This is a genomic window from Luteimonas salinisoli, from assembly GCF_013425525.1.
Classification (GTDB): domain Bacteria; phylum Pseudomonadota; class Gammaproteobacteria; order Xanthomonadales; family Xanthomonadaceae; genus Luteimonas; species Luteimonas salinisoli.
Map to the genome: position 1 here is coordinate 1 of NZ_JACCKA010000017.1, position 57671 is coordinate 57671.

The following is a 57671-nucleotide window of genomic DNA, read 5'->3' on the forward strand; positions in this document are numbered from 1 at the left end:
CCGCGCCCGCGACGACGGCGGCAGCGCCGCGACGGCCTCGGCATCGAACCCGGCCAGTCCGGCGTCGATCGCAGCGTCCACATCGTCGGCATCGAGCAGGCGCAGCAGCGCCTGCGCCTGCCGCATCGGATCGGGTGCCGGCGCCGTCATGCGCTCAGCGGCCGTGGAACTCGGGCTTGCGCTTTTCCAGGAAGGCGATGGTGCCCTCGCGCATGTCCGCGGTGGAGAAGGTCAGGCCGAACTGCGCGGTCTCGTAGGCCAGGCCCTCCTCGATGCCGCATTCCCCGCCCACGGCGACGCAGTCGAGGATCCCGCGCAGCGCCAGCGGCGCCGCGGCGGCCAGCTGCGCCGCCAGCGCCATGGTCTCGGCCTCCAGGTCGGCCGCCGGCACCACGCGGTTGACGATGCCCAGCTGCAGGGCGCGGGCGGCGTCGATGGGCGCGCCCAGCAGGCACAGCTCCAGCGCCGCGGCGCGGCCGGCCAGCCGCAGCAGCCTCTGGGTGCCGCCGAAGCCGGGAATCAAGCCGAGGTTGATTTCCGGCTGGCCGACCCGCGCGCCCTCGGCGGCGATGCGCAGGTGGCAGGCCATCGCCAACTCCAGTCCGCCGCCGAGGGCGAAGCCGTTGACCATGGCGATCACGGGCTTGGGCAGGGTCTCGATGCGGCGCATGGTGCGCTGCCCGCGGCGGGAGAAATCGCGCGCCTGAACCGGGGCGAGCTGCGCCATCTCGGCGATGTCGGCGCCGGCGACGAACGCCTTGGGCCCGGCGCCGGTGAGCACGGCGACGCGGATCGCCGGGTCGTCCGCCACCGCCTCGAAGGCTTCGTGCAGGGCATCCAGCGTGGCGCCGTTCAGCGCGTTCAGCTTGTCCGGACGGTTGACGGTGACGACGCGGACGGCGTCGTGGTCGGCGATCAGCAGGGGGGAGTCGGTCATCGGCGGGGGGCGGTTTCGGGGTCTGGGGAGGCAGCGCGACGGAACTTCCGCCGGGCGCCGGGGTCGGAAGGGCAGCCGTCATTGGCAGTTAAGCCGTGCGGCCGTTATCCTAGCGCGTTCGTTCGTGGCGGTTCGACCGCTTGCGTCTGGGCGGAACCCCACACCCCGAATCCATCTGGAGATCCACCGCATGAAGTTGCGTTTGCTTGCCGCCACCCTTGCGGCACTGACCCTGACCGCCGGCGCCGCCGCGGCCCAGGACACCTCGTCCGATAAAGGCCGGCTGAGCTACGCGCTCGGCTACGACCTCGGCCGCAATCTGGTCGAAAGCGGCGAGGACATCGACGTCGATACCGTGGTCCGCGCGGTCCAGGACGGCTATGCCCGTCGCGAGCCGTCGGTGCCGGTGGAACAATTGCGCAGCGCCGTCGAAGGCATGCAGCAGCGCCAGGTCACCAAGGCGCGGGCGGCGTTCGAGCAGGCCTCGACCGAGAACAAGACCAAGAGCGACGCGTTTCTTGCGCAGAACCGCTCCAAGTCCGGCGTGCAGGCCCTGCCCAGCGGCGTGCAGTACCGCGTGATCGAGGCCGGCAGCGGCGCCAGGCCCTCGCAGAACAGCGAGGTCGAGCTGCACTACAAGGGCAACCTGCCGAACGGGCCGACCTTCGTCGACACCTACACCGCACAGGAGGGCCAGCAGGCCGGTCCGGTCTCGGTGAAGCTGAGCGAGATCCCGCTGGTGGGCCTGCGCGAGGCGCTGACCATGATGCCGACCGGCGCGCGCTGGGAAGTGGTGCTGCCGCCCGACGTGGCCTACGGCAACACTCCGCAGTCGCCGATCGGCCCGAACCAGGCGGTCGTCTTCGACGTCAAGCTCGTCTCCATCAAGTAACCGCGCGGCCTTCGGGCCGTGCGGCGCGTCGCAGAGCGCCCGGCCGGGGAGCGTCCCCGGCCGGGCGCCGCTGTTTCCGGGATCGGTGCGGCCGCACGCGGGACCCGCCGGCATCGGCCGCATGCCGTCGGCCCGGCCCCGTAGAGCCGAGCTTGCTCGGCTGCGCGGGCTCCGGAGCCAAGAGCAGCGGAGCGAGCTCCGCTCTACGAAGGCGGACAGGCCGCATCGTCGGCCCCGGCACCCCCGTAGAGCCGAGCTTGCTCGGCTGCACAGGCAACCGAAGCCCCGCATCCCGAACGCGCCCGGCCACACAGGCTGCGCCGCTCCCGCCCCGCCTCTAGACTGTCCCCATGAGCATGTCCACCCGCGCCGTCCCCACGCCCTGCACCGGCGTCTGCACCCTCGATGAGGAAGGGCTGTGCCTGGGCTGCCACCGCACCGGCACGGAGATCGCCTGCTGGCTGCAGATGGGCGAGCGCGAGCGTGCCTGGCTGATGGACACCGTATTGCCCGAGCGCGAGGCGAAACGGACGTGATCCGGCAGGTGTCCATCGCGGACCTGGTGCCGGCGCTGCATCCGCTGGACGCGCCTCCGGCCGGCGAGGGCTGGAACCTCGACGAACTCGCGGATCTGCTCCCGCCCGCCGCCAGCCGCTTCGAGGCGGCCGTGCTGGTCGGGCTGGTGGAACGCAATGACGGCCCGCGGGTGCTGCTGACCCGCCGCACCGACGCGTTGCGGCAGCACGCCGGACAGGTCAGCTTCCCCGGCGGTCGCATCGAGCCCGGCGATCGCGACGCACTGGCCGCCGCGCTGCGCGAAGCCCGCGAGGAGATCGGCCTGGCCGCCGCGCAGGCCGAACCGCTCGGTTACCTGGATCCGATGCTGACCGTCAGCGGCTTCCGGGTCCTGCCGGCGGTGGCCGAGCTCGACCCCGCCTTCGTGCCGGTTCCCGACCCGGGCGAGGTGGCGGACGTGTTCGAGGTGGCGCTGTCGTTCCTGCTGGCGCCGCACAGCCTCGAACGCCTCGAGATCGACTACGCCGGCCGCCGCCGCCAGGTACTGCAGTTCCGCAGCGACGCGAAAGCGGTACCGCACCGGATCTGGGGCGCCACCGCGTCCATCCTGCTGAACCTGCGCGAGCGCCTGCGCGAGACCACGGAGGCAAGCACATGAGCGGCTGGACCACCCTTGTCCAGGCGGAAGAGCTGGCCGCGGCGCTGGAAGCGCCGGGCCTGGCGGTGGTGGACTGCCGGCATTCCCTGGCCGATCCCGCGGCGGGCGAGGCCGCCTGGCGCGACGCTCACATCCCCGGCGCGCTGCATGCCGACATGGATCGCGACCTCTCGGCGCCGCCGGCACCCGGCAGCGGGGCGGGCCGCCATCCGTGGCCGCAGGCCGCGGCGCTGTGCCGAACACTGGGGGCATGGGGCATCGCCCCACGATCGCAGGTGGTGGCCTACGACGCCGGCGATGGCGCATTCGCGGCGCGGCTCTGGTTCCTGCTGCGCGCGCTGGGGCATGGCCGGATAGCGGTGCTAGACGGCGGCTGGGCGCGCTGGTCGGCGCTGGGCCTGCCGTGCGAGACGAAAGCGCCGCTGCCGCCGGTTCCGGTCGAATACCCCGAGGCGGAGTTCGACCAGGCGCGCCTGCTCGGCGCCACGCGGGTGCAGGCGCACCTGCGCCAGGGCGGCCTGCTGCTCGACGCGCGTGCCGGCGAGCGGTTTCGCGGCGAAACCGAGCCCGTCGACCGCATGGCCGGGCATATCCCCGGCGCGACCAGCCGGCCCTATGCCGCCAACCTGTCCGATGGGCGCTTCAAGCCGCCGGCGCTGCTCCGCGATGAATTCGAGACGCTGCTGGCCGGCCGACTCGCGGACCAGGCGGTGGCGATGTGCGGCTCGGGCGTCACCGCCTGCCACCACCTGCTGGCCATGGAGCATGCGGGGCTGAAGGGCGGGCGGCTGTACACGGGATCGTGGAGCGGCTGGATCGACGATCCGGCGCGGCCGATCGCGACAGGGGCGGGCTGAAGCCGGGGCGCGCCCGCGCGTGAAGCGGCGGCTTCGATGTCTTGCCAGCGGCGCGGATACTCGGGAGGAACCGGTGCCCGAGATCGTTTCGGCGGCGTTTTCCGCGACTATCACCCACAGGTAACGCCGCAGTGCCCATCACAGGCCCCAACGTTCCGATGGGGATCGATGCGTGGAAACGAAACGACTGCGTCTGTCCGGCGGTGCCGAGCTGTCGTTCATCACGGCGGGCGAGGCGTCCAAGCCCACCGTGCTGCTGCTGCACGGGACTCCGAACTCGGCGCGAATGTTCCGCGACGTCGTACCCGCGCTGGCGCAGGCCGCGTGCGTCGTCGCGCCCGATCTGCCCGGCATGGCGAGTCCGACGCGCTGCCGGAGGTCTCGTTCGCCGCCATCGGTCAGGCGATCTCCGAACTGCTGGACCGGCTCGAGGTTGGGCCGCGGTTCGTCTACCTGCATGATTGGGGCGCGCCGGTGGGCCTGCAGATCGCGATGCAGGCGCCCGAGAAGGTCCTGGGCCTCATCGTCCAGAACGCCAATGCGCATCGAACGGGGTGGGGGCCGGGCTGAGACGCGACGCAGGCCTACTGGTCGCAGCCGAACGCCGAAAACGAAGCGGCGGCTACCGCGCATCAGACCCTCGCGGGCACGCGCGACATCTACGTCTCCGGCGTCCCATCGGACGTGGCAGAGAGTATCCCTGCCGAATACAGGGAAGAGGATTGGCGGATGATGAACCTGCCGGGCCACATGGACACGCAACGAGCGCTGATCGCGGACTACGGGAACTACGCCGCCCGCTTCGATGCCATCGCCAGGTACCTCGAACGCTGGCAGCTCCCGGCCGTGATGATCTGGGGAAGGCACGACATCTATTTCGAACTCGCCGAGGTGCTGTCGTGGATGCGCGCGTTGCCGAGGATGGAGGCCCACGTCCTCGACGCCGGCCACCTGCTGCTCGAAACGCATGCGGCCACGGCGGCGTCGTTGATGCTCGACTTCATCAGGCGTACCCAAGAGAAGGCGAACGGTCGGGCCTGAGGGAGTCTGGATCGACTCTCCCTGCCGGAGGTCCGGCGCGCCGCTGCAAGCTAAGGCCGGTGCCAGGGCGCCGGGTGGATCACCTCGCCGCCGCGTACGGTGTAGCGGACATTGGAAAATGCCCGCAGATCGTCGGCGGGATCGCTGCCGAGGACGACCAGGTCGGCATCCATTCCCGCCTCGATGCGCCCCTTGCGCGCGTGCTGGCCGAAGCGCCGGGCCGGCGTGGTCGTAAGGCTGGCGAGAATCGCGCGCCAGTCCATCCCCGCGCCGGCCATGAGTTCGAATTCGCGAGAGGTGTCGGCTTGGTCGATATAGCCGATGTCGGTACCGAACAGGACCTGCCCGCCCGCTTCGTGGAACAGGCGCAACTGCTGCTGGACGATGCCTGCGACCTCTTCCACGACCGTTTCCGGCGCATTCTCCTTGCGCACCTCGATCTCGAACAACTGCAGCGTCGGGGTCAACGCGACATCCCCATCCACCAGCCGCCGTGCGAGTTCGGCACTCCACGGCCCGGAAGCCGGCGTTGGGTGCGCGAGCACGTCGATGCCGCCGGCAAGCGCGAGTTCGATGCCCTCCATCGTGGTCGGATGGGCGAACGCGGGCTTGCCGGCGCGATGGGCCTCGTCGACGACCGCACGGACGATCTCCAGGTCCATCAGTCTCACCCCCGTTCCGTCGTCGACGATGGCCCCGATGAACAGCTTCACCCCGTCGGCACCCTCCGCCAGCTGTCGACGCGCGCGCTCGCGCGCCTCGCTGGCCGTCGCGACCTCGGCGCTGGGCGCTGCCATCGACTCCAGCAGATCCTTCACGTAGGACGGCGTGCCGTCCGCGGGGAAGAACGGCATGTCGACGGTCAACAGCGACGGCCCCGCAACTTCACCCGCGGCAATGCGCTTGCGCAGCGTGGCGGCGTTTCCGGGCGGAAACGAGGCGATATCGAAGACCGTGGTGAAGCCCCAGTGCGCGAACATCCGCCGCAGGGCGAACGCCAGTTCGGCCGGCGAGCGTGCCGTCGCCTCGCTCAACGGCAACGGCAGGATGTGGGCGTGGCTGTTCCAGAATCCGGCCACGACCGAGCCGCCTTCGGCATCGATCACCTCCGCGCCATCCGGCACCGCCACGTCCGTTCCCACCTGGACGAGCTTGCCGTCACGCACCAGCACCGTTCCTTTTGCGATCGGCTGCGCATCCGGCGACGGATGGATGCGTGCGTTGACGATCGCGAGTTCCCCGGCCCAAGCAGCGTCGGCCAGCAGAAGAAACGGTAGAACCATCAGCATCAGCCACGCACGCATCGAACGCCTCCCGGAGCCAGAATACGGGCAATGATATGGACTGAACGTCGGTGACGAACAGCTTTGAAGGTCCGAGGTCCGAGGTCCGTACAGGCAGCGCCGCTCTTCACCGAAGCAGGCCCTGCGCCAAGGCGCGGCTGGTAGCCGGGCCGCTGGCACCTATTCCTTGGCGGCCCGCCCTGTGCAGTACGTGCTGGGGGTCATGGCATGAATGGATTGTCAGGGTGCAGCCGGCGCGAGGGACTGCGCCGCGCCGTTGCTGGCGCCGATGGCCCCGATGGCCGCCATGTCGACGCCGATGATGCATGCGACATTGAAGCCGTACTCCGTGGGAACGCTGCGCCGCTGATGGTGGGTGTAAATGCCGCAGATGCTGCAGAAGTAGTGCTTGGCGATCTTGGTGTTCCATTGATAGAGCGAAAGCTTGTCCTCGCCCTTCACGACACGAAGCCCCTCGAGCGGCACGCCGGCCATGACCGCGCCTTTGCGGCTGCAGATGGAGCAGTTGCAGCGGCGGACGTTCTCGAAGCCGTTCTCGAGCTCGACCTCGAACTCGACGGCCCCGCAGTGGCAGCTTCCTCTCTCGGTTCTCATCGTTCTCCAACGTCTTTGACAATGGATCCTTCGAACGCGATCCGCGGATCGTTCACGTTCACGAGCTCATCCAGCTCGTACACGTTTCGATATCCATACCCATACAGGTTGATGTATGTCGGAATGTTCAGGGCCATCATGATCGGCCTTTCTTGAGCGGCGAACTGTGCCGACAACGAATCTCCTGGCCGGGGAAAGGCCACCTTGGTGGCGAAATCGATCTGGTTGCCTTCGAAATTGTTGTTGCAGTAGATCAGTACCGTCGTATCGAAGGAGGGTATGATTTCCCGCAGGCTGTCTTGCGTGAAGTCGGTGAAGCTCAGATGCTTCGCCCCTTCGACGTGAATTCGCTCATAGCGGAACGTTGATCGCGTATCGAGAACGACGCCCCCCGGCTGCCTGCTCATATTCAAGAACGTATCGAGATCGACCAGGCGGCTTGCCCGGTGCGCTTCGACCTGGGAAACCAGGCCCTTGAAATCGTCGAAACTGACCTTGGCGGGTGGGTGGCTCTTCACTTGCGCCGATGTTTGTGCAGCGACCACCAGCATGGTCATCAAAACCAATAGCTTCGACTTCATTGTCTGTCCTCTCGATGGAGGGTCGTCGACGCCGGAAATAGACTCAGCTGCCAAACGGCTTTGGCTCGACCGAGTTTTTGGGCGCCGGGAATTGTAAGCCTAAGCGTGATAGCCGTAGCCCCGAAGCGTCCCAGCAGCCGGACGAGACCCGAACACGTTGCGCGCCGTGCCGACACCGGGCCAGCTTGCGGGTCGCCATCGTGTTCGGCAACAGCAGGCTCCCGCTGTGGATCTGGCGGCTGGGGATGTATCTGCTCAAGGTGAATCTGTCGGTGCTGGAGCTAATGCGCCACAGGGCGGGTTCAGGACATGGGTGAAGTACAGCCCGCGCGCTGGAGAAGGGTTCCGAATCGAGATATGGCGGGACGAAGCGCTCGTGCTGCGCTGGTGCCGGCATCCGCGCAGCAGCGATGAAACAAGACCCTTGCACTCGCCTTCACGAAGTTATATGTTCCCCCAAGGTGCCGCGGAGAAGGGGGCTTCTTCCGGTATCGAGAAGTTTCATTGAAAAGGACTTTTAGGGGACCTCATGCACGTCGTTCAGGGGGCTGACGCCCGCGGTTTCGCGGTGCGCGTGTTTGCGTGTGTTTTCTTGCTGGGGGCTGCGAATCGGGTATCGGCGCGCTTTGCGCGCGCGCAGCCCGATGCGACCGCTGCGAATGAACCCGATGAAGCGCTTCAGCCGCAGGCTGCGGGCGGCGCACTGCTTTTCCCTGTCCATGCAGACCTAGGCGCGACAGGCGATCCTTTGGGAGATAGCGCGTGGAATCCCCATCCGCGCGGCGTGGATGCGCTCGACGGATGCGTCCGGTCAGCGCCGGCCGGTCTCCACGCGCTTCCATCGCGAGTGCCGTGTCCTCCCGCCGAGGCTGCTCTCCTATCGCCTCCAATACGAGATCGCGCTGCGCATCCTGCGCGCGGGCGAACCGCTAGCCGCAGCGACTGCAGACGGCCTCGCCTGGACGGGTGCCCGTCCGGTCACGGCCTTCGACGGTAGCGGCCTCGGGCGCGTCGGCGCTATCGATCGCTGATCGTCTCGGCACCAGACTTCGGAACGACCACATGCCACACCGCCTCGCGACAACCTCCCGCGGTCCGCTGCCGGCCGAGCGCCGGATGCCGGCGATCTTGCGCGGAGCGACGCCATGCCACGCCGCATGGATATTCACGTGGGTCGCGGTTGCGGTCATGGCGGTGCTGGTGTCGCCCGCGACCGCGCAGACCCATGTGTCGGGCCCGGTCGCCGTGGACACGCAGTGGACGGCGGACGAGAGCCCCTACCTGCTGTCCGGCGACGTGCAGGTCCAAAGCGGTGCGGTGCTGAAGATCGAGGCCGGCGTCATCGTCTACATGGGCGCCGCTGCCGGCCTGGCGGTGGAAGCGGGAAGCATCGAGGCAGCCGGGACGAACACGCACCCGATCCAGGTGTTGTCCGACAAGACGCGTACCGGCGAGGTTGCCGCTGCCGGCGACTACCGGGAATGGAGCTTCAACAGCGGCGACGCAGGCAGCCGCCTGGAGCACATGATTTTCGAGCATGGGAGCGGCTTGGTGGTACAGGGCGCTTCTCCCGTCTTCAATCATCTGGATATTCGCAACCACCAGGGGCCAGCCATCAGGATCGACCTGGACTCCTCGCCGAGCGGTGTCGGCAATCGCGCGAGCGGCAACACGCTCAACGGCATCAGCGTACCCGCTGGGGACATTCTGGGAAGTGCCCGCTGGGCGCTTCGCGGAATCCCTTACGTCATCGAGTCCGGGGCCGTGTCGGTCGGCGCGAGCCCCGAGATCCTGGGCCTGACCCCCGATGTCCTCGTGGAGGGGGAGACCACGGAAATCGTGGTCTCCGGAACCCGTCTCGGTGGTGTCACCCAGGCGAGAACGGCTGTCGATGGCGTGCAGTTGCAGATCGTGCCGGGAGGAACGGACACCCAGCTGGCGATCAGCGTCGCGGTTCCGGAAAGCGCGGATGCCGCCGTCGCGGACCTGGAACTCCTGGCATCCGCGGGCTGGGTCGGCAGGGCCGAAGCGTTCGCGATCCAGGGCGCGCGACCCGTGTTGGTCGCCGTCGATCCCCAGTCCGTCTACCTTGGGCAGCCCGACCCCAGGATCGAGATCGAGGGCAGGAACCTCCGGGCCGAGTCCATCCTGCTGCTGGACGGGGTCGAAATCCCGTCGGCACTCGCCGGCAGCACGACCATCACAGCCACGTTGCCGACCCAGACGGCGGTTGGTTCGCGGGTACTTCAACTGCGCACGCCGGATCCCGAAAGCGGCGGCGAGCCGATCCATTCGAACGAGCTGAGCCTGACCGTGCTCGCCGCAGAAATCAGGCTGCCGGATGCGCTCTCGCTGCTGCGCGGCGAGACCAGGCAGGTGCGACTGGAGATCCCCTATCCGGCACCGCCGGGCGGTTTCGAGATCTCTCTCCTGGCCGATGCGCCGGCGTATCTCGGGGTGCCTTCGACCGTCACGGTGGTCGAGGGCCAGTTGGCCGCGGAATTCGCTGCGGAGGGATTGGACTCCGGCAGCGGAAGCCTCGTTGCGAGCGCGGACGGGTTCGAAGCGGCGTCCTTGGCGTTCGAAGTGGTCCAGCCGCCGGCGCTTTCGCTGTCGGTCGACTCCGATGTGTTCCTCGTCGACCAGAGCTACCAGCTCCAGGTTGCGGCCTCGAGCGTGGCCGGTGCCGAAGGCATCGCGCTCCAGCTGACCAGCAGCGATCCTGCCGTTGCATCGGTGCCCGTGGCGGCAACCATTCCCGCCGGGGAGCAGCAGACCATGGTCACCATGACCACGGCGAGCAGTGGTAGCACATCGGTCGGGGTCGCGGCGGCAGGATTCGAGCCGGGTGTGCTCGAAGTGACCGTCAGGTCCGATCTGCTCCATCTGCCTTCCGGCGTATGGGTCGAGCAGGGAGTATCGAGATCCATCCCATTGAACATCGGATCGCCCGCTCCTGCCGGTGGGCTGGTCGTAGAACTCTCCTCCTCGCATCCAGATGCGCTGGCGGTTCCGTCCAGCGTGACGATCCAAGAGGGGCAGATGTCGGCCGATGTGGACCTGTCGGCGTTCCATGATTCGCACCATGGGACCGTTTCGATCACGGCGATCGCCGAGGGCTACGCGCCAATCACCGTTCCTGCGACAGTGCTGCGTGCAGCATGGGCTGGGCTGCTTTGGGATTCCGTGCCCTACCACGACGATCTCTATGTGGCCGTAGGGGAGAACATCGACTACACCTTCAGGGTGGGCGAATACGTTCCCCAGGAGGACGTAACGTTTACCCTGGTCTCTTCCGATACGGCGATTTTCATTTCCAATCCCAACGCGACGCTCACCCAGGCGAACGGTGGCGTGGGCACAGTCGCTTTCACGGGCGTTGCAGCGGGAGAAGCGCAACTCACCCTCAATGCCCCGGGCCTCCGGGAGCACACGATGCGGGTAATCGTGCTCCAAGACCCTGAAGTGCGCTTCCAGCAGTCTGAAATGACGGTCGGAATCGGTATGAGGACCGTCGGAAGCGTCGCGTTGTACGAAAACGGGGCGCCTTACATCAATCAGGGCCATCCGATCCTCGTGCGTTTCACCAGCGAGTCGTCGGCGATTTCAATCAGTCAGGGCGAGCTGTATCCCGGTTCGACCAGTTTCAGCTTCGATCTGCACGGTCCGGATACGGCTCTGGCGGAGCCGGCGGTCGTCCAGGTAGCCGTGAAAGGCTTCGCGCCGGCAAACAGCCTGAGTGTGACGGCCGTAAAGCCGCAGTTGCAGTTCCGCAATCTATCTCTTGAGCGCTACGTCGGCGACGCCGTCGCCACTGGCGAGCTGTACATGGCGGTGCCCGGCGACGAATCCGGAACCATCCAGCGACTAAGGCACGGTACATCGGTGGGGTTGTCGCTGACCGACGTGGATGGAGACACGGGCGTTTCGCTATTGGATCCCTCCGTCTCTTGGAGTCCAGGCCAGGAGTCCGTGCAGGTGAGGTTCGGTAGCCCAGCGAGTCCTGGCAGCTATTCGGTTACTGCGACGTCCCCGGCTGCGGATTCCGTGACTGCGGGCCCGGTGGTCGTAACGGTGTCCGAGTTCCAACTCGTACTGACGGATTGGTCGTGGTCCTCGGAAGCGCTGGGCGAACTCGTGCTGGGCGAAGGAATGACGCGCTCCGGGTACGTGGCGAGATGGCGCAACGGCTCCCCAGATCCCGGCGTGGAGCCGTTGACGATCAACCTGCGCTGCGTGCCGATCGGCGCGTGCACCGTTTCTCCCCAGACGGTCGTCATTCCGGCCAACCAGCGAAGCATCGGCTATGCGGTGTCCCATGCGCCCGGCTACTCGGGGGCCGCACCCGTCGTGGAAGCGGTGGCCGAGGGCTATCCGGCGCTCAGCGTCCCGGTAAGCCTCGTCGCGTTGCGGCCGAGGATCCTGGAGCTGAGTACCAGCCGCACGACAGCGAGCGCGGCGGATGGCTTCAAGGTGAGACTCGGGTCGGCATCCGGCGAGCAGCTCGAGCACAACACGCCTACCGCGCCGCTTGCGGTCGACTTCGAGATCGTGGACGACGCGCCCAGCGGCCTGGTCCCCGGATTCCTGGTGCGGACCGCGCAGGGCGAACCACCCCAGCCCGGCACCTCCATCCTGCTCGACGGGCTCGAGTCCTTTGGCGACTACTGGAGCGACGACTACGCGGTGTCTGTGGCGACGCCACAGTCGGCGGGCAGTTACAGGATCCGCGCGACCCTTCGGGACGGCGGTGCCAGCGTCACCTCGAACACGGTCATCGTCAGCGGAGAAGTCGCGCTGGAGTTCGGCAGGAGCCAACTCCTGCTCGGGCGTGGCATGAGGCAGCGGGTCTGGATCGAGCGCACGAGCGATGGCCAGCCCGTCGAGGATGGGCCCGAACAGGCCGTCACCTGGTCCTGCGTGCCTTCTTCCGTCTGCGGCCTCGACGGCGCCAACGACTTCCATGCCGGATCGTCGAGCGCGTCCGTGGAGGTGCAGGGTCTCGATCTGACCGGGGCCACCCCGGCCCGCCTGCTCGCCGGCGTTCCGGGATATCCGCCGGCCGAGATTCCGTTGATCGTGGTCGAGCCCTCCATCGAGTTCGAAGGCCTGAGCCCGTTCCGCGATCTGGGCGCGCCGGACTGGGACAGGTTCGATGTGCGGCTCCGTGTACCGGATCCGTCGCTCGGTTCTCAGCAGGTGATGCCGGGCTTCCAGGTGGAGCTGGAACTGGTCGACGCTTCACCGGCCGATGTCGTCGATGGAATCGCGGGTTCCGACCAGGTCCCGACCGCCTCGAAGATCGTCGGCATTTCCGCCGCCGGTTCCGCGTTCGCCTACGTCGCCCCGCCGAATGTCGCGGGCACCTACCGGATCCGCGCTTCGGTGGTCGCCGCCCCCGTGGTCAATGGTGTTCCGATCGATGTCCAGCCGGTGCTTTCCGGCCTGGTCGAAGCGCGCGACGATACCTACATGCTGGAGTGGGGCGACTCCGAGGTCGTCGTGGGTCTGGGAATGACGCGGAACGTCGTCGTTCGGCAGATGCGCAACGGCAATCCCTACTCTGCCGACGTCCCGAAGACGATCCACCTGGGCTGCGCGCCTTCGTCGGCGTGCGGGGTTCCGGCCTCGGTCTCGATACCGCCGCACCAGTCGAGCGTCTCCGTTCCGCTGCAAGGGCTCGCTCTCGCAGACGGAAGCGTCGGTGCCCTGCTGACGGCCAGACCGGATGGCTACGGCTCCGACCATGAGCGCAGTGTGGCGGTCCAGGTGGTGGCGCCGGCGCTGCGCCTGTCGGGGGTTTCGACCGAACGGTACGTGGCGACGGTGCCAAGCCCCTTCTATCTGGCTGCCGGAGGACCTGGTGGGGAACATATCGGCGCTACGCCTTCAGAGTGGACGTTCTCCTGGGAGCTCGTGAACGCCGATCCGGCTGGCATCGTAGCGGTGGTCGACTATGTCTGGGATGGTGGCGCGGGGAGCTACGAACCAGTCGAAGAGCTGTCGCTGCCGGCGTCCTACTACCTGTCGTCGCCGACAGCACCGGGCGCCTATCGCCTGAAGATTTCGGGTCACGGGATGGAAGTCGTCTCCGATTCCGTCACGGTGCTTGCCGACGGTCCGCGCGAGCTCCGGACGTGGGGCGACCTCGAGCTCGACCCGTGGCAGAACGAAGACTACCCCGCTTGGGCGTTCGTGGGACGACTGATCGGTGGCCAGGAGCACATGCCGGCCGAAGCACTGACGGTCGCGGTGTCCTGCGAGTCGGACTGGGGGTGCTCGGTCCCGGCCACCACGACCATCCCGGCCGGCCAGTCCGGCGTCGAATTCGAGGTGCGAATTGGAAACGGCGAGCCCGGAGACGAGGGTGTGATCCATCTGCAGGCCGATGGATACCCACCCGCGAGCTTCAGGGTCTTCGTTCCTCTTTCCGGCGGGTCCTAATCGCCGCCAGCCGCGAACAGACCGTCTCAATCGCCCAGATCACCAGACCAGACCACCCAATCATGTCGAAGAAAACGCTCATCGCCATCGCCTGTCTGGCCTGCATCGGCCAGGCCCTGGCTGCCGAGTTGCGAATCGAGCAGGGCGTCGTGGTCAAGTTCGGTCCTGATGCGCAGCTGGTGGTACGCGACAGGATCGTCGGCGAAGCGGGAGCGGTGCTGACCAGTCGGAACGACGATGCCGCGGGCGGCCAGAGCCATCCCGACGCACGGGTGCCGGCGGCGGGCGACTGGGCCGGCGTTCGCGTCGAAAAATCGAGCGGCTCCTTCGATGCGTCGACCTTCGACGGTCTGACGATCCGCTATGCGGGGGGCGGGGATGGCGAACGGGAGCGCGCGGGCCTGATGCTGCGCGGGGTCGGTCCCGAGCTGCGCCATCTGCAGGTCACCGGCAGCACGACCGGATTGCGGCTCGTCGAGCGCGCCTCGCCCGCGATCGTTGGGTCGAGTTTCCTGGGAAACGACGTCGGCGTTGATGTCGACGATGACGGCCAGCCCACCATCGCCAGCACGCAGTTCGTCGGTAATGCCATGCAGGCGATCCTCAACCGGACGCCCGCCACGGTCGTGCCCGCCACCGGCAACTGGTGGGGGCATTCCAGCGGCCCCCAGGATCCGGTCGGCAATCCCGGCGGCCTGGGCGATCCGGTATCGACCGGCGTGAACTACGGCGGCCATCTCACCGCGGTGCCGCTGCTCGATCCGACCATCCGCCTGGCCGCCCCGGCTCCGTACTACGAGCAGTCGCGGATCTCGCTGGAACTGTCGTGCGTCAACGCCGTCGAATACCGGATCGCCGAGGGCGGCAACTTCTCGGGCGTTGCGTTCAGGCCGTTGCCGAACGGTCGCGCGACCGTCGAGTTCGATCTCTCCGAGGGCGATGGACGCAAGGCGCTGGGCGTGGAGTTCCGGGCGGCCGGCGGCGCGCTGGCCACCGCCTCGCTTCAAGGCGGCGTGCTCGTCGACACCCAGTCGCCGACGGTGTCGGTGAACAACCCCGCCCCGGGCAGCCACGTCAACGCTCCGATCACCATCGAAGCCACCGCCGCCGACGTCTCCGGCGTGCAGCACGTGGAGTTCTACCTGGGTGCCGAGCTTCTTGGTATCGACACCGATGCTCCCTATACGCACGACTGGGATCCTTCCGTCGTGGCCGACGGCGACTACGTCGTCAGGGCGGTCGCGACCGACGGCGCAGATCGCGTCGGCGAGCGTGCTGTCCCGATCACCGTGGCCCACGGCGCTCCGCTGCCCGACACCGAGGGGCCGCAGCTGACCGACGTGGAGGTGGATGGCCTGCCGCTGGTCGATGGCGCCACCTTCACCCGCAGCGCCAGCCTGACGTTCACCGCCACCGATCGCAGCGCGATCTCGCGCATCGAGTTGCTGCTGGATGGCGCCGTGGTCGCGACGGCGACAGAAAACACCCACTATTCCGTGGTTTTCGACCTGACCGGCGTCGCCAACGGCGACCACAGCCTGGCCCTGCGCGCCATGGACTCGCTGGCCAACGAAAGCACGCTCGCGTACGCGATCACGGTGGCGCACGCGGCCCCCCCCGCTCCCGTGCTGACGCAGCCCACCGAGGGCTTGGTGACCCGCAACCCCAACCTGCCGGTGTCCGGGACGGCCCAGCCCGGCAGCAGCGTCCAGATCATCCTCAATGACGAGCCGGTTGCCGATCCGATGACCGTCGCCGCCGATGGGCGCTTCTCCACGGTGATCATCCTGAGCCCCGGGAGCAATGCGCTGCAGGCCGTCAGCACAGATCTCCACGGCTCCAGCCCGCTTTCCGACGCGGTATCGGTCACTCTGGATTCCACCGTGCCGTCGGCGCCTGGCAACTTGGCGGCGGCCGTCGCCGCCGGGGGCAGGATCCGGTTGAACTGGTCGGCGTCCAGCGACCCGAACGTCGTCGCCCACGACATCTATCGCGCCACCCGCGAGTTCGCGGCCATCGGCGAGGCGCAACTGCTGCTGCGGCTGTCCGCCTCGGCCGCCACGCACGAGGACGCGCCGGCCGGCGACGGCACGTACCACTACCGCGTGGTGGCGGTGAATGCGGTCGATACTCCGAGCGCTCCCACCAACCTGGCGAGCGCGACGATCGACCGCTCGGGGCCGTTCGCGGAGCGCATCGAGTACACCGCCCGCGGCGCATACGATGCCGGTACGGGGACGTTCGGCCGGGGTCCGATGGACATCAAGGTCACGGTCAGCGAACCGCTCTCGGGGACGCCCTATTTCAGCCTGGTACCCGAGGGCGGGCTGCCGATTCCGGTCGATCTGATCAAGCGAAGCGACACGCTCTACGAGGGCGTTCTGACGCTAGGCGTCAGTGCCGGCACCGGCATGGCCAATGTGCTGTTCTCCGCGCGCGATCTGGTAGGCAATCGCGGCGTCGAGGTGCGTGAAGGGGCATCGCTACGCATCGACACCCTCGGACCCGAGGTCGTGCAGATCGCCCTGAGTCCGCAGGCCCCCATCAACGTGGACGCGTCCCGGCAGGTGACCGCCACGTTCGGCTTCAGCGAAGCGCTTCCCGCCGGAAATTCGCCGCAACTGCACTACCAGCTGTCCGGGACAGGCCGGCAGCCCATAGTCATCGGCGATCCTCAGCGAATCGATGGCACAACCTGGCAGGTGCAGTTCGAACTGCCGGCCGATGCCGGCCAGGCGGCGGCGGAACTGCTCAGCTTCGGCTCCACGGCCGAGGATGCGCTGGGCAACGTCTCGAACCGGATCGCCGCTCCGAACGAGTTCCAGGTCTACCAGGGCGAACTGCCGGCCCTGAACGTGCCGCTGGGCCTCGCCGCAACCGCGCTGCCGGACGGCCAGGTCCGGCTGGAATGGCAGGCGGTGGACGGCGCCAGCGGCTACCAGATCTATCGCCAGGCCCCGGCGGATGCCGAACTGGGCGAACTCGTTCGAAGCAGCCAGGCGCAGGCCGTCGACAGCACACCGGTGGACGGGAGCTATCGCTACGCAGTGGCGGCCGTCCGGACGTCGAACGGCCAGGAGTCCGTAAGCGGGCAGTCGACCGTCGTCGAAGTCTCCACCAGCCGCACGGCTCCAGGCGCACCGCAGAACCTCGAGTTGAGCCTCACGCCACAGGGCGTGCTGGCCACCTGGCAGCCGCCCCTCGGGCCGGCGCCCGCCAGCTACAGGCTCTACCGGGCCGCCACGTCCGCCATCACGTCGGTGGATGGCCTGACACCGATCAAGCAGGGCATCCGGACCACCCAGGCCGTGGACGCCGTGCCGTCGCAGGACGAGCATGCCTATGCGGTCACCGCGCTGGATGCGGCAGGCAACGAATCGGCCATCTCCAACTCGGTCTATCTCAACTTCAGCCTGCTGCCCGTCAAGCACCTCCAGGTGGAGCAGATCGACACCGGCCTGCCGGTGCTGAGCTGGGAGCCGAACGGCGCAGGTGCGGTGGGCTACGACGTGTATGTCGGCGAAGGCGAGGAGCGATTCAAGCTGACGCCAGAACCCGCTTCCGCGACCACGCTGACCGATACCGGTTTCACCGGCGGAGAACGGCGCTATACGGTCGAGACGGTCGATGCCAACGATGTCCGCATGCCGCGCGGCATCGTGCTTCCCAACGCCACGATGCAAATCGTCGGCGGGCTGCCGCTCAAGCGCAACGTGATGAACCGCGTCAACGTCCAGGTGAGCAACCTGTCGAGCGATACGCTCACGGCGGCGCGGCTGGTCGCAACGCTCGCCAGCCGCGAGTTCAGCACCGAGGCGTTCGTGCTGGACGGCAACGCCACCCGCCTAGTGCCGCTGGTCATCGGCGGGCATCCCGACCTGCCGAGTCCGGCCACGCTCGACCTGGTCCTGGAGAACATTGCCAGCGAGGGCGAGCTGATGCGCATGGGGCGCCGCCAGCAGGTCGACGTGGTCGACAGCGCGCTGGTGGTCGGCCTCGATGCCGAGAACTTCACCCGCGGTGCTACCGGCAGGGTGCGGTTGACGGTGGAGAACACATCCGAGGTGGAGGTGGAGCTGCTGACCGCGCGCAACTTCGGTCGCGACGCGTCTAACGAACTCCGCCTCAAGCTGCTCGATGGCGACGGCAACCTGCTCAGCACCACACCGTATCTCCAGGCGACGGGGTCCGGGGTCATCACCGTGGCTTCCGGCCAGACCGTGGCGCGCATCGCCCCCGGCCAGCGTTACGTGTCCGGAACTTTCTTGATGCCGGTGCCCGCCAGCGCCCCGGATCGGGTCAGGCTGAAGCTGGAGGTCGACAAGCTGCGCCACAACACCGGGGAGCCCGAGGAAGTGGCGATCCCGGGCATGGGCAGCGAGCGCGTGGTGGACCTGGTGGAAACGCCGTACTACGGCGAGGTCACCTCGGTCGATCCGGTGGTCTCCCACGGCACCGGTGACATCGTGATCCAGGGACGGGCCCTCGATCGGGCCAGCGAGGCAGCCGTCCCCAACGCGCCGTTGAAGATCGCCTTCAGCCAGGAAGGGTTCGAGCGCCTGGCCGACGTGGTCACCGACCCTGACGGCGCCTTCCGATACATCTTGAAGCCCACCATCACCGACTCCGGCCTGTACCGCGTGGGGGCCATCCATCCGGACATGACCGATCGCCCGGAACAGGCGAGCTTCACCATCAACCGGGTCAACATCTCGCCCTCCAGCTTCAGGATGACGGCGCCGCGCAACTACGCCTATCGCATCGATTTCAGGGCAAAGACCGGTACGGGCGCCCGAGCCAGCAACCTGCGCGTCGTGTACGCCCCCGAGTTCCAGCCGAGCGGCGTGCTGCCGCAGGGCATCAGCGTGACGCTGCCTGCGCCGCTCGACATCGCTCCCAGGCAGGACCTGTCCCTGCCGGTCGGCATCGCGGGCGACAACACCGCGGCCCCGAGCGGCCGGCTGGTGCTGGCCGTGATCAGCGACGGCTCCGGCGCCACTCCGCTGGCGCTGCTGCCCGTCGACTACACCCTGACCGAGGCCGTGCCTGCGCTGTATGCCACGCCCAACTACGTCGAGGCGGGACTCGCCCAGGGGCAGTCGGTCATCGAAAAGGTCGAGTTCGAAAACAGGGGCTTCGTCGCGATGACCGACGTGGTCCTGGAACTGCTGAACAACGACGGAGGCGCCGCGCCCGGCTGGATCAGCCTGGCTTCGAGTTCGACGCTTGGGAACATCGGCGTTGGGGAAACGCGCACCGCCGATCTGAGCATCGCTCCACCGGAATCGGTGGCCGAGGGCATCCACGAGTTCAAGCTCCGGGTCTCCGGCGCCAATCTGCCGGCCGAGGACGTCAATATCTTCGTCTCGATCACGCAGTCGGGGCAGGGCAACGTGTTGTTCAAGGCCTCGGACATCTACACCGCGACACGCGACGCCGAAGGCAACCTGATCCCGGGCTTGGCCGGCGCACGCGTGTACGTGCAGAACGAGGCGGTGATCAGCCAGTTCTACGAGCTGACCACCGACGCGTACGGCGAGGCCTACTTCCAGGATCTGCCCGCGGGCAGCTACCGCTACCGGGCCAGCGCCCCAAACCACCAGGAGGCCGGTGGGCGCTTCTCGATCAAACCAGGACTGACCGTCAACCAGTCGGTGTTCCTCGAGTACACGCTGGTCACGGTGGAGTGGTCGGTGCGGGAGATCACCATCGAGGACCGCTACGAGATCATCCTCAACGCCACTTTCGAGACCGACGTGCCGGCGCCGGTGGTGATGCTGCAGCCGACCAGCATCAACCTGCCGAAGATGGCCGCCGGCGAAGTGTTCCAGGGCGAGCTGGTACTGACCAACTACGGCCTGGTGAGGGCGGACGACGTCACCGCCACGCTGCCGGGCGACGACAGCTACTTCAAGTACGAGTTCCTCGCCCAGCCACCCAACAGCCTCGAGGCGAAGCAGCGCGTGCGCCTGCCGTACAGGATCGTCGCGCTGCAGAACTTCGGCAGCGACCAGGGGGCAAGCGCGAGCGCGGAGCCGGTCACGGAGATGTCGCTCAGCGCCATGGCAAGCCAGGCCGCGGCCAGTTCCGGCTCTAACGTATTGATGACACCGACCGCCGAGACGGCAAGCGCAAGCGGCACTCCCGGTTGCTATACCTACAACGCGAGGTATCGGATCCGCTGTCGTCACATCTGCGCCAATGGCGTCTGGAGCAGCAACTGCGGCTCCGGAGCCAACTGGTTCTATACCGAGAGCTGGGGCTGTCCGTCGGGCGGCAGTCCGATCGGTGGCGGAAGCGGCGGGGTCGGCGGCGGAAACGGAGGTCCCGGTGGTTCCGGTGGACCCGACTACTCGCCGATGCCGGGCATACCGTTGTGCGTCCAGGGTAGCGGCGACTGTTTCGAGCCGGACAACAAACAATCCGGCGGTGGCAACGAGGGTGGCCAGTAATGCATGAACTAATCGATGTACGCGCAGCAGTTGTTGGCCACAGGACCCGCGAACCGAGCGGTAGTACCAGCCGCCGGGTTGCGCTCGCCATGCTGGGTGCGCTGTTGGTGCTCCTGGGCATGCCCGTCGGAGCGCAGGTCACATTTCCGCTCAACGGGAATGGATCGATGGGGCTCGGGGGGCCAAACGGCGAATTCACCGTGGCCCAGGACGATCTGGTGGTGAAGGTGCCGGGCGGCCAGGCGCGCGTCAATCGCGACTTCGACGGCACCCGGTGGACGTTCAACAGGCAATGGTCCGGGCTCGGCGATCCGTCGTACTACAAGAACAATTATGGCTCGCTCGGCGCCTTCTTCGTGTGCACTACGATCGATGGAGTCGGCAATTGCGACAGCACCGCCCAGCCTGGAACTGGGGTCATCGACGTTCCCAATGTGGATCTCTACACGAGGGTTCCGACCGATCCGACATTCGGTTTGGATCATGAGTTAAATCCACTGCCTGACCAGTCCGCCATCCAGTTCGTGGCCCGCAAAGGAATCGGCTTCAGCCGTACGACGGACGGATCGACCTTCGTCAGCAGCAAGTACCCGCGTTTCATCGTACGGCCCCAACTGGTGCCGGTACTCCCGCCGAGCACCAGTCCGGATGCCCACCCCCCGGCCGGCAAGCCGGGCCAGGGCGGCATCGCGATCACCGAGGTCAATGGATACCGCTGGACAGATCGCACCGGTCAGTGGATCGAGTACGACAACTTCGGCCGGATCAGCAGCTACGGCGACCGCAACAACGTACGGGTGTGGATGCAGAACAGCGTCCACGGCCCCCTCGAGCGCGTGCTCGACGACAACGGTCGCACGGTGTTCACGTTCCTCTATTCGGACAATCGCAGGTCCATCATCGAGGCCCGGGACCACACGCCGGGCGACGGAAATACCCGGCGCGTTCAGTATCAGTACGACGGCACTGGCAGACTGCACAGGGTCATCGACGCGCGCGGGCACGAGACGCGTTTCGACTATGGCGAGGTGAGCAGCGTCGCCATCGATTTCGGCGGCAACCCCACGCCCGGCTACGGCACGGGGACAGGGGGTGGCGGTGGCAGCGGCACCGTTTCCAGCCTGATCGTCGATACGACGTACAACATGGTCAAGGTGACCGACGCCGAGGGTCGCGAAACCCGAGTCGGCTACGGCGTTACGAAGCGCGTCTCGCGCATAACTGCGCCGGATGGCGGTGTGTATGCCTTCGACTACGGCTACGACAAGCTCAAGAAGGAGTTCAGCGTCACCATCAAGCATCCGGAAACCGAACCTGGTCGCAAGCTGGAGACGCGGATATACGACCAGGAGGGCCGCATCGTCCGCCGCGAAGTCAACGGCAAGCTGCTGATGAGCGCGCAGGGCGGCCGTCAGTCGATGAGCTATACCGACGAGCGCAACAGTACGGTGCGGATCGACCGCAACAACTTCGACGAAGTGACTCGCCGGACGAATCCGGACGGAAGCACGATCAGCGTGACCTATGAAGCCGCTTCGCTCGATCCACGAGAGGTCGTCGATGAGGCCGGCGTAGCCACCCGGCTGGAGTACGACAACAAGGGCAATCTCCTCAGGCTGACGGCTGCGGCTGGAAAGCCGGTCGAGCAGGTCACCGAATACCAGCCGAACGCACGCGGAGAGCCCGAGCTCGTCCGGCGCAAGGGGGGCGCGAACCCGGACGGATCGGTCGACCCTGACGTCGAACTGCAGCTTCGATACGATGCGCATGGCAACGTTCGCGAACTGGTCGACGGCGAAGGCAAGACCTGGACCTACGAGCACGATGCTGCGGGCAACATGGTAACGGCCATTGATCCTTTGGGTCATGCGTGGACGTACACGTACGATGCGCACGGCAACCGCCTGACTGCGACGGATCCCAACCAGCTGACGACTGGATTTAGCTACGACAAGACCGACCGTCTGCTGACGATCACCGACCCGCGTCAGCAAGTGTACCGGCTCGACTACGATGTAGCGGGTCGGCCGCAGCGTATGACGGATCCGACCGGCAGCAGTGTCACTCTCGAATACGACGCGGCCGGACGGTTGATCGCCAGCAGCGATTCCATGAACCAGCGCGTGGCGTTGGCTTACGACAACCACGACCGCCTGGTCACTGTCATCGACGGCGAAGGCAATGCCACCGGGCTGGATTATAGCGATGTCGACGGCGCGGATCGGGGCGGAGACCTGGTGTCCCGCATCAACTACCCGACCCTGCAGCGCTTGCTGCGTTACAACAACCGGCAGGATCTGACACAGCTGTCGGACGTCGTGGATGGTGATACCCGTACCACGACGATGGACTACGAGCTGCGTGGGCTGCCCCGGACTCGGGTCAACCCGTACGAGAAGACCCAGGGCGTGGAGTACGACGCATTAGGGCGCCCGACCGTAGGTACCGACGAGCTTGGCAATACGGTGCAGCTGGGGTATGACCACCGCAACAACCTGATCAGCGTCACCGACGAGCTGGGGCACGTCACCCGGCTGGAATACGACAAGCGCGACAAGCTGGTCCGGGAGATCACCGCCGAGAACGAGGCCACGGTCTACCGCTACGACGACGCCGGTCGCCTGCAGGAGCTGATCCGGCCGAACGGATTTCGCCTGACTTTCGAATTCGACAATGGCGGGCGCCTGCAGCGGCGGCTCTCGCACCGCCCCGACGACAGCGTGGAGTTGACCGACACCTTCTCTTGGGACGATGGCAACCGCCTGATCGGGTGGGCGACCGCTGGCGCCAGCAGCACCATGAACTACGATGATGCCAACCGCCTGCTCAGCCAGACCGTGACCATCGAAGGCGTTGGCATGACCCGGCAGTACACCTATCACGCCAACGGTCAGGTCAAGACCTACACCGGACCCGATGGCGCCACCCTCACCTATACTTACGACGGCAACAGCGCGCTGTCGCGCGTCGACATCCCGGGTGAGGGTTCGATGAGCGTGGCCGAGCGCCAATGGACCGAGGCCAGGAAGATCGTGCTGCCGGGCGGCACCGTTCAGGAAATCGAGCGCAACGGGCTGCTCAGTCCGACTCGGTTGCGCGTAAGGGGTCCGAGCCAAGCGGTGGTGTTCGAGCAATCCAGCGTCTACGGCAAGTTGGATGAAGTCATCCGCCGCACCACGCAGGGGCAAGCCACGAACTACACCTACGACGATGCTCTGCGTCTGCTCGAAGCCGACCCTGCGACGAGTGCCACCGAGACGTTCGAGCTCGACGCTGCCGGCAATCGTCTAAGCGACAATTGGGTGCCGGCCACCTGGGAGTATGACGACGCCAACCGGCTGCTGAAGCGGGGCAACGTCACGTATCAGTACGACCCAGCCGGAAACCTGGTCGTCAAGACCGATGCATCCCTGGCCGAACCCCGTCGCACCACACATTACGCGTATGACGGCTACAACCGCTTGGCCGAGGTGCGCGATGGCGCCAACGCGGTGGTCGCCCGTTACGCCTACGATCCGTTTGGCTATCGCCTGAGCAAGGAGGTCACCGCTACGGGCGCGGCCAATACCGGCGCGACAGCCGGCAAGCGCTTCTTCCTGCAGGCCGAGGAGGGATTGCTGGCCGAGATCGCGACGGATGGCGTCGTTCTGCAAGGCTACGGCTGGCAGCCGGAGCGTCCGTACAGCACCTCACCGCTGTTCCTGCGCCAGAGCGGCGACTACTTCTACTATCAGAACGATCCGCTGGGGGTGCCGTGGCGGCTGACGAATAAGGCCGGTGGTGTGGTGTGGGCGGCCAACCGGATCGCGGCGTTTGGTGCGGTCACTGTAGCGTCAGGTACAAGCGTTGAGCAGCCTTGGCGATTCCCGGGGCAGTACTACGACGAGGAGACCGGGCTGCACTACAACCTCCATCGGTATTACAACGCCGAGACAGGACGCTATACCACTAGTGATCCCATAGGCCTACTGGGTGGTCCAAACTATTACGTGTACGCAGCGAGCAGCCCTACATCAAGGATTGATCCTTATGGGCTTGATGCAATGGATTGGTTATGGGGAGGGGTTAACAAGGCTACAGGTGGTTGGGATGGGAATGTTGACCCTGTCTGGGATTTAGTACACAAGGCAACTGGAGGATGGAGTCCCAATCAGTCAACAGTCAATTTCTGGGCAGGGGCAGGAGATGCGGCGAGTTTTGGTTTGACAAACTGGATTAGAGATAGAAATGGAACAAATGATCTTGTTAAAAAATGCTCATCTGCATACTTTGGAGGGGCGGCAATTTCCGCTCTCATGACGCCTCTTGGGCGGGTGGGCTATATGGTACAAGCAGCAAGAATTCCAAAACTGGCTCAGAGTGGTCGCCAAGCTGTAGCCATGCGAAACTATCTCAGATATCAGTATAGAGGTCCTCTTACAAGAATTCCATTCTTCGCAAACTGGCACATGCGAACCTACTTGTCGTTTGTTGCAAGGGGTCGAACGGAATCGCAAATTATTGCAAACGCTGGAAACACAAGTGGATGGTGGAATTCTGTTTTGTTATTCGGGTCACCCGCGATTTCAGCTGCGTCCACGGCAAGCCGTGTCGATGATTGCGAATGCGAATAACATAATCATGATGGCCGATTGATATGATTATTTATCACTATAAGCCGAACGGGGCGCCTCCTGATGAGTGCTTCACATACTCTGGAGACCTGGATTCAGTTAATAAGGTTCCTTTTAGTGTGGGGGATAAGATTAATGGATGGCTGATTGTCTGTAAAAGTATCTGGCTCAAAGAAATTAGGTTCATTATTTATGGAAATAGTGGGGATATATTTATCCATTTGCAGGAAGGGGTTTTTAATTACACTGCTGGAGAGTTGGCTGTATCGTACCGAAGATTATTGAATATCCTATGCGTTAGATTTATGGCAAAGAATATCGATGCGAAATACTTTATCTATATTCCATTGCATCGATTCTTGTGGAATGACGGGATGTTTCCAAGTGAGGTTGAGCCCCTCCATGATGTATTGATGAGAATTTCTGATCCAATAGAATGCCGCCGCATCACAGAATATCTGAATAACGGAATAATATTGAGTCCGTAAAAACTATAATGAAGTATCCAGGGATGCTGATACTTGATATTCATCTGATTAGTGCGCATTGATGGAAATGCGCAACGTGCTATCGAGGCGTGGAGCTGAAGAATTCGAATCCATGAATAGCGTACCGCTAAATCAGATTGGTGAATATTACGTTGATGGATCTGATGGGGACCCATCCTACGGGCTCTATGTTTCACTCATGGCCAAACGGTATTTGTCGATATAAAAGAAGACGATTTGCTGGAGCAAAGTAAAATTTACGTAGAAATGATTAAGAATAACCTGGGTGTCCTTGAGAAGAGATTAATTAGGTTTAAAGAAGAAGATCCGGAATTCGAGGGATCTGTAGTCTCTTATATAGAGCTACATTCAAGAAATGTCCGGCAGGGGGGTTCTTTGGGAATCTGATGGATATACTGCATTGAGGGGCTTGGATTTCTCTTAGGGTATGGCGCTCAAAAGTCAAGCTTCCTGCAGCTCGGATCGCATGGAAAACTTGGTTGCCAGGGCAAGAACTCAGCGGTAGTTTGCGTGGCGGGCTTGATGTTCGGGATTGGACACACGTTCAGGGGAAGAAAATCGTGCAGATAACACGCAAGGGCGCCTGCAGCGCACTAGCGCTATGGATGGGAATGCTCGTCTGCGCGCCGTCGATGGCGCAGGAGACCGTCTGCGCGCGCGTCAAGATCGAGATCAAGCAGGAGTTGACGCTCGAGCGCCAGGCGTTCGACGCCGAGATGCGCATCACCAACTCGCTGCCGGTCACCCCGCTGACCGAGGTCCATGTCGAGGTGAAAGTGACCGACGAGATGGGCGTTCCCGTCGCGATCACCGAGGACCCGAACGATCTCACGGCCAAGTTCTTCCTGCGCCAGACCAGCAGGCAGAACATCGACAACACCACGGGCAGCGGGCAGGTGGAGGGCGGTTCGACCGCCACCATCAACTGGATGCTGATCCCGGCGCCCGGAGCGGCCGGCGCCACGCCGTTCGGCAAGCGCTACCTGGTCGGCGCCACCCTACGCTATCGCTTCGGCACCGAAGTCCACATGTTGGACCTCAACCCGGACGCCATTACCGTCAAGCCGCTCCCGCTGCTGACGCTGGACTACTTTCTGACGCGCGACGTGATCGCGGACGACCCGTTCACTCCGGAGATCGAGGCGCCCGAGCCCTACACGCTGGGCGTGCGGGTGAAGAACACCGGCATGGCGGCCGCGCAGGAGGTCAAGATCGACTCCGCGCAGCCCAGGATCGTCGAGAACCTGCAGGGCCTGCCGATCACTTTCCAGATCATCGGCAGCTATCTGCAGGATCTGCCGACCACGAACTCGCTGCTGATCGACTTCGGCGACATCGAGCCCGGTAGCAGCAAGATGGGGCGCTGGCTGATGGAGAGCAACCTGGCCGGGACCTTCGTCGATTTCACCGCAACGTTCACCCATTCCGACGAGCTCGGCGGCGCGCTGACGTCCCTGCTGCAGGCGACCAACGCCCACCTCTTGGTGCGCGACGTGCGGGTGGACCTGCCCGGCCGCGACTTCGTGCGCGATTTCCTTGCCGAGGACGGCGGCGTGCTGCGGGTGTACGAGTCGGCGGGCCCGGACAGCGTTGTCACCGACCGCTCGGAGGAGGCCACTCTGGTGGCGTCCGGGGGCGGCTATCGGCTGACGCTGCCGCCGTCCCAGGGGTTCCTGTACGTGCGCAAGGCCGATCCGTACAACGGCCAGAAAGTGCTGGGCCCGGTGATGCGTTCCGACGCCAAGGCGATGGCCGTCGAAAACGTCTGGCTATCGAAGACCAAGAATCCGGATACCCAGCAATGGCAGCACTGGTTCAACGTGTTCGACGTCAACTCTCCCGGCAGCTACGACGTCGCCTTCAAGGATCCGGAGCTCGCGCCGAGACCGCCGGTGCTGCAGTTCATCCCAGACCGGGTGGTGAACGAGGAGCAGCAGGTCGGTTTCCTGGTGGAGGCGTCCAGCCCGATGGGGCGGCTGGTGGCACTGTCGGCAGGTCCGCTGCCCACGGGTGCGACCTTCGTGGACCAGGGTGAGGGCATCGGCGTGTTCGACTGGACCCCGCAGGTCGGCCAGGCCGGCGACTACCTCATCAACTACCTCGCCAGCGACGGCACCCTGTCGGCGACGCGTTCGGCGAGGATCCGCGTCGAGTCGCTCGAGCCGCCGCCGGGACCTGCCATTCCGCAGATCGTCGCGCCTCTGGCCGGCGCCGAGGTGGCCAGCCTGCGCCCGCAGCTGCAGGTGATGACCGGCGAGGCCGGCAACGATCCGACGGTCAGCGTGCATTTCGAGCTGTATGCAGATGCCGCCCTCACCGAACTGCTGGACCAGGCCACGGTGGCGGAGAACCCGGTCTCCGGGCAGGCCACCACCTGGCAGCCGGCGGAGGATCTGAACGACAACCGGCATTATTACTGGCGCGCGCGCGCGCTGGCGGCCGGGGGCATCAATAGCGGCTGGGCGAACGCTTCGTTCTTCGTCAACCTGTTCAACGACCCGCCGGACAGCTTCAACCTGACCTCGCCGGCGGCGGGGGCGAACGTGGACACCCTTACTCCGGTGCTGTCGCTGACCAACGCCCAGGACCGCGACGGCGATGCGATCACCTATACCTTCGAGGTCTTTACCGACACCACCCTGATCCAGGTGCACGATTCCGTCAGCGGTGTGGAGCCCGACCCGAGCGGAACCACGTCGTGGACGGTCGCTGTGCCCTTGAGCGACCGGGCCACGTACTACTGGCGCGCGATCGCGATCGACGAGCATGGCGCGCAGACCATGACGCCGCTGCGGCCGTTTACGGTGGTCCTGGACAACGCCGCGCCAACGGCTCCGGTACCCGTGAGCCCGGTCGGCGGCGCCGACGTCACCACGCCGGGGACCGCCACGCTGACCGCGCAGAACGGTGCCGATGCCGACGGTGACCCGGTGACCCATCTGTTCGAGATCGATACCGTCGACTCGTTCGACTCCTCGAACCGCCGTGCCTCCGGCCAAATCCCGGCCGGCAGCGGCGGCACCGTTAGCTGGCAGGTCGGCGACCTCGTCGAGAACACGCGCTACTTCTGGCGGGTGAAGGCCAGCGACGGCCACGCCGAGAGCGCATGGGCGGGGGCCGAGTTCCGGATGAATGCCCAGAACGATCCGCCCACCACTCCGGTGGTGGCCAACCCGGGCGACCGGGCCTGGTCCTCGACGCTGTACCCCAGCTTCGAGGTTCATGCCGCTACCGATCCCGAGGGCGACGCGCTGCGCTACCGGTTCGAGGTCTACAGCGACAGCGCCCTGGCGTCGCTGGTGGCCAGCGCTACGGTCGACGGCCTGATCTGGCAGACGACTACCGCCCTGCCCGACAAGACCACCCACTACTGGCGGGTGCGCGCCGAGGACGACGCTGGCGGCGTCAGCGGCTGGTCGCCGACGATGACGCTGTTCGTCAGCACCGGTACCTACGTGGCGCCGACCATCTCGCTGACTCGGCCAACCAGGATCCTGGATGCCCGCGATGGCAGTCCGACGATTGTCTGGGAAGGGACCGGACCAGCGATCGAGCCAACCGTCGCCCTCTACTACGATGCGGTGGGTTCCGGCTACGCGGGAACGAAGATCGTTGACGGCCTGCGCCATGATGCGGGTACGCATACTGGCAATTACGTGTGGAGTACCACTGCACTCGCCCCCGGGGCCTACTCGGTGTATGGCGAGATCTACGACGACAGGGGTGTCGGGCGTGCCTATGCCCCCGGCGCCGTGGTAGTCCCCACGTCGCCTCAGCGAGGTGGGGTGATCGCGACGACGCCTCCGAGCATGGATCTGAATGAGGGCGATGGCGTTGCGCAGATTTCCGTGCGCCTGGAGACGGCCCCGACCCAAGATGTGGTACTTCCGGTGAGTGTGAGTGATCTGACGGAAGTGAATGTCGCGCCAAGCGAGATCGTGTTCACGCCTGCGAACTGGAGTGTCCAGCAGTCCATACAGGTGAATGCGATTGCCGATGGGGTGATGGATGGCGACCAACCGTTCACATTGACCATCGGAAAGGCGGTCAGCCGTGACCCGGAATACATCGGAGTTCTGGCGGCGCCGATTGAAGGTACGGTTATCGATCAGGATGTAAATCCAGTCCCGCGCCTCTCCATTACGAGCTATCAGCTGGTGTCCAAGCTGCAACGAGGCGACCGATTTGAATATAGGTACAAGCCCGTACTCACCAATTCGGGAGCTCGCTTACGAGGAGTTGCGGGGATGGTTCTGAGTGCCCCTGGGTACGAAATATTGAGGGGGAGTGCGCGTTTCGGTGCTGTCGATCAAAATGAATCCGTGGTCAGTATCAACGAGATCGTTCTCGAGTGCGCTTGCAACAACAACTCGGGTTATCAGCCACAACTGGAGTGGCTGCTTGAGGGTGTCGAATGAACAGCAGGTTATGCCCAAGGCAGGCAGGTTTTACCTTGCTCGAGCTGCTCGTCGTTGTGGTGATCATCGGCGTACTGGTGGCCTACGTGGCGCCCCGCTACTTCCAGCAGATCGGCAAGTCCGAGCGCACCGCTGCGCTCGGCCAGATCGACGCATTGCGCAAGGCGATCGATGCTTATTGGCTGGACACCGGCCATTTCCCGCCTTCGCGCCAGGGGCTCGATGCCTTGGTCGACAGGCCCGATGGCGTCCCCAAATGGAACGGGCCCTACCTGCAAGGCAAGGTGCCGCCAGACCCGTGGGGCAACGCTTATGTGTACCGGGTTCCGGGCAGCGCAGGCGACTACGATCTGTACTCGCTCGGCAAGGATGGCAGGCCGGGTGGCGAGGCGGACGATGCGGACTTGGGAATAGGTGCCGCCCAGTGAAGCACCGGGTCCTGGTTGCCGCCGGCGGACAGTCCCGGTGGTTGGACATCGAAGCGGAATCGGTGGCGGAAGCGAGCGCGAAGGCGCTCAGGTCCGGTGGGCGCGTGTTGCGGGTCGACCCCGAGGTCGCCGCCCCGCGGCGGGCGCGCGTAACGTATTCCTCCACGGTGTTCCTGCAGGAAATGCTCACCCTGCTCAAGGCCGGGCTGAACGTGGTGGAAGTGATGGAGGCACTCGAGCGCAAGGAAGCCAACGCGGGGTTCAAGCTGGTCCTGGGGCGGATGCTCACGGCGCTGCGCGAAGGCGCTTCGTTCTCGGAGGCGATGGCGCGCGAGGCGCCACTGTTCCCTCCGGTGCTCGTCGCGGGCGTGGCGGCGAGCGAAACCACCGGTGGCCTGGCCGGTACGCTGGAGCGCTATCTGGCCTACGACGCCAAGATCCACCAGATCAAGCGCAAGGTCAGCGCCGCCGCGATCTATCCCCTGCTGCTGATGGCGGTGGGCGGTGCGGTCATCCTGTTCCTCATCGCCTACGTGCTGCCGAAGTTCAGCGTGATCCTGGACGGCAGCGGCCGCGAGGCGGCGGGCGCGACAAGAGTGCTGTTGAGCTCCGGCGAGTTCATCCAGCAGCACCCGCTGCTGTTCGGGGCGTGCCTGTCCGTGGCGGCAGGCGGGGTCGCCTGGCTCGTCATGAGCCGGGCCGGCCGCTACCTGGCGATCGTCCACGTCGCCAGGCTGCCCGTACTCTCGGAGATCTTCGTGACGATGGGGCTGTCACGGCTCTACCGCACCCTGGCCCTGCTGCTGGACAGCGGGATTCCGCTGCTGCGGGCGATGGAGATGAGCCGGGGAGTGGTCAACCCGGTGCAGGCGCAGGAGATGGCGCTGGCGATGGACCGCCTGCGATCGGGGCGGATGTTCACCGAGGCGATGTCGGGCACCAGCCTGATCCCGCCGATCGCCGAAAGCCTGCTGCGGGTGGGCGAGCGCAGCGGCGCCCTGGCGGAGATGAGCGGCAAGCTCGCAGACTTCCTGGACATCGCCCTGGATCGCAAGGTCGATACCTTCTCGCGGCTGTTCGAGCCACTGCTGATGTCGGCCATCGGCATCGTAATCGGGGTGATCGTGCTGATGATGTACTCGCCGATCTTCGACCTGGTCGGGAGCGTGGGGCAGTGAACCTGGACCTCGCCTCGGCCGCGCCGCCCGTCCTGGCGGCCAGCCAGATCCGCAGCGCCCGCGCTCGCGCATCGGCCAGCGGCGGATCCTGGCTGCAGTCGTTGCAGGAAGAGCTGGGTGTCGGTGCGGAGACGTTCCTGCAATCTCTGGCGACGGCTTCCGGCGTCGAGCCGATCTCATCGGTCACGCTCCATGAGGCGGTGCCCGACTTCGGTGCCGTTCCCTACGTCGAGTGCGTGCGGCGCGAATGTGCCGTGTTGCGCGATCCGGTCGATGGGCTGGCTTTGGTCGTCTCCGATCCGTTTTCGGACGAGACGGTGCAATGGGTACGCAGTTGGGTGCGCGAGCCCTGCGCGATCCGCCTGGCGGACGCCGAGGCGCTGCGTAGCTATCTGGCCATGGCCGAGCAGACGGTGCGGGCCACGCAGGACAGCGTTGGCGGCCTGGCGCCGGTGGACGACCCGCGGGGCGAGGACGAATCGCTGTCGCTGGAGCAGATCGAGGCGGACGCCAGCCCGGTGGTGCGGGTGGTCAGCTCCGTTCTGTACGACGCGCTCAAGCAGGAGGCGTCCGACATCCACCTGAAATCGACTCCGGCCGGAATGGACGTCAAGTTCAGGATCGACGGCGTGCTGGTGCCAATCTCCCAGGTTGCCGGGCCCGATACGGCACAGCGGATCATTTCGCGGATCAAGGTGATGTCGGAGCTGGACATCGCCGAGCGACGGGTGCCGCAGGACGGGAGGTTCCGGGTCAAGGTGCGCGGCGGCCACGTCGACTTCCGCGTTTCGATCATGCCCAGCGTCCATGGGGAGGATGCCGTGCTGCGCCTGCTCGACCGCAGTACGCTGACCGGCAGCCGCGACCAGATGCTTCAGCTGTCGGACCTCGATCTCGCGCCCGCCGCGCTGGCGACCCTGCGCAAGCTGGTGGCGCAGCCCTATGGCATGGTGCTGGTGACCGGCCCCACGGGTTCGGGCAAGACCACCACCTTGTACGCGGCGATCGACGAGATCAACGGCGGACAGGAAAACATCATCACCATCGAGGACCCGGTCGAGTACCAGCTGCCCGGGGTACTACAGATCCCCGTCAACGAGAAGAAGGGGCTGACGTTCGCCCGCGGCCTGCGCTCGATCCTGCGCCACGATCCGGACAAGATCATGGTCGGCGAGATCCGGGACGAGGATACCGCCCAGATCGCCGTACAGGCGGCATTGACCGGCCACCTGGTGCTGACCACGGTGCACGCCAACAACGTTTTCGACGTGGTGGGCCGCCTGCTGCACATGGGCGTGGACCCTTACAGCCTGGCTTCGGCCCTGGTGGGCGTCTGGGCGCAGCGGCTGTTGCGCGTGAACTGCACCGACTGCTCGCGTGCCTACGTGCCCGACGCCGAAGCGCTCGATCTGTCGGGGCTTCGTCCGCAGGAGCTCGCCGGCAAGACGCTTCGCTGTGGGCAGGGATGCGGGCGTTGCCGGGGCACGGGCTACAAGGGGCGTCGCGTGGTCGCGGAGTTCCTGGTGATGAACGATGCATTGCGCGAGTTGATCTCGACCAAGGCGCCGGTCACGGCGCTGCGCGCCTGCGCCGCTGAACAGGGCGGGGGCAGCTTGCGGGCCGCGGCTCTGGATCTGTTCTTCCGGGGAGAAACCACCCTGGCCGAAGTCAACCGGGTCACTTTTGCAGAGTAGTCGGCCGTGCGCAGCAAATCCGCCCATCTTTATCTTTCAGGATCCACCTGGGTCGCGGTCCGGCGGGGGCTTGCGTCGGCGGTGTGGGGCGTACATGGCGATCCGTCGTCCGGCGACTGGGCGCAGGTTGGGCGATCGCTGGTGGAAGCTTTCGGCCGCCCCGCGCGGATACGCCTGGTGCTTTCGACGCGGCTGTGCCCGTGCCTGGTCGTGCCCTGGGTGTCGAGCCGTTTCACGGCCTCGGCCGTTCGCGATCATGTCGTCGACGCCTTCTTGCATGGTCCGGGGGTCACCGCTGCCAGTCATCGCATCGAAGCGGTCTGGCCGAGGTTCGGGCGCCCGATCCTCGCGGTCGCGTATCCGCGCGGGCTCGTCGACGAGGTCGCGGCCGGTCTCGCGGAAAGCGGCTGCTTGGTGGACGCCGTCGTCGCCAGCCTCCATCCGGTCCTGCGCAGGTATGGCACAGCGTCGGGGTGCGATTCGTCGCTGCTTGCGTTCGCCGAGGACGACGGCATCACCGGCATCACGATGGACGGCGGGCAGGTGACTCAGGTCGAAACCCTGTCCGGCTGGGGCGGAGGGCTCGAAGATGCTGCGCTGTGGCTGGCACGCAAGCGCTTCGGCTTCGAGGACGATAGTGCATTGAGGTGGCTGGCGACAGGCGATGCGCCGGAAGGGTTCGTCGGGAAGACGATTTCCGTTGGAGCGTCCGGTTCCCCGGTGTCCCCGGGGCACGGCGTACTGGCTGCATGCGCATGATCCGGGCAGTCGACCTTGCCTGGACACCGGGCCGACGATCGTCCGGAGGCTGGATGTGGGGGCTGTTGCTGCTGCTCACGCTGGGCCTGGCCGCGCTCCTGTATGCGAAGTCGGCCATCGATGCGCGTCTCCATTCCCGGCAAGGCGAGATGGAGCGCCTCGTCCTGCGCTCGCTCGCCGACGGCCGCCGCGTTTCGCCGGAACGTGCGCGCAGCGCCGGCGAACTGCGCCTGCTGCACGACCAGGTCTTGCTGCTGAACCGGGACTGGGCGGGTCTGTTGCACGAACTGGTGCCCGGCGACCATGGCAGCCGGCTGCTGGTGCTCGACATCGATGCGGTGACGGGGGTGCTGCGGGTATCCGGCCGCGCGCGTGATGCCAAGGCCGCCAATCTCTATGCGGAGACCATCCACCTCGAGAGTGGAGCGGTCCGCGACGTCCGTCTTCTGCTGCTCGAGAGAAAGCCGGATGGCATCGACTTCGAGGTGAGTGCGAGATGGGCAGAATAGACTCCCGTCCTCTCGTATGGGCGCTGCATCGCGGCTATCTCCGGCGTGGCGCTGCTTTCGTCCTCTGCCTGCTGGTCGCGTCGGCGGCCGTGTTGACGGCGCTCCTGGCCGGAGCCGCCTGGTGGCAACTGAAACAGGCCGACAGGGAAGTGGCCGCCAGGACTCGGGCGCTCTCGGCCGCGCCCTCGGGGCAGGGCCTGGAGGAGAAGAGCGAACCGCTGCAACTTCCTGCGTCCGCCCGACGTTTCGACATCAATGCGCGGATCCTGGCAGGCCTTGAAGAGGCCGGCTTCGCGCCGCAGCAGATCCGGTTCCGCTTCGAGGACGTCGATGAGGCGGAGCTGATCAGGCAAACGGCGATATTCGAGCTGACGGCAGGATGGAGCGAGATCGCGAATGCGCTGGCGGGCCTGCAGGCGACGGATCGCGCCGTCTACATCTCGAAGCTGCGGCTGGAACGCGAGACGCCAGGGGCGGCGCTGGTCACCGCGGAAATCGAAGTGGCGGCGGCGATGGTCGGCAAGCTCGATCCCGAGGAAGCCGCGCCATGAGCAGATGGTTCCGGCCGCTGGCCTACTCGACCATCCTCGTGTTGGGCGGACTGGCGCTGTTCGGGGAGCAGGCACCGACCGGTACCGGGGAATCGGGTGTAGTGCCGCAGCTCCGCGCCGCGACGCCGGCCGAAAGGGAGCAAACGCTTCCGGAAATCGGCCAGCGGGATGCGGGATCCTTTCCGGTGGGGCTCTTTCCGCTCGATCTTGCACCGCCGCCGCCGCCGTCCAGACCGCCGGAACCTCCACCGCCGCCCGCGCCCGCGGAAATCAAGGTGCTGGGCTGGATGATGTCCGGGTCGGTGCCTCACGTGTTCGTCGAATGGAACGACGTCAACTACACGTTGATGCGGGAGGAGGCGGTGGAGGACGTCTATCGCTTCGATGGCATTGGCGGCGGGTTCGCCGAATTCACCTATCTGCCGACCGGCGAGGGGCGGCGCTACAGCGTAAGGGATCCTGCGCTGCTCGAATGATTCCTGGGGAAGTCAATGTTGAGTCGTAATGCCGGCCGAGGCCGGGTCTTGAAGGGAGTCGCGCTCCCGATCGCACTGGTGCTGGTGGCCAGCTGCGGTGCCGCGGGAGAGTTCAGAAGGGCCGACAGGCTGTTCGAGCAGGGCGACTATGTCGAGGCGATCGAGCAGTTCGAAGCCGTGTCGGATGCGAGTCCGGGCAACGTGCGCTATCGGCAGCAGTTTCTGCTCAGGAAGCGGCAGGCGCTCGACGCCTTGTTCCAGCAGGCGGACAGGGCACGTGCCGGCGGAAACCTTTCCGAGGCGGAAGGGCTGTACCAGCGGGCGCTGCAGCTCGAGCCCGGCAACGCCGCGGCGCTCGAGGCGCTGCGCCGCGTCGCCACGGCGCGCCGCCACGGCGCGATCCTGATCGAGGTCGATGCGCTAATCGCCGCCGGGGATCTGGAGGCGGCGGAGGAGATGGTCCGCGACGTGCTGGCGGAGGATCCGAACAACCTCAGGGCACAGAACAGCAGCGAGCGCATCCGCGCGGCCAACGCCGCCAAGGACCGGACCGCGGACAGCCTCGAGGATCGCTTCAGGAAGCCGGTGACCCTGGAGTTCAGCGACGTTCCGGTGAGGGTGGCTTTCGAGGTGCTGTCGAAGGCATCGGGCATCAACTTCGTGTACGACCAGGACATCCGGCCGGACCTCAAGGTGTCCGTCTTCCTTCGGGAGACCCCGTTGGACGAGGCCATCCGGTTGATCGGCCTGTCGACGCAGCTCGAGACCCGGGTGCTCAACGCCAACTCGATGATGGTTTTCCCGAACACCCCGCAGAAGATCGCCGACTACAGACAGCTGAACATCCGCAGTTTCTACCTGGCCAACGCCGAGGCCAAGACGGTCGCGGAGACGCTCAGGACCATTCTCAAGTCCGAGAATATCGTCGTCGACGAAAAGCTCAACATGCTGATGATGCGCGACAGCCCGGATGCGATCCGGCTCGCCGAAAGGCTGGTCGCGCTCCAGGACATCGGCGAGCCGGAGGTGATGCTGGATGTCGAGGTGCTGGAGATCAAGCGCTCCAAGCTGCTCGACATGGGCATCAGCCTGCCGAGCGAGATCGGCTTTTCCGTCGTCGCTCCCGGCCAGGCCAACACGGCCCTGCCCATCAGCGAGCTGAGACGCCTCAATTCGGACACGATCTACGCGAGCGTCCCCAGTGCGACCGTGAGGCTGCACGACGAGCGATCGGACGCCAGGATCCTCGCCAATCCGAAGATCCGGGTGAAGAGCGGGGAAGAAGCCAGCGTGTTGATCGGCGATCGCGTGCCGGTGATCACCTCCACCTCGACATCGACAGGTTTCGTCTCGGAAACCGTGAACTACGTGGACGTGGGTCTGAAGCTCGAGGTCGAGCCGCATGTCTATGCGGGCGATGAGGTCTCGATCAGGATCAACCTCGAAGTCAGCAATCTGGTGCGCGAGATCGTCACCCGGTCGGGGACTTTGTCCTACCAGATCGGCACACGCAACGCGCAGACGGTGCTGCGCCTCAAGGACGGCGAAACCCAGATCCTGGCGGGCCTGATCAACAAGGAGGATCGCCAGGTGGCCAATGGTTGGCCCGGCATATCGCGCTTCCCCATTCTCAACCGCATCTTCGGTTCCCAGAAGAACGACCGGCAGGATACGGAGATCGTGCTGTCGATCCGGCCGCGCCTGATCCGCGGAATCAGGCACGCCGACCTCGGCGAACTGGAATTCGAGAGCGGCACCGCGACCCATCTCAGGGGCAGAACATCGGTGGCGGCTTTCGCCGGCGCGCCTTCTTCCGAAAGCGACGATCAGGAGGCCACGTCCGAGGCTGCGCCGGATGCAACGGGGGCAGCCGTTCCTTCCGCGCTGCCCGATGTCCCGCCCAGCCCGGCGATCCCCCTGCCGGAGGCGCCGAACGTGCTCCTGGACTGGACCGCTCCTCCGGAGGTGCGCGTGGGCGAACAGTTCACTGCGGTGCTCAACGTCAGCGCCCTCCAGGCGATCGAGCAGATTCCCCTGTTGATCGGCTTCGACCCGAAGGTGCTGCAGGTGGTCGGTATCGAGGAGGGAATGTTCATGTCGCAGGGAGGCGGCCAGAGTTCCCTGGCTCAGCAGGTCAATCTCTCCGACGGCAAGATCATGGCTACCGCCACCCGCCAGGGAAGCGCCGTTTCGGGCCAGGGGAGCCTGTTGCAGATCACGTTCAAGGCAATGGCCGCCTCCGACAAGGCGGAGGTCAAGCTGTTGTCCGCGACTCCCGGTCCCGGTCAGATCGGCCCGGCCCGGACCTCCAATGTTGCGATCAGGATCCGATGAGACGTCAGCGGCATCGCGGCTTCAGTTTTATCGAGCTGATGGCCGCGCTCGCCATCATGGCGATTCTGTTGCTGATTGCGGTGCCATCCGCCAGGGTCGCCGTGCAACGGCACAAGGAGGTCGAACTGCGGTCGGCTCTGGCGGAGATACGCAGGGCGATCGATCGCTACAAACTGGCGGCCGAGCAGGGCAGAATTCTGGTGGAGAGCGGCGGCACGGGCTATCCGCCGGATCTGCGCACGCTCGTCGACGGAGTCGAGGATGCCGGTAGCCCGTCGCGGACGATGATCTACTTTCTCAGGCGTGTTCCGCCCGATCCGTTCAACCAGCGCTCCTATGCGGCCCCGGAAGAGAGTTGGGGGCTGCGCAGTTACGACACCCCCCCCGATCGTCCTGCCGCCGGTGAGGACGTTTTCGACGTCTACAGTACGTCCACCGGAATTGGCCTCAATGGCGTCGCATACAGGGATTGGTAGCCGATGAAAAGCGGGATCAGGCGCGGGTTCAGTCTCATCGAGCTGATGGTGGTCATGGCGATCATCGGAGCCCTAGTCGCCATCGCGCTGCCCCGCTATCAGGCTTCCGTCGAGAATGCCAGGGTCACCGCCCTGAAAGCGAACCTGCACGTCCTGCGCGAGAGCCTTGACCGGCACTACGACGACAAAGGGCGGTACCCCGAATCGCTTCAGGAACTGGTGGAAGCCCGATATCTCAAGGCGATCCCGGTCGACCCGATCACCGAAAGCGCGCAAACCTGGGTGGCGGTCGGCGATTCCGATGGCACCCTCGAAGGCGTGGTCGACGTGTACAGCGGTGCTGAGGGTACGACGCCGGATGGCGTCGACTACTCGGGATTGTGACCCGTGATCAGGCCGTCGGGTTTCGCATATCTGTTCATGCTGTTCGCACTTGCGCTCTTGGCGGTGTCGGCTTTGGCTGCAGCGAGCCTGCAACACTACGCGAGGATACGATCCAGCGAGGCGGAACTGCTCAGGATCGGCGGGGAGTTCCGGCGCGCCTTGGCCAGCTACCGTGAGGCCGCCGCCCCTCAAGTCTATCCCGAGGCGCTCGAGGACCTGCTGCTCGATCGGCGCACCGGCTCGGACCGGCGGCATCTGCGCAAGGTGTACTTCGACCCGGTTACCGGCCGGCGCGAGTGGGGCATGGTGACGGAACAGGGGCGGATCGTCGGGATCCACTCCCTGTCCCAGCGAAGCCCCATGAAGGTCTCCGGATTCGATCCTGAGAATGCGGGCTTCGAAGATGCGGTGCGTTACTCCGACTGGATATTCCGCGCCGAGCCCGTGCCCGCCGACCTGCCGCCGGCAACGGACGGCGCTCTACAAGGAGGGACAGGTGGCTGATTGTCCCGGGCCGAGGGCGCGCCTTTGGTCCTGGGCTAGGTGCGCGTGGATCAGCGCCACCAATCGGTCGGGGCTACCCACCCAGTAGAACGCCGTCGAACTGCTCCTGTCCATCGATGCGGCGATCGTCTCGGTCGGCGTGCTGGGGTCGGCGACGAAGATCCTGCGTCCGGATCCGGCGGCTGCCGTCCGCCGGATACGGTGTTCGGAGAGTACGGGTCCCAGCGCTTCGCCCAGTGCCTGCGCCGAATTACCGGAACTGCTCAACGCGGCGGACACCTCGGCGTCCGAAAGGCGGCTCACCGCCAGCCGCTCTGGACGACTCAAGGCCTGGGTCCAGGCGGCGATCCCTCCATCGACGACCTTGAAGTTGTGGAGGCCTCCGTTGCGCAGTCGTGCGCAAAGCAGGAATGCGTCGGATCGAAACTTGCCGCTGTCGTAGACGACGGCGGTTCCACCGGTTCCGCGTAGAATCCTTGAAAGCTCTGCGGGATTCGAATGCCGGGCTCCCGGAATGTGGAACTCCAGATACTCCGATCGGCTGCGAAGGTCGTAGATCTCGGCATCGCTTGCGACGGCCCTTGCGCTGATCAGGCAACTGCGGTCCTCTGCAGCAGCATGAGTTGGCGTCCCTTGCGCCGCGACCGGCGCGACCGCCAGGGGGCAGGTCGAGGGCGTGGACAGCGCCAGTTGCGGGAACGAGGCGAGTGTCAGGGTACCGGCTGCTCCGGCGAGCATCCAGGCGAATTCGTGCAGCGAGCGTCTCGTCCTCGCGATCATGGCCTCCTCCCTGTTCCCCTGCCGCGATAATACCGCCACTTCCCGGCCGGGAGCGGGATGCCTGCCGGCTCAGCCCTTGCCGATCCGCGCCAGCATGTCGCGCAGGGCCTGCTGGGTGGCCGGGTCGTGCCATTCGCGCAGGAAGTGGTCCAGCTGCAGGCTCTCTTCGGTCAGGGCGTCGACCAGGTCGGCACGGGCGAGGCGGCGGGTGGTCAGCATCGGTTTGCGCGGCAGCTGCAGCAGGGGGCGCAGCCAGGCGGCCGCGCGCGTGGTCACCTCGTCGACGCCGGTGAGCTCGTCCACCAGGCCGATCGCATGTGCGCGTCCGGCAGGAACCATCTCGCCGGCCACCAGCAGGCGTTCGGCGTTGCGCCGGCCGACGGTGCGCTGCATCAGCCGAAGGATGCCCGGCGGGATGGCGATGCCGACCTGGGTCTCGTTGAGCCCGATGGCGAACGGGCCGTCGGCCATCACCCGGTAGTCGCAGCACAGGGCGAGCACGCAGCCGCCGGCCGGGGCGTGCCCGGCGATCGCCGCCACGACCGGCACCGGGCAGGCGGCGAGTGCGCGTGCGGCGTCGAAGAAGGTGGTCCAGGCCTGGCGCAGCGCGGCAGCGTCGTCCTGGATGGTCAGCAGGAACGGGACGTCCAGGCCGGCGGAGAACACTTTCGGCCCGCCGGAGAGCACCAGGCCCTCGGCGCCTGCGTCCACTGCCGCGTCGATGGCGGTGCGCAGTTCGGCGCAGAGATCCGGGTTGAGGGCGTTGACCGGCGGGCGCTCGAGGCGCAGCTCGATGATGGCGTGCTCGTGCTCGTGCTGGGTGATGTGGGGCATGGGCTGTGGCTGGGAGTGGGGAATCGTGAGAGCTTACCGCCGTCGGGAGTACGGGTGGGATTGGAGGTGCGGTGCCCGGAGGTGGCCGCGGCGCGAGGAGGTGGCTGCCCGTACATCGGGCGGGCAACGTCGCTCAGCCGGCCGAGTCGGTGCCGTGCGCGGCGGCGCGACGCACGCCTTCGGGCAACGGCGTGGGGCGGCCGCTGCTGCGGTCGACCCAGACCATCACCACGTGGCCATCGGCGTACAGGGTGGTTCCGTCGGTGCAGACGATGCGGTGGGCGATGGTGATGCTGCTGTTGCCCAGGCGCTCGCAGGACAGTTCGACCGTGATGGCCGCGGGGTAGGGAATTGGCGTGCGGTAGTTGATCTGAACCGCCGCGAGCAGCGGCGCCGAGGTCTCGGTCACCCACTCCGTCCCCAGCGAGTCGAACCAGCGGATGCGCGCCTCCTCCAGGTAGGTGAGGAAGTTGGAGTTGTTGACATGGTCGAAGGCGTCGAGATCGCGCCAGCGTACTTCCAGCGGCAAGCGGAACAGCGGGGCAGGGGTGGGGTCGCTCATCTCGGTGGATTCTCTCGGATGTCGGGTGGGTCGAACTGCGATACGGGCCCGTAGGAGGATGCCATGCGCGCGAAGGCCGGCGCGGGTGACGGCACCGGGAATCGCCGCCGACCCTGGGCGGAGCCTCCCGCGGTTTTCGCGGCCATGGGCCGCTCCTACGAGGAGCGGGGGCTGCCCGTGCCCGTAGGCGCGTGCCGTGTACGCGAAAGCTGGCGCGGGCGGCGGCACCGGGAATCGTCGCCGAGCCGGGCGGAGCCTGCCGCGGCTTTCGCGGCCATGGGCCGCCTCCGAAGAGCGGGCGCTGCCTGTGACCGTGGCGGCGAGCGGCCCGGGCACCTCCCGGGCATCAGCCGCGCGCGCGCTTGCCGGTGGTCTTCGTGGCCGTCTTCTTGCGCGCGGCGCGGGGCCTGGGTTCCTTCTTCGCCGGCGCGGGGGGCGCCTCGGCGGCGGCCGCCGGCGTGCCGAGCATCTTCGCCAGGAACTGCCCCGTGTAGGACTGCGCCATGCCGGCCACGTCCTCCGGCGTGCCCTCGGCGATGATGCGGCCGCCGCGATGGCCGCCCTCGGGGCCGAGGTCGACCACCCAGTCCGCTGTCTTGATGACGTCGAGGTTGTGCTCGATCACCACCACGGTGTTGCCGTCGTCGCGCAGCTTGTGCAGCACCGCCAGCAGGTGCTCGATGTCGTGGAAGTGCAGGCCCGTGGTGGGCTCGTCGAGGATGTACAGGGTGCGGCCGGTGTCGCGCCGCGACAGCTCCTTCGACAGCTTCACGCGCTGCGCCTCGCCGCCGGACAGCGTGGTCGCCGGCTGGCCGAGGCGGATATAGCCCAGGCCGACGTCGAGCAGCGTCTCCAGCTTGCGCGCGATCGGCGGCACCGGCTGGAACAGCTCCAGGGCGTCCTCGACCGTCATCTCCAGCACGTCGTGGACGCTCTTGCCCTTGTAGAGGATCTCCAGGGTCTCGCGGTTGTAGCGCTTGCCGTGGCAGACGTCACAGGGCACGTACACGTCCGGCAGGAAGTGCATCTCCACCTTGATCAGCCCGTCGCCCTGGCAGGCCTCGCAGCGGCCGCCGCGCACGTTGAAGCTGAAGCGCCCCGGCGAATAGCCGCGCGCGCGCGATTCCGGCACCTGCGCGAACAGTTCGCGCAGCGGGGTGAACAGGCCGGTATAGGTGGCCGGATTGGAGCGCGGGGTACGGCCGATCGGCGACTGGTCGATGTCGACGATCTTGTCGAACAGGTCCAGCCCCTGCACGTCGCGGTAGGCCGAAGGCTTGTGCGAGGCGCCGTTGATCTCGTTGGCGGTGAGCTTGTACAAGGTGTCGTTGATCAGGGTCGACTTGCCCGAGCCGGACACGCCGGTGATCGCGGTGAACAGCCCCGCCGGAATGGTCAGGTCGACGTCCTGCAGATTGTTGCCGGAAGCGCCGCGCAGCTTCAGCAGCATCTTGGCGTTGGCGCGGTTGCGCTTGCCCGGCACCTCGATGCGGCGCTTGCCGGACAGGTACTGCCCGGTCAGCGAGCGCGGCGCCTTCAGGATGTCGGCGTAGTCGCCCTGGGCGACGACCTCGCCGCCGTGCACGCCGGCGCCGGGCCCGATGTCGACGATGTGATCGGCCAAACGAATCGCGTCCTCGTCGTGCTCCACCACGATCACGGTGTTGCCGAGGTCGCGCAATCGCGTCAGCGTCTCCAGCAGGCGCTCGTTGTCGCGCTGGTGCAGGCCGATGGAGGGCTCGTCGAGCACGTACATCACCCCGACCAGGCCGGCGCCGATCTGCGAGGCCAGGCGGATGCGCTGCGCCTCGCCGCCCGACAGGGTGTCGGCCTTGCGCTCCAGGGTGAGGTAGTCTAGTCCCACGTCGACCAGGAACTTCAGCCGTTCGCGGATCTCCTTGACGATCTTGGCGGCGATCTCGCCGCGCCAGCCGGGCAGCCGCATCTGGCCGAAGAACGCCAGCGCGTCGCCGATCGGCAGCACCACGAGCTCCGGCAGCGGCCGCTCGGCGACGAACACGTTGCGCGCCGAGCGGTTGAGGCGGGCGCCGCCGCAGTCGGGGCAGGGGCGCTCGCTGATGTACTTGGCCAGCTCCTCGCGCACCGCCGAGGACTCGGTCTCGCGGTAGCGCCGCTCCAGGTTCGGCAGGATGCCCTCGAAGCGGTGCTTGCGCTGGCTGCGGCTGCCGCCCTCGGTGATGTAGGTGAAGCTGATGGCCTGGTTGCCGCTGCCGTACAGCACCGCCTGGCGGGCAGCGTCGGACAGGTCCTGCCAAGGAGTGTCGACGGCGAACCGGTAGTGCTTGGCCAGCGACGCGATCAGCTGGAAATAGTAGTGGTTGCGCCGATCCCAGCCGCGCACCGCGCCGGCGGCCAGGCTGAGCTCGGGGTGCACCACCACCCGGTCGGGATCGAAGAACTGACTCACGCCCAGGCCGTCGCAGCTCGGGCAGGCGCCTACCGGCGAGTTGAACGAGAACAGCCGCGGCTCGAGTTCCGGCAGGGCGTAGTCGCAGACCGGGCAGCTGTACTTGGAGGAGAACAGGTGCGCTTCGGCGTCCGGCGCGTCCAGCGAGCGCACCGAGGCCATGCCGTCGCCGAGCTTGAGCGCGGTCTCGAAGGATTCGGCCAGGCGCTGCTTGATGCCGGCCCCGGACTCCGATCCGGGGTCGCGCACCTTGAAGCGGTCGATCACCGCTTCGATGGTGTGCTTCTGGCGCAGCGCCAGGGTCGGCACGGCGTCGATCTCGTGGATCTCGCCGTCGACGCGCACCCGCACGTAGCCCTGCGCGCGCAGCTGCTCGAACACCTGGGCGTGCTCGCCCTTGCGCTCGCGTACCACCGGCGCCAGCAGCATCCAGCGCTGCTCGGGATCGAAGGTCAGCACCTGGTCGACCATCTGGCTGACGGTCTGGGCTTCCAGCGGATAGTGGTGGTCCGGGCAGCGCGGCATGCCCACCCGCGCATACAGCAGGCGCAGGTAGTCGTAGATCTCGGTGATGGTGCCGACGGTCGAGCGGGGGTTGTGGGAGGTCGACTTCTGCTCGATCGAGATCGCCGGCGACAGCCCCTCGATATGGTCGATGTCGGGCTTCTCCATCACGCTGAGGAACTGCCGGGCGTAGGCCGACAGCGACTCGACGTAGCGACGCTGTCCCTCGGCGTAGATGGTGTCGAAGGCCAGCGAGGACTTGCCCGAGCCGGACAGGCCGGTGATCACGATCAGCTTGTCGCGCGGCAGGTCGAGATCGATGTTCTTGAGGTTGTGGGTACGGGCACCGCGGATGCGGATGAAGTCCATCGCCATCGGGGGGAGATCCGGGTTGTCCGGGCGCCGTGGGCGGCCGGGCGGGGGAGGGGAGCGGGCGGCCAATCCAACAGCCTACCGAGCGGCCGATATGGGGGCAAACCCCGGTGTGGGCAAGCCGCCGGCCAGCCTGCCGCGGGGCCGTCTCAGCCCTTGCGACGGGGTTTCGGCCCGACCGGAACGGTGCCCGGGGCCGGCGCGAGGGGCCCCGACGTCGCCTCAGGTCGCAGCGCCGGGCGTTGTTGACCCTAAGCTGCTGAAAGCCTTACAATTCCGCTTCTGTCCCGGCTCGATCCGGGCAGCGACCACAATAACTACAGAGGAAGTCTGGTCATGTACGCAGTCATCGTCACCGGCGGTAAGCAGTACCGCGTGATGGAGGGCGAAACGATTCGCGTCGAGAAGCTCGAGACCGAAGCCGGCAAGGAGATCAAGTTCGATCAGATCCTGATGCTGGGCGACGGCGAGGGCGTGAAGCTCGGCGACGCGCTCAAGGGCGCCACCGTTTCGGCCACCGTCAAGTCCCACGGCCGCGCCGACAAGGTGCGGATCATCAAGTTCCGCCGCCGCAAGCACCACATGAAGCGCATGGGGCACCGGCAGCACTACACCGAAATCGAGATCACCGGGATTTCCGGTGGCGACAAGCACTGAGGAGACGCAGCCATGGCACATAAAAAGGGCGTAGGTTCCAGCCGCAACGGCCGCGATTCGAATCCGAAGTACCTGGGCGTGAAGATCTACGGTGGCCAGGTGATCGAGGCCGGTAACATCATCGTGCGCCAGCGCGGCACCCAGTTCCACCCGGGTCCGGGCGTCGGCCTGGGTCGCGACCACACGCTGTTCGCGCTGGTCGACGGCACCGTCCAGTTCGCCGTCAAGGGCGCCAAGAAGCGCCGCACGGTGAGCGTCGTCGCCGCGGGCTGACCGAAGCGCAGAAGCGCACAGCGCAGCATCGAAGGGCCCCGCTTCGGCGGGGCTTTTCGTTGCTGTCGCGTGAATCGGGCGTCGGGATTGGAGAACCGGCAAAGCATGCCCGGGTGTTCTTCCGGCTGCGCGCGGTCTCGCTCCAGGGCCGCAATGCCCGCCGCGTTGCCGTTGCCCGCTAAACTGCGGACGCGGCGATCCTGTTCCCGATTCCCGATTCCCGATTCCCGATTCCCGGCCCTGTACCCATGAAACTCGTAGACGAAGCCGAAATCACCGTGACCGCCGGCAACGGCGGCAACGGCTGCGTCGGTTTCCGGCGCGAGAAGTATATCCCGCTGGGCGGACCCGACGGCGGAGACGGCGGCGAGGGCGGCAGCGTCTGGTTGGAGGCGAACGAGAATCTCAACACCCTGGTCGACTTCCGTCACCAGAAGCGCTTCCAGGCGCAGCGTGGCGAGGACGGCATGGGCCAGCAGAGGTACGGCAAGGCCGGCGAGCCGCTGACCATCGTGGTGCCGGTCGGTACCGTGGTGATCAACGTCTCCACCGACGAGACGATCGGCGACCTGACCGCGCACGGCCAGCGCCTGCTTGTGGCGCGCGGCGGCCGGGGCGGGCTCGGCAACATGCATTTCAAGAGTTCGGTCACCCGCGCCCCGCGCAAGGCCACCCCGGGCGAGGACGGCGAAGAACGGCTGCTGCGTCTGGAGCTGAAACTGCTGGCCGATGTCGGACTGCTGGGTTTCCCCAACGCCGGCAAGAGCACCCTGGTGCGTGCGGTGTCGGCAGCGACCCCGAAGGTCGCGGACTACCCGTTCACCACCCTCTACCCGAACCTTGGCGTGGTCAGCACCGAGCCGCACCGCAGCTTCGTGATCGCCGACATCCCCGGGCTGATCGAGGGCGCGGCCGATGGCGCCGGGCTCGGCGCGCTGTTCCTGCGCCACATCCAGCGCACCCGGCTGTTGCTGCACCTGGTGGAGATCCAGCCGCTCGACGGCAGCGACGCGGTGGATCAGGTGCGCGCGATCGAGCGCGAACTGGGGAAGTTCGACGCCGGGCTGCTCGACAAACCGCGCTGGCTGATGATCAACAAGGCCGATCTGCTGCCGCAGGCGGACGCACGCGCCGAGGCGGAGCGGATCGTCGCCGCCCTGGGCTGGGAGCAGCCGTGGTTCCTGGTCTCCGGCCTGGCCCATGCCGGCACCCGCGAGGTGATGCTGAAGGTGCAGAGCTTCCTCGACCGCCTGGCGGAGGAAGCGGCGGACGCGGCGGACGCGGCGGACGCCGAAGGATCCTGAGGCGGGATGCCGGCCCTGCGGTCGCCCTGCGCGCTGTTCTTCCCCGCTGTGAAGGGGAACGCGACGATGTCCTCGGGTCGCCTGGTCTCCGGCGGGTTGGTTCCGGCCGGCCGCCGCCGTGCCCGGGCCTCGGTTGCCGGGCTGGCCGTTGTCTCGTCCCGGCCTCCCGGCCACGGAAAAGGGGCGGCCGCGTCGTGCGGCGGCGTTTCCGGCAGCCGGCGCGTTGCGTCGCTGTGGCCTCCCCGGGTGGTTCCGCAACCGGGGGCAACAAAAAACCCGGCCGGAGCCGGGTTCTTCGCGAGAGCCGGGAATCCCGGCTCAGGCGGCCTGCAGCGCCTTGATGCGCGCGGTGAGGCGGCTCTTGTGGCGGGCGGCCTTGTTGCGGTGAATCAGGCCGCGGGCGCTGAAGCGGTCGAGCAGCGGCTGGGCGGCCTTGAAGGCCTCCTGGGCGCCGGCGGCGTCGTTGGCGTCGAGCGCCTTGAGCACCTTCTTGACGGCGGTGCGGAGCATCGAGCGCTGGCTACCGTTGCGCTGGTTGCGCACGACGGTCTGCTTGGCGCGCTTCTTGGCGGACTTGATGTTGGCCACGGCGGGAATCCTGGAAACTGGGGTGACGAATCTGGGGTGCCAGCGCCGTTCGGACGGGCGGCTGGACAAACGAGCCGGAAATTATGGGGGATTCAGTGACTTGGGTCAACAGCATCGGCAGCGACGGGGTGGGGGGGTGAGCGCCCCCGATCCCGGCGCGGCCGTCCCGGAGAAACCCGCCCGCGGCGGACTGCTGCGCTCCACCGCGGTGTTCAGCGCGATGACCTTCCTCTCGCGCATCTCCGGGCTGGTCCGCGACCAGGTCTACGCCGCCGCTTTCGGCGCCGGTCCGGCGATGGACGCCTTCGTGGTGGCGTTCAGGATCCCGAACTTCATGCGCCGGCTCTCGGCCGAGGGCTCGTTCTCGATGGCCTTCGTGCCGGTGCTGGCCGAATACCGCGAGAAGCGCGACCACGCCGCGGTCAAGGAGCTGGTGGACCGGGTGGCCGGCACCCTGCTGGCGGCGCTGCTGGTGCTCACCGCGCTGGCGGTGCTGGCGGCGCCCTGGGTGATCCGGCTGTTCGCGCCCGGCTTCGACACGGCCGGGGGGCAGGGAGAACTGGCCGCGGACATGCTGCGGATCACCTTCCCCTACCTGTTGTTCATCTCCCTGGCCTCGCTGGCTGGCGGCATCCTCAACAGCTACCGACGCTTCGCGGTGCCGGCGCTGTCGCCGGTGCTGCTCAACCTGGCGATGATCGCCGCCGCGCTGGCGCTTGCCCCGCGCATGCAGGTGCCGGTGATGGCGCTGGCTTGGGGCGTATTCGCCGCCGGCATCCTCCAGCTCGCCTTCCACCTGCCGTCGCTGGCGCGCCTGGGCCTGCTGCCGCGGCCGCGCTGGGGCGCGGCGCACGAGGGGGTGCGGCGGATCATGCGGTTGATGGTGCCGACCCTGTTCGGGTCCTCGGTGGCGCAGCTGAACCTGTTGCTCAACACCGTGCTGGCCTCGTTCCTGATCGGCGGCAGCGTCACCTGGCTGTACTTCTCCGACCGGCTGATCGAGTTCCCGCTGGGCATGTTCGGCGTCGCCATCGGCACGGTGATCCTGCCGCACCTGTCGGGCCGCCACGCGGCCACCGATCCGGACGGGTTCTCGCGAGCGCTCGACTGGGGCCTGCGGCTGTGCCTGCTGATCGCGGTGCCGGCCTGCCTGGGGCTGATGCTCTGCGCCGAGGCGCTGGTGGCCACGCTGTTCCAGCACGGCCGCTTCACCGCCGAGGACACCCGGATGAGCAGCTGGAGCGTGATCGCTCTGGCCACGGCGCTGCCCGCGTTCCTGCTGGTCAAGGTGCTGGCGCCGGCGTTCTACGCGCGCCAGGACACCAGGACCCCGGTGAAGGCGGCGGTGGCGGCGGTCGCGATCAACGTCGTGCTGTCGCTGGGGCTGCTGGGCGCGCTGCTCTATCTGAGCGATGCCGGGGCGGCGGCACGGGCGCAGACCGGCGAGACCGGGCCGCGCGCGGCGCTGGCCGAACTGCCCGGGGCGCACGTCTGCCTGGCGCTGGCGATCGCCGCGGCCGGCTGGGCCAATGCGCTGCAGCTGTGGTGGTACCTGCGCCGCGCCGGCGTCTACGTACGCCAGCCCGGGTGGGGTCGCTACGCGTGCCAGCTGCTGGTGGCGTGCGCGGGGATGGTGGCGGTGGTCGCCGCGTTGCTGTGGATGTGGCGCGACTGGACCGCCTGGCACTGGAGCGAGCGGCTGTGGAAGCTGCTGGCGACGGTCGGCAGCGGCGGGGCGGCCTACCTGGCGCTGCTGTACGTGCAGGGGCTGCGGCCCCGCCACCTGCGCCACTGAACCCGGGAATCGCGACCCGGGTGGACGTGTGCCCGGATCGCGCGAGGCTAGGTGGATGCCCGGAATCGCCGTCCGGCTGGACGGTACCTTCCGCGGCTTTCGCGGCCATGGGCCGCTCCTACAGGCGTGCCGACAGTGCGCTCGCGTAGGAGCGTGCCATGCACGCGAAAGCCGGCGTGGCAGCCGGTGCCGGGAATCGCTGCTCGCCTGGACGGAGGCTTCCGCGGCCTTCGCGGCCATGGGCCGCTCCTACAGTGGGCTGTCGGGCCTGGCCGGCTTCGGGATGGGGCGGCGGTCGGTTGGTGGCGTCTGGTCTTATACTGCCCGGCTTCATGTCCAGACTCTTTCGCGACGTCGATGGCGGGCCGGTGTGCCCTGGCGGCAGCGTGGTCTGCATCGGCGCGTTCGACGGCCTGCATCTGGGCCACCAGGCGCTGGTGCGGCACGCGGTGGCGCGGGCGCACGCGCTCGGCGTGGCGGCGGTGGCGCTGTCCTTCGAGCCGCTGCCGCGCGAATTCTTCGCCCCGGACGCACCGCCGCCGCGGCTGATGCTGCCGCGGGCCAAGGTGCTGGGCCTGTGTGCACTGGGCGTCGAGGCGACCGGGCTGCTGCGCTTCAATCGCGCGACCGCGTCGATGTCGCCGGAGGCGTTCGTCGCCACGGTGCTGGCGGGCCGGCTTCGTGCGCGCGAGGTCTGGGTTGGGCCCGGATTCCGCTTCGGCCATCGCCGCGCCGGCGATCTCGATGCCCTGCGCCGGGAAGGCGCCGCGCACGGCTTCTTCGCAGGCGAGATCGAGCCCCTGCAGCTGGACGGCGAGCGGGTCTCGAGCACCCGGATCCGCGCGGCGCTGGCCAGCGGCGATTTCGCCACCGCGGCGCGGCTGCTCGGCCGCCCGTACGCGATCGCCGGTCACGTGGTACCCGGACGCAGGCTGGGCCGCACCCTGGGCTATCCCACCGCGAACCTGCGCTTCGGCGGCAAGGTGCCGGCGCTGCGCGGGATCTACGCCACCCGCGTGCATGGCATCGCCGCGGCGCCCTGGCCCGCGGTCTCCAGCTTCGGCACCCGGCCCACCGTCGGCGGCGTCGAGCCGCTGCTCGAGGCGCACCTGTTCGACTTCGACGGCGACCTGTACGGTCGCCGCATCGAGATCGAGTTCGTCGCGCGTCTGCGCGACGAGGAAAAGTTCGACGACCTGCCGGCCCTGGTCGCGCAGATGGACCGCGACGCCGCGCAGGCGCGCCGGCTGCTGGCCGAGGGCCGCGCAGCCGGCCCGACGGACGCGGATCTTTCCCACACCGCCGCACAACGACAGGCTTCCGCGTGAGCGCAGATTCCAGCAACAACCCCTACAAGGCGACGATCCTGCTGCCGGCAACGGACTTCCCGATGCGCGGCGACCTCCCGCGGCGCGAGCCCGAAACGCTGGCGCGCTGGTACGAGGAAGACCTCTACGCGCGCATCCGCGAGCAGGTACGGGGCCGGCCGACCTGGGTACTGCACGACGGGCCGCCCTACGCCAACGGCGTGATCCATATCGGCCATGCGGTCAACAAGGTGCTCAAGGACGTCATCGTCAAGTCGAAGCTGCTGGCCGGCTACGATGCGCCCTACGTGCCGGGCTGGGACTGCCACGGCCTGCCGATCGAGCACGCGGTGGAGAAGAAGCATGGCAAGGTCGGCGAGAAGCTCGATGCCGCCGCGTTCCGCGCCAAGTGCCGCGAGTACGCCGCCGAGCAGATCGAGCTGCAGCGCAGCGACTTCAAGCGACTGGGCGTGCTCGGCGACTGGGACAACCCCTACCGCACGATGACCTACCGCTACGAGGCGGACATGTTGCGGGCCCTGGCCCGCATCGTCGAGCGCGGCCACGTCAACCGCGGGTTCAAGCCCGTTCACTGGTGCTTCGACTGCCAGTCGGCGCTGGCGGAGGCGGAGATCGAATACGCCGACCGGCAGTCGCCGGCGATCGACGTGGCCTACGCCGCGCTCGACCCGTCCGCCCTGGCGCGCGCGTTCGGCGCCACGATCGAAGAGGGCACCGCGGTGGCGGTGCCGATCTGGACCACCACCCCATGGACCCTGCCGGCCTCGCTGGCGGTGTCGCTGGGCGCGGAACTCGAATACGTGCTGGTCGAGGGCCCGCGCCGCGACGGCGGCCGCCAGCTGCTCGTTCTGGCCGAAGCGCTGGCCGCGTCGGCGCTGCAGCGCTACGGCGTCGAGGCGATGCAGGTGCTCGGTCGCGCCCGTGGCGCCGCCCTCGAGGGGCTGGAGCTCGGTCACCCGATCTACGCGCAGCGCATCATCCCGCTGATCCTCGGCGAGCACGTCTCCGACGAGGACGGCACCGGCGCGGTGCATACCGCGCCCGGCCATGGCCAGGAGGATTTCGCGGCCGGCCGGCGCTACGGCATCAACGAACGCTACGGCGCCGCCGAGCTCAACCCGGTCGACGCCCGCGGCGCCTACCTGCCGTCGACGCCGCCGGCGGGCGAGACCGTACTCGCCGGCGTGCACATCTGGAAGGCGAACCCGCTGCTGGTCGAGGTGCTGCGCGGCAACGGCAGCCTGCTGGCGTACGCACCGCTGCAGCACAGCTACCCGCATTGCTGGCGCCACAAGACCCCGGTGGCGTTCCGCGCCACCCCGCAGTGGTTCATCTCCATGGAGCAGGCGGGCCTGCGCCGCGACGCGCTGGCGGCGATCGGCCAGGTGCAGTGGTTCCCCGAGTGGGGACAGGCGCGCATCGCCGGCATGGTCGAGGGGCGCCCGGACTGGACGATCTCGCGCCAGCGCTATTGGGGCGTGCCGATCGCGCTGTTCGTCGACCGGGAAACCAACGAGCCGCACCCCGACTCGCCGGCGCTGATGCGGCGCGTGGCCGAGCGCGTCGAGCGCGAGGGCGTGGATGCCTGGTACGCGCTGGAGCCGGCCGACCTGCTCGGCGCGGAGGAAGCCGCCCGCTACGACAAGGTCACCGACATCCTCGACGTCTGGTTCGATTCCGGCGTCACCCACGCCTGCGTGCTGGAGCAGCGGCCGGAGGATGGGCTGCACAAGCCGGCCGAGCTGTACCTGGAAGGCTCCGACCAGCACCGCGGCTGGTTCCAGTCCTCGCTGCTGACCGGCGTGGCGATGGACGGCGCGGCGCCCTACCGGCAGGTGCTGACCCACGGCTTCGCGGTCGACGCCGACGGCCGCAAGATGTCCAAGTCGCTGGGCAACGTGATCGCGCCGCAGAAGGTCATGGACGCGATGGGTGCCGACGTGCTGCGGCTGTGGATCGCCGCCGCCGACTACCGCAACGAGATGTCGGTCTCCGACGAGATCCTCAAGCGCAGCGCCGACGCCTATCGCCGCATCCGCAACACCGCGCGCTTCCTGCTCGGCAACCTCAACGGGTTCGACCCCGCGGCGCACCTGCGTCCGCTCGACGACATGGTGGCGCTGGACCGCTGGATCGTGCATCGCGCGCATGCGCTGCAGGAGCGGATCGTCGCAGCCTGCGAGCGCTACGACTTTCCGGAGATCGTCCAGGCGCTGTCGAACTTCTGCAGCGTCGACCTGGGTTCGCTGTACCTGGACGTCACCAAGGACCGGCTGTACACCATGCCCGAGGACTCGCGCGGGCGGCGCAGCGCGCAGAGCGCGATGTACCGGGTGGCCGAGGCCTTCGTGCGCTGGATCGCGCCGATCCTGTCCTTCACCGCCGACGAGATGTGGCGGCACCTGCCGGCCGCCACCGCCGAGGGTCCGCGGCCGGGCAACGTGCTGTTCGTCACCTGGTACCCGGGGCTGGCGCCGCTGCCGGCGGACGCGCCGCTGTCGGCGGAGGATTTCGACGGCCTGCTGGCGCTGCGCGAACGGGTGGCCAAGGTGCTCGAGCCGATGCGCGCCGGCGGCGCGATCGGCGCCGCGCTGGATGCCGAGATCACCCTGCGCTGCAGCCCCGCCGAGCAGGCGCGGCTGGCGCCGCTGGCCGAGGAGCTGCGGTTCCTGCTGATCAGCGGCGACGTCGCCATCGAGGTCGATCCGGACGCGGGCGAGGCCGGCATCGTCGCCACCCCGACCACCAAGACCAAGTGCGTACGCTGCTGGCAGCGCCGGGCGGACGTCGGCGCGCACGCCGCACACCCGCAGCTGTGCGGCCGCTGCGTGTCCAACATCGAAGGCCCGGGCGAGGATCGGCAATGGTTCTGATCGCACGCAGGACGCGCTCCGGCGAGGAAATCCGATGACGGCGTCGCCCAAACCCAACGCGCTGCCCTGGCTGCTGGTCTCGGTGCTGGTGGTCGCGCTGGACCAGCTGACCAAGTGGTGGGTGCTCACGAGCCTGCCCGAATACACCGCGATCCCGGTGATCGAGGGTTTCTGGAACTGGTACCGCACCTACAACACCGGGGCCGCCTTCAGCTTCCTGGCCGACGCAGGCGGCTGGCAGAAGTGGTTCTTCACCGTGCTGGCCTTCGGCATCAGCAGCCTGCTGGCCTGGTGGCTGGCGCGCACCCCGCGCGGGGACTGGAAGACCGCGCTGCCGTTCGCGCTGGTGATCGGCGGGGCGATCGGCAACGTCATCGACCGCCAGCTGCACGGCCACGTGGTCGATTTCATCCAGTGGCACTGGCGCGACTACTACTGGCCGGCGTTCAACCTGGCCGATTCGGCGATCGTCGGCGGCGCCATCGGCATCGCCCTGTTCGGTCTGTTCGGCGGCGGTGGGTCCCGGCGCGGGGGCGCCGCGCAGCCGGAGCGATAGCCGCGTTCGGGAGCGGGAACGGCAATGCCTTCTTTCGCAGGCGAATGAGATTCGTTTGCGTATGAGATCAACTCTCATTTAAGATGCCGGCCCAGCGCCGGGTCGGTCTCCGGCGCGGTTTGTTCCCCAGAGCGCCCACCATGCCCCAGCCCTGCCCGGCACCGTCCCGTGCCCTGCGTTGCCACCGTCTGCCCGTCGCCTTGGCCTTCGCGCTGGTCGCGTGCGTGCCGCTGTCCGTGTCCGCCGCCGACGATGCGGCGAGCGCCAGCGACCTGGCACTCGCCGACCCGGTCGACCTGAATCGGGTCGAGGTGCGCGCCACCCGCCAGACCGGCTATGCGACCCCGCCCTCGAGCGCCGGCACCGGCCTGGCGCTGACCCCGCGCGAGACGCCGCAATCCGTGAGCGTGCTGACCCGCGACCAGCTGGACGACTTCGGCCTGGACAACCTCAACGACGCGCTGGAATCGACCCCCGGGATCGTCGTCGAGCGGATCGAGACCAGCCGGACCTACTACACCGCGCGCGGCTTCGATATCACCAACTTCCAGTTCGACGGGCTCGGCGTGCCGCTGCCCTATGGCATCCAGAACGGCGACATCGACACCGCCATGTTCGACCGGATCGAGGTGCTGCGCGGCGCCAACGGCCTGATGTCCGGCACCGGTAACCCGTCGGCCACCATCAACTTCGTACGCAAGCGCCCGACCGACGAGGTGGAGGGCGCGGTGCACGCCACCTTCGGCAGCTGGGACCGCAGGCGCGTCGACGCCGACCTGTCCGGCCCGCTCGGCAGTGGCGCCGTGCGCGGGCGCGTGGTGGGCGCCTACGAGGACGGCGACAGCTACCTGGATCGCTACTCGCTGCAGAAGTCCGTGGTCTACGGCGTGGTCGAGGCCGACCTGGGAGAAAACACCCTGCTCACCGCCGGCGTCTCGCGCCAGGACAACGATGCCGACAGCCCGCTGTGGGGCGCGCTGCCGCTGTTCTACGGCGACGGCACTCCGACCGGCTACGCCACCGGTACCAGCACCGCCGCCGACTGGTCGTACTGGGACACGCGCGACACGCGCAGCTTCGTCGAGCTGGGCCACGCCTTCGGCAACGGCTGGAGCCTGCGCGCGGCGGTCAACCACCACGAGAAGGTCGAGGACGCGGAGATCTTCTACGTCTACGGCGCACCGGACCGCGATACCGGGCTGGGCCTGTTCTCCTACCCGTCGGCCTACGACGTCGCCGTGCGCGCGCTGCATGCGGACGTGCGCGCCAGCGGGCCGATCGAGCTCGGCGGGCGCAGCCACGAGCTGGTGCTCGGCGCCAGCTGGGCCGACAGCGACGTGCGCGAGGTGTCCTGGTACGGCGACGACATCGGCACGCCGCTGCCGCCGCTCGAGCAGTTCGACGGCCGCTATCCGAGGCCCGCGTTCGACCTGTTCTCCGACGGCTCGGATTTCGTTTTCCGCCGCGACAGCGTCTACGCCAACGCGCGCTGGAACCTGGCCGATTCCTTCCGGCTCACCACCGGCGCCAACCATTCGAAGGTGCGGATGGACGGAACGGGTTACGGCACGCCCAAGGCGACCGAGGCCTCGAAGACCACCCCGTTCCTCGGCGCGGTCTGGGACTTCGCGCCGGCCTACTCGCTGTACGCCGCGTACGGCGCCATCTTCGCGCAGCAGACCGAACTCGACGCCAGCGGCGCGCCGCTGGATCCGATCGAGGGCCGCAACGTCGAGGCAGGGGTCAAGGGCGAGTGGTTCGGCGGGCGGCTGAACGCATCGGCGTCCGCGTTCCGCGTGCGCCAGGACAATCTTGCGCTGGCGATCGGATTCGATCCGGAGGCCGGCCGCTCGATCCACGAGGGCCAGGACGCGCGCTCGGACGGTTTCGAGTTCGAGGTCGCCGGCGAACTCGGCGACGCCTGGTCGCTGTCGGCCGGCTGGACACGGCTCGACATCGAGGACGCCGACGGCAACGACGCGCGCAGCTACGTGCCCCGCTCGATGCTGCGCGCCTCGGCGGTGGCGCGGATCGCGGCGGTGCCGGGGCTGCGGATCGGCGGCTCGCTGCGCTGGCAGGGCGGCATCCACCGCGAGGCGGTGCTGTCCGACGGCAGCGAAGCGATGATCCGGCAGGACGCCTACGCGGTGCTCGGCCTGATGGCCGGTTACCGCGCCGGCAACGGCTGGGAGGCGACGCTGAACCTCGACAACCTGACCGACGAGAAATACATCCCGAGCCTGTACTGGGAGCAGGGCTACTACGCGGCACCGCGGAACGTGTCGCTGACGCTCGGCTACCGGTTCTGAGCGACCCAGCGCCGGCGCCGCGAGCACGGCCGGACTCGGGAAGGAACACGACGACGATGACGACCCAGGTGGCGACCCAGACATCGAAGAAACGTCCAGCCGGCGGCTGGCGGCACGCCGGCCAGGTGCTGGTGCGCACGCTGGCCGCCGTGTTCTGCGGCTATCTGCTTGCCCATGCGTTCTCGGCGCTGGCGGCGTCGGTGCTGCCGTTCGCGCGGCCGGACCGCGTGGTCGCCGGCGCGCTGCTGGCGTTCCCGGTGTGGTGCGCGGCCGCGGTGTATGCGTTCGGCGCGCGCGACTGGAAGCGCGCCGTCGGCGTGCCGCTGCTGCTGGCGCTGGCGCTGCTGGGCCTGGCGGGGCTGCTGGCCGAACAGGCGCTGCGGCCATGAGCGCACCGGACTGCCGGCCCCGGGCCGAGTGGAGGCGAAGCCGATGAAGAACTCGCTGCGCCAGGCGATGGCCTGGCTGCACACCTGGTCCGGCCTGATCGCCGGCTGGCTGCTGTTCGTGATCTTCGTCGGCGGCACCATCGCCTGCTTCGACCGCGAGCTCGACGACTGGTCGCGGCCGCCGCTGCACGACCTGTCCGGCCCGCAGCCGACGCAGTTCGACGCCGCTTTCGCGCGGGTACGCGAACACGCGCCCGATGCGCACGTGTGGTGGGCGCACGTGTCCGGCGAGCGCAAGCGCGGGATGGAGGCGTTCTGGTTCAACGACGACGGCAGCGAGGGGCACGTGCTGCTCGACCCGCGCGACGGCAGCCGGATCCCGGCCTCCGGCCCGGGCCAGTTCTTCTTCGAGCTGCACTACGACCTGCACGCGGGCCTGTGGGGCATGTATCTCGTCGGCTTCACCGGGATGCTGATGATGGTCGCGCTGGTCGCCGGCGTGATCACCCACAAGAAGATCTTCAAGGACTTCTTCATGCTGCGCTGGCGCGGTGGCGGCCAGCGCGCCTGGCTCGACGGCCACAACCTCGCCGGCGTACTCGGGCTGCCGTTCCATCTGATGATCGCCTACACCGGTGTGGCGATCTTCGCCGCCAGCTACATCTTCGGCGGCACCCAGGCGGCGTACGGCGGCGACGTCGAGAAGTTCTACGAGGAGGCCGGCGGCTTCTACGAGCGCCCCGAGGTCGGCCGCCCGCTCGAATCGCTGCACTCGGTCGACGCGCTGGTCGCCGACGCGCAGCGGCGCATGGGCGTGCGGGTGGAGTGGGCCTCGGTCCATCATCCGGCCGACGCCAGCGCGCTGATCTCGTTCGGCACCGACCACGCGCGCCGGGTCGCCTGGGACATGCAGCAGGTGCACTATGACGCCGCCACCGGCGCGTTCGTGCACCAGTCCGCTCCGGCCACCGCCGGCTACGATACCTACGCCTTCCTCGGCGGCCTGCACA

The 57671-nt window shown here is 67.2% G+C and carries 39 protein-coding genes and 1 pseudogene (1 of these 40 running past the window's edge); 30 read left to right on the forward strand and 10 right to left on the reverse strand.

What is annotated here, in order from left to right; genetic code table 11:
* Positions 1-154 precede the first annotated feature (154 nt).
* Entirely contained in the window at positions 155-937 is a 783-nt protein-coding gene (locus tag H0E84_RS01995; RefSeq protein WP_180676953.1) for an enoyl-CoA hydratase/isomerase family protein, read from the reverse strand.
* Between the two features lie 190 nt (positions 938-1127).
* Between H0E84_RS01995 and H0E84_RS02000 the strand changes: the two genes are divergently transcribed.
* The 5 genes and pseudogenes from H0E84_RS02000 (at position 1128) to H0E84_RS20140 (ending at position 4901) form a co-directional block, all read left to right on the forward strand.
* A complete protein-coding gene (locus H0E84_RS02000; protein WP_180676954.1) occupies positions 1128-1829 on the forward strand; it encodes an FKBP-type peptidyl-prolyl cis-trans isomerase N-terminal domain-containing protein in 702 nt (233 codons plus the stop codon).
* A 350-nt stretch (positions 1830-2179) separates the two neighbouring features.
* A pseudogene (locus tag H0E84_RS02005) lies at positions 2180-3003 on the forward strand (NUDIX hydrolase).
* Positions 3000-3860 (forward strand): sulfurtransferase, encoded by an 861-nt coding sequence (locus H0E84_RS02010; protein ID WP_180676955.1) that lies wholly within the window; start codon positions 3000-3002, stop codon positions 3858-3860. Before H0E84_RS02005 ends, H0E84_RS02010 begins: the two are co-directional and overlap by 4 nt.
* A 324-nt stretch (positions 3861-4184) precedes the next feature.
* Positions 4185-4430, forward strand: a complete 246-nt coding sequence (locus H0E84_RS20135; protein ID WP_219339550.1) for an alpha/beta fold hydrolase — start codon at positions 4185-4187, stop codon at positions 4428-4430.
* Positions 4431-4589: 159 nt separating this feature from the next.
* On the forward strand, positions 4590-4901 hold the full coding sequence (locus tag H0E84_RS20140) for an alpha/beta fold hydrolase (protein WP_219339551.1): 312 nt from the start codon (positions 4590-4592) through the stop codon (positions 4899-4901).
* A 50-nt stretch (positions 4902-4951) separates the two neighbouring features.
* Here H0E84_RS20140 and H0E84_RS02020 read toward each other — a convergent pair whose 3' ends face one another.
* From H0E84_RS02020 to H0E84_RS02035, 4 genes are all read right to left on the reverse strand, one after another.
* Positions 4952-6205, reverse strand: a complete 1254-nt coding sequence (locus H0E84_RS02020) for an amidohydrolase family protein (RefSeq protein WP_257644018.1) — start codon at positions 6203-6205, stop codon at positions 4952-4954.
* A 219-nt stretch (positions 6206-6424) separates the two neighbouring features.
* Positions 6425-6799, reverse strand: coding sequence for a GFA family protein (locus tag H0E84_RS02025; protein WP_180676956.1), 375 nt, complete (start codon positions 6797-6799; stop codon positions 6425-6427).
* A complete protein-coding gene (locus tag H0E84_RS02030) occupies positions 6796-7356 on the reverse strand; it encodes a rhodanese-like domain-containing protein (protein ID WP_219339552.1) in 561 nt (186 codons plus the stop codon). Before H0E84_RS02030 ends, H0E84_RS02025 begins: the two co-directional genes overlap by 4 nt.
* A gap of 541 nt (positions 7357-7897) precedes the next feature.
* The gene (locus tag H0E84_RS02035; RefSeq protein ID WP_180676958.1) at positions 7898-8101 is read right to left on the reverse strand and encodes a hypothetical protein; all 204 of its coding nucleotides are present in this window, start codon (positions 8099-8101) and stop codon (positions 7898-7900) included.
* 341 nt (positions 8102-8442) lie between these two features.
* On the opposite strand from H0E84_RS02035, the gene H0E84_RS02040 reads away from it, so the two are divergent.
* From H0E84_RS02040 to H0E84_RS02110, 15 genes are all read left to right on the forward strand, one after another.
* On the forward strand, positions 8443-13824 hold the full coding sequence (locus H0E84_RS02040) for a hypothetical protein (protein ID WP_180676959.1): 5382 nt from the start codon (positions 8443-8445) through the stop codon (positions 13822-13824).
* A gap of 590 nt (positions 13825-14414) precedes the next feature.
* Positions 14415-20276: an Ig-like domain-containing protein gene (locus H0E84_RS20145; RefSeq protein WP_257644019.1), complete on the forward strand. Its 5862-nt coding sequence runs from the start codon at positions 14415-14417 to the stop codon at positions 20274-20276.
* Positions 20277-20365: 89 nt separating this feature from the next.
* Positions 20366-24889 (forward strand): RHS repeat protein, encoded by a 4524-nt coding sequence (locus tag H0E84_RS02050; protein ID WP_180676960.1) that lies wholly within the window; start codon positions 20366-20368, stop codon positions 24887-24889.
* Positions 24890-26003: 1114 nt separating this feature from the next.
* A complete protein-coding gene (locus tag H0E84_RS02055) occupies positions 26004-29816 on the forward strand; it encodes a fibronectin type III domain-containing protein (protein ID WP_180676961.1) in 3813 nt (1270 codons plus the stop codon).
* The gene (gene gspG / locus H0E84_RS02060; protein WP_180676962.1) at positions 29813-30244 is read left to right on the forward strand and encodes a type II secretion system major pseudopilin GspG; all 432 of its coding nucleotides are present in this window, start codon (positions 29813-29815) and stop codon (positions 30242-30244) included. The genes H0E84_RS02055 and gspG overlap by 4 nt, the downstream gene beginning before the upstream one ends.
* Complete coding sequence (locus H0E84_RS02065) at positions 30241-31422, forward strand: type II secretion system F family protein (RefSeq protein ID WP_180676963.1); 1182 nt, start codon at positions 30241-30243, stop codon at positions 31420-31422. The genes gspG and H0E84_RS02065 overlap by 4 nt, the downstream gene beginning before the upstream one ends.
* Positions 31419-33116 carry a GspE/PulE family protein gene (locus tag H0E84_RS02070; RefSeq protein WP_345776254.1) on the forward strand — a complete coding sequence of 566 codons (1698 nt, stop codon included), beginning with the start codon at positions 31419-31421 and terminating at the stop codon, positions 33114-33116. The genes H0E84_RS02065 and H0E84_RS02070 overlap by 4 nt, the downstream gene beginning before the upstream one ends.
* Positions 33117-33122: 6 nt before the next feature.
* Positions 33123-33875 carry a hypothetical protein gene (locus tag H0E84_RS02075; RefSeq protein ID WP_180676964.1) on the forward strand — a complete coding sequence of 251 codons (753 nt, stop codon included), beginning with the start codon at positions 33123-33125 and terminating at the stop codon, positions 33873-33875.
* A complete protein-coding gene (locus H0E84_RS02080) occupies positions 33866-34384 on the forward strand; it encodes a hypothetical protein (protein ID WP_180676965.1) in 519 nt (172 codons plus the stop codon). Before H0E84_RS02075 ends, H0E84_RS02080 begins: the two co-directional genes overlap by 10 nt.
* Positions 34372-34935: a hypothetical protein gene (locus tag H0E84_RS02085; RefSeq protein ID WP_180676966.1), complete on the forward strand. Its 564-nt coding sequence runs from the start codon at positions 34372-34374 to the stop codon at positions 34933-34935. The genes H0E84_RS02080 and H0E84_RS02085 overlap by 13 nt, the downstream gene beginning before the upstream one ends.
* Entirely contained in the window at positions 34932-35411 is a 480-nt protein-coding gene (locus H0E84_RS02090; RefSeq protein WP_219339553.1) for a hypothetical protein, read from the forward strand. The genes H0E84_RS02085 and H0E84_RS02090 overlap by 4 nt, the downstream gene beginning before the upstream one ends.
* Before the next feature lie 78 nt (positions 35412-35489).
* Positions 35490-37745, forward strand: coding sequence for a secretin N-terminal domain-containing protein (locus tag H0E84_RS02095; RefSeq protein WP_180676968.1), 2256 nt, complete (start codon positions 35490-35492; stop codon positions 37743-37745).
* Positions 37742-38221, forward strand: a complete 480-nt coding sequence (locus H0E84_RS02100; RefSeq protein ID WP_180676969.1) for a type II secretion system protein — start codon at positions 37742-37744, stop codon at positions 38219-38221. Before H0E84_RS02095 ends, H0E84_RS02100 begins: the two co-directional genes overlap by 4 nt.
* 3 nt (positions 38222-38224) lie before the next feature.
* Positions 38225-38605, forward strand: a complete 381-nt coding sequence (locus H0E84_RS20625) for a type IV pilin protein (RefSeq protein ID WP_180676970.1) — start codon at positions 38225-38227, stop codon at positions 38603-38605.
* Positions 38606-38641: 36 nt separating this feature from the next.
* Positions 38642-39109, forward strand: a complete 468-nt coding sequence (locus H0E84_RS02110) for a type II secretion system protein (protein ID WP_180676971.1) — start codon at positions 38642-38644, stop codon at positions 39107-39109.
* On the opposite strand, the gene H0E84_RS02115 is transcribed toward H0E84_RS02110, so the two are convergent.
* From H0E84_RS02115 to uvrA, 4 genes are all read right to left on the reverse strand, one after another.
* A complete protein-coding gene (locus tag H0E84_RS02115; protein ID WP_180676972.1) occupies positions 39086-39889 on the reverse strand; it encodes a rhodanese-like domain-containing protein in 804 nt (267 codons plus the stop codon). The two genes, H0E84_RS02110 and H0E84_RS02115, sit on opposite strands and share 24 nt — an antisense overlap.
* Before the next feature lie 69 nt (positions 39890-39958).
* Positions 39959-40723 carry an enoyl-CoA hydratase/isomerase family protein gene (locus tag H0E84_RS02120; protein ID WP_180676973.1) on the reverse strand — a complete coding sequence of 255 codons (765 nt, stop codon included), beginning with the start codon at positions 40721-40723 and terminating at the stop codon, positions 39959-39961.
* 133 nt (positions 40724-40856) lie between these two features.
* Positions 40857-41285: an acyl-CoA thioesterase gene (locus tag H0E84_RS02125; RefSeq protein WP_180676974.1), complete on the reverse strand. Its 429-nt coding sequence runs from the start codon at positions 41283-41285 to the stop codon at positions 40857-40859.
* Between the two features lie 346 nt (positions 41286-41631).
* Positions 41632-44592: an excinuclease ABC subunit UvrA gene (uvrA, locus tag H0E84_RS02130; protein WP_180676975.1), complete on the reverse strand. Its 2961-nt coding sequence runs from the start codon at positions 44590-44592 to the stop codon at positions 41632-41634.
* Positions 44593-44925: 333 nt separating this feature from the next.
* Here uvrA and rplU point away from each other — a divergent pair, with 333 nt between their 5' ends.
* The 3 genes from rplU to cgtA all read left to right on the forward strand — a co-directional run bounded on the left by rplU (position 44926) and on the right by cgtA (position 46823).
* Entirely contained in the window at positions 44926-45246 is a 321-nt protein-coding gene (gene rplU, locus H0E84_RS02135; RefSeq protein ID WP_180676976.1) for a 50S ribosomal protein L21, read from the forward strand.
* 12 nt (positions 45247-45258) lie between these two features.
* Positions 45259-45519, forward strand: a complete 261-nt coding sequence (rpmA, locus tag H0E84_RS02140) for a 50S ribosomal protein L27 (protein ID WP_180676977.1) — start codon at positions 45259-45261, stop codon at positions 45517-45519.
* Positions 45520-45767: 248 nt separating this feature from the next.
* Positions 45768-46823, forward strand: coding sequence for an Obg family GTPase CgtA (gene cgtA, locus H0E84_RS02145; RefSeq protein WP_180676978.1), 1056 nt, complete (start codon positions 45768-45770; stop codon positions 46821-46823).
* A 318-nt stretch (positions 46824-47141) separates the two neighbouring features.
* On the opposite strand, the gene rpsT is transcribed toward cgtA, so the two are convergent.
* Positions 47142-47411, reverse strand: coding sequence for a 30S ribosomal protein S20 (gene rpsT / locus H0E84_RS02150; RefSeq protein WP_180676979.1), 270 nt, complete (start codon positions 47409-47411; stop codon positions 47142-47144).
* Positions 47412-47547: 136 nt separating this feature from the next.
* Between rpsT and murJ the strand changes: the two genes are divergently transcribed.
* From murJ to H0E84_RS02185, 7 genes are all read left to right on the forward strand, one after another.
* A complete protein-coding gene (gene murJ / locus H0E84_RS02155; RefSeq protein ID WP_425600449.1) occupies positions 47548-49206 on the forward strand; it encodes a murein biosynthesis integral membrane protein MurJ in 1659 nt (552 codons plus the stop codon).
* A gap of 332 nt (positions 49207-49538) precedes the next feature.
* Positions 49539-50534 (forward strand): bifunctional riboflavin kinase/FAD synthetase, encoded by a 996-nt coding sequence (locus H0E84_RS02160; RefSeq protein ID WP_180676981.1) that lies wholly within the window; start codon positions 49539-49541, stop codon positions 50532-50534.
* Positions 50535-50596: 62 nt separating this feature from the next.
* The gene (gene ileS / locus H0E84_RS02165) at positions 50597-53407 is read left to right on the forward strand and encodes an isoleucine--tRNA ligase (RefSeq protein ID WP_219339558.1); all 2811 of its coding nucleotides are present in this window, start codon (positions 50597-50599) and stop codon (positions 53405-53407) included.
* Between the two features lie 34 nt (positions 53408-53441).
* Positions 53442-53963 carry a signal peptidase II gene (gene lspA, locus H0E84_RS02170; RefSeq protein ID WP_180676983.1) on the forward strand — a complete coding sequence of 174 codons (522 nt, stop codon included), beginning with the start codon at positions 53442-53444 and terminating at the stop codon, positions 53961-53963.
* Positions 53964-54103: 140 nt separating this feature from the next.
* A complete protein-coding gene (locus H0E84_RS02175) occupies positions 54104-56272 on the forward strand; it encodes a TonB-dependent siderophore receptor (RefSeq protein WP_180676984.1) in 2169 nt (722 codons plus the stop codon).
* Positions 56273-56328: 56 nt separating this feature from the next.
* Positions 56329-56661, forward strand: a complete 333-nt coding sequence (locus H0E84_RS02180) for a hypothetical protein (protein WP_219339555.1) — start codon at positions 56329-56331, stop codon at positions 56659-56661.
* A 43-nt stretch (positions 56662-56704) separates the two neighbouring features.
* Positions 56705-57671, forward strand: the 5' portion of a protein-coding gene (locus H0E84_RS02185; RefSeq protein ID WP_180676985.1) for a PepSY-associated TM helix domain-containing protein. 587 nt of this gene lie beyond the right edge of the window; the window shows 967 of its 1554 coding nt (coding positions 1-967); its start codon is at positions 56705-56707; its stop codon lies beyond the right edge, outside the window.

Excerpts from the sequence above, each read along its gene's own strand:
- H0E84_RS01995 (WP_180676953.1), bottom strand. The coding sequence starts at position 937 with ATGACCGACTCCCCCCTGCTGATCGCCGACCACGACGCCGTCCGCGTC.
- H0E84_RS02000 (WP_180676954.1), top strand. The coding sequence starts at position 1,128 with ATGAAGTTGCGTTTGCTTGCCGCCACCCTTGCGGCACTGACCCTGACC.
- H0E84_RS02010 (WP_180676955.1), top strand. The coding sequence starts at position 3,000 with ATGAGCGGCTGGACCACCCTTGTCCAGGCGGAAGAGCTGGCCGCGGCG.
- H0E84_RS20140 (WP_219339551.1), top strand. The coding sequence starts at position 4,590 with ATGATGAACCTGCCGGGCCACATGGACACGCAACGAGCGCTGATCGCG.
- H0E84_RS02020 (WP_257644018.1), bottom strand. The coding sequence starts at position 6,205 with ATGCGTGCGTGGCTGATGCTGATGGTTCTACCGTTTCTTCTGCTGGCC.
- H0E84_RS02025 (WP_180676956.1), bottom strand. The coding sequence starts at position 6,799 with ATGAGAACCGAGAGAGGAAGCTGCCACTGCGGGGCCGTCGAGTTCGAG.
- H0E84_RS02030 (WP_219339552.1), bottom strand. The coding sequence starts at position 7,356 with ATGACCATGCTGGTGGTCGCTGCACAAACATCGGCGCAAGTGAAGAGC.
- H0E84_RS02035 (WP_180676958.1), bottom strand. The coding sequence starts at position 8,101 with ATGGACAGGGAAAAGCAGTGCGCCGCCCGCAGCCTGCGGCTGAAGCGC.
- H0E84_RS02040 (WP_180676959.1), top strand. The coding sequence starts at position 8,443 with ATGCCACACCGCCTCGCGACAACCTCCCGCGGTCCGCTGCCGGCCGAG.
- H0E84_RS20145 (WP_257644019.1), top strand. The coding sequence starts at position 14,415 with ATGCAGGCGATCCTCAACCGGACGCCCGCCACGGTCGTGCCCGCCACC.
- H0E84_RS02050 (WP_180676960.1), top strand. The coding sequence starts at position 20,366 with ATGCTGGGTGCGCTGTTGGTGCTCCTGGGCATGCCCGTCGGAGCGCAG.
- H0E84_RS02055 (WP_180676961.1), top strand. The coding sequence starts at position 26,004 with ATGGGAATGCTCGTCTGCGCGCCGTCGATGGCGCAGGAGACCGTCTGC.
- gspG (WP_180676962.1), top strand. The coding sequence starts at position 29,813 with ATGAACAGCAGGTTATGCCCAAGGCAGGCAGGTTTTACCTTGCTCGAG.
- H0E84_RS02080 (WP_180676965.1), top strand. The coding sequence starts at position 33,866 with ATGCGCATGATCCGGGCAGTCGACCTTGCCTGGACACCGGGCCGACGA.
- H0E84_RS02085 (WP_180676966.1), top strand. The coding sequence starts at position 34,372 with ATGGGCAGAATAGACTCCCGTCCTCTCGTATGGGCGCTGCATCGCGGC.
- H0E84_RS02090 (WP_219339553.1), top strand. The coding sequence starts at position 34,932 with ATGAGCAGATGGTTCCGGCCGCTGGCCTACTCGACCATCCTCGTGTTG.
- H0E84_RS02100 (WP_180676969.1), top strand. The coding sequence starts at position 37,742 with ATGAGACGTCAGCGGCATCGCGGCTTCAGTTTTATCGAGCTGATGGCC.
- H0E84_RS20625 (WP_180676970.1), top strand. The coding sequence starts at position 38,225 with ATGAAAAGCGGGATCAGGCGCGGGTTCAGTCTCATCGAGCTGATGGTG.
- H0E84_RS02110 (WP_180676971.1), top strand. The coding sequence starts at position 38,642 with ATGCTGTTCGCACTTGCGCTCTTGGCGGTGTCGGCTTTGGCTGCAGCG.
- H0E84_RS02115 (WP_180676972.1), bottom strand. The coding sequence starts at position 39,889 with ATGATCGCGAGGACGAGACGCTCGCTGCACGAATTCGCCTGGATGCTC.
- H0E84_RS02120 (WP_180676973.1), bottom strand. The coding sequence starts at position 40,723 with ATGCCCCACATCACCCAGCACGAGCACGAGCACGCCATCATCGAGCTG.
- H0E84_RS02125 (WP_180676974.1), bottom strand. The coding sequence starts at position 41,285 with ATGAGCGACCCCACCCCTGCCCCGCTGTTCCGCTTGCCGCTGGAAGTA.
- uvrA (WP_180676975.1), bottom strand. The coding sequence starts at position 44,592 with ATGGCGATGGACTTCATCCGCATCCGCGGTGCCCGTACCCACAACCTC.
- rplU (WP_180676976.1), top strand. The coding sequence starts at position 44,926 with ATGTACGCAGTCATCGTCACCGGCGGTAAGCAGTACCGCGTGATGGAG.
- rpmA (WP_180676977.1), top strand. The coding sequence starts at position 45,259 with ATGGCACATAAAAAGGGCGTAGGTTCCAGCCGCAACGGCCGCGATTCG.
- cgtA (WP_180676978.1), top strand. The coding sequence starts at position 45,768 with ATGAAACTCGTAGACGAAGCCGAAATCACCGTGACCGCCGGCAACGGC.
- H0E84_RS02160 (WP_180676981.1), top strand. The coding sequence starts at position 49,539 with ATGTCCAGACTCTTTCGCGACGTCGATGGCGGGCCGGTGTGCCCTGGC.
- ileS (WP_219339558.1), top strand. The coding sequence starts at position 50,597 with ATGCGCGGCGACCTCCCGCGGCGCGAGCCCGAAACGCTGGCGCGCTGG.
- lspA (WP_180676983.1), top strand. The coding sequence starts at position 53,442 with ATGACGGCGTCGCCCAAACCCAACGCGCTGCCCTGGCTGCTGGTCTCG.
- H0E84_RS02175 (WP_180676984.1), top strand. The coding sequence starts at position 54,104 with ATGCCCCAGCCCTGCCCGGCACCGTCCCGTGCCCTGCGTTGCCACCGT.
- H0E84_RS02180 (WP_219339555.1), top strand. The coding sequence starts at position 56,329 with ATGACGACCCAGGTGGCGACCCAGACATCGAAGAAACGTCCAGCCGGC.